Below are 57,671 nucleotides of genomic sequence, written 5' to 3'. Positions count from 1 at the left end.
TGGTGGCTGGGGTGTGTGCGACGGTGGGGGCGAAGGTGTATGTGGGTGGGCAGCCGTTGCTGCAGCCGAAGTCGGAGACGGTGATTGGGCTGGGGGTGGCTTCGCTGGTGGCGTTGTGTGTGGCGTTTCCTTTGTTCCGGGTGCGGTCGGTGATGGCGCCGTTCCGTGAGGCGGATCGGTTGTTGGGTCATATTGGGTGGTCGGTGATTTTGCCGCAGTTTTTGGCGACGTTGGGGATGTTGTTTGCTGCTGCTGGGGTAGGGGAAGCTGTTGGGGCGCTGACAGATAGTGTGTTGCCGCGGGGCATGTTGTTGCCTGCGTTGGTGGTGTATTGCCTGGGTATGGCGGTTTTCACGATGATTATGGGGAATGCTTTTGCGGCTTTTCCAGTGATGACTGCTGCGGTGGGGTGGCCGTTGTTGGTGGAGCAGATGGGGGGCGATCCGGCGCCGATTTTTGCGATGGGCATGTTGGCTGGTTTTTGTGGAACGTTGGTGACGCCGATGGCTGCGAATTTCAATCTGGTTCCAGCGGCTTTGCTGGAGTTGCGGGATAAGTACGGTCCGATTAAGGCGCAGGCTCCGACTGCGGTGTTGGTATGAGTGTGCAACGTGGTGATTATGTACGTCGTTTGTTTTTGATGGTGTAGCTAGTTGGGTGTTTTCGTTGGATTGGCAGGTGTGTTGTGACTTCTGATTGGCGTTCGTTGTATGCGGTGCAGTGGGCACGGACTGTGCCTGACGTGGTGGGTACAGAGTTTCCCTATGCGTCGTCGCATATGTCTGCGGGACGGGGTGATTGTGATGTGACTCCGCATGTGTTGCATCCAGCTTTTTATGGGGCTTTGGATTGGCATTCGTCGTGTCATATGCAGTGGTCTGCGTTGCGGTTGTTGACGTTGGTGGATTTGCCGCAGGCTGAGCGGGCGGGGTTGGTGAGGCTGTTGGATGAGCGGTTGACCCCGGAGAACATCGCAGTTGAGGTCGCGTATTTGCGGGAGCATCCGTGGTTTGAGCGGCCGTATGGGTGGGGTTGGGCGGCGATGTTGGTGGCTGCTGCATTTGAGGCGCAGAGCGCGGGGGTCCCTGGGGCAAGGGAGTGGGCTAGGGCGAGTAGGCCGTTGTTGGATGTTGTGTTTGAGCTGGTGAGGCAGTGGTTGCCGCGGTTGGTGTATCCGGTGCGTTCGGGTGAGCACGCGAATGTGGCTTTTGGGATGGGGTTAGTGCTGGATGCGTTGGATGTGATGTCGGCGTGCGGGGTGGTTCGCAGCGATCGGGGGTTGCGGTCGTTGGTGGTGGAGCGTGGGCGTGCCTGGTTTGGGAAGGATTGGGATTATCCGGTGGCGTGGGAGCCTGGCGGTTCTGATTTTTTGTCCCCTGCGTTGACGGAGGCGGATTTGATGCGCCGGATTCTTCCGGAGGATGAGTTTGTTGGGTGGTTGGCTGATTTTCTTCCGGGGCTGGGGCAGGAGGGGTGTTCGTTATTGGAGGTGCCGCAGGTGTCCGATCCTGCTGATGGCAAGGGTGCTCATTTGTATGGGTTGGCGTTGTCTCGGGCGGCAGTGTTGCGGCGGTTGGGGCCGTATGTGGGGGGTGAGATTGAGCGGCGTATTCGTGTGGCGACCGCTGAGCAGGTTGCTTCGGCGCAGGAGGCGACTGTTGCTGGCGATTTCATGGCAACTCACTGGTTGGTTTCGTTTGCGCTGTTGGCTGTGACTGCGTGAGCGCCGTGTTCTCTGCTGATGGTGATGCTGTAAGGGCATGAAAAAGCCCGAGATCATGGAATGTGATCTCGGGCTTGTTTGTGGCCAGGGGCGGGGTCGAACCGCCGACCTTCCGATTTTCAGTCGGACGCTCGTACCAACTGAGCTACCTGGCCGCAGGAATATTTTCCTGTCAGTTCTTGCCATACAGAGTGGCTGGTACAGAATCGCTCTCTTGATTCAAGAGATCAAGAGAGCGATTGCCAAAAGAACTGGCGACCCCGACCGGGCTCGAACCGGCGACCTCCGCCGTGACAGGGCGGCGCGCTAACCAACTGCGCTACGGGGCCTAGACTGCATTGAACTTTCTTCCGAGAATCTCTTCTCATCAGCAAGTTCTTTGCTGTGTTGCTCTGAGCGACTAGTTTATCTAAGCACATCGTGTGTGCTTCGTGCCAATCAGCTCTTCTGCGCATCCCCAACGGGATTTGAACCCGTGTTGCCGCCGTGAAAGGGCGGAGTCCTAGGCCGCTAGACGATGGGGACCCTTTCCTTACGGTTTCTACCAGGTCTTTTATCTCTGATGCAGTGAACTGCACCGGATTAAGTTCCGGTTGGCCCCGCGAGGACATGAAGAAGCATATGTGACAAACAGGCCAAGCAGCAAAACGGCGGCATCTGTGCCGGTCAACCCCCTAAAAGCCGCCCCTATCTAACGACCCTGCGCACTCTTGGCTCCACAAACCACCCTGAGCAATGCCAAGCCAACTCCGCTGCTGCAACCCAGGGTGAAGAGCCCCACTATCTGCTGGCACAATCGAAAAGACCCGCGCACGCGGGAACCTCGACAGGGCGAAAAGGTGGTGACGGGATGCGCGGGCACCCCCGCAAGCGGCACACGCCGTGCACCCCCAGGAGGACATGTGGTTAGCCTCTGGCGTCGACAAGGACGATGGCTCGCCTCCCCAGTCCGCCTCGTCCCCGTGGCATTCATCCTCTTCATGGCCCTCGGGACAGCACTACTGGCTCTACCGATCTCTCACCCAGGCGAAGTCGACTACCTCGCCTCGGCCTTCACGGCCGTTTCTGCCACCTGTATCACCGGCCTGACCGTCGTCGACACCGCGACCTATTGGACCCCCTTCGGTAAAGCCGTCATCATCGTCCTTACCCAACTCGGCGGGTTCGGCATCATGTCTGCGGCCACACTGTTCGCCCTAGCCATCAACGGCCGCCTGGACCTAACCGGAACTCTCGTCGCTCAAACAGAAAAACAAACCCGCACCCTCGGTGAAGTGCGCCGCGTTATCACCCGCATCGCCGCTGTCATGCTCACCCTCGAAATCCTCGCCGGCATCATCCTTACCATCCGGCTGCTCATTCGCGGGGAACCCTTCAGCGGTGCTGTACTCCACGGCTTTTTCTACTCCGCCATGGGGTTCACTAACGCAGGGTTCACCCCCGACGCCGGGTTGGTTAAGTATGTCGGTGACCCCTGGATTATGTGGCCGCTGTTCCTGCTCATCATCCTCGGCAGCCTTGGCTACCCCGTCCTATTCGAGCTGCAAAACAAATGGCGACGTCCCCACCACTGGAGCGTCCATATGCGGCTGACCTTCTGGGGGTTCCTTTTCCTCATGGTTGTTGGCGTGAGCTATTTCGCGCTTTTCGAATGGAACAACCCCGGCACACTGGGCCCACTTAATGTGATGGGAAAGATCAATGGTGCCCTCGCCGGAGGAATCATGCCCCGCTCTGCAGGATTCAGCGCTGTTGACTACGCCCAAATCACTGACGAGTCCACCGTTGCAACCATCGTCCTGATGTTTATCGGTGGAGGATCTGCAGGAACTTCCGGAGGCCTGAAAGTATCCACCTTCTTCCTCCTGGCCTTTGTGATCCTCGCCGAAATTCGCGGCGAACACGATGTCACCGTCGGGCACCGCAGCGTCTCCAATGCCACCATCCGACAAGCCCTCGCGATCGCGCTCCTATCAGTCGGCGTCGTTACTGCAAGCGCCGTCATCCTCGTTTCACTCACTGAACTTCCACTCATCGCCGTACTCTTCGACGTGGTATCAGCATTCGCCACCTGTGGACTATCCCTGGGCATCACCCCTGACCTGCCCCCAGGGGGGCAGGTACTCCTGATGGTGCTGATGTTCATCGGACGTGTCGGCACCGTCACTGTTGCCTCCGCTTTGGCGCTGCGCACCAGACAACGCCACTACCACCTACCCAACGAAGCGCCCATCGTCGGCTGACGCACACGGCATAACACCAACCCAAGGAGAACCATATGTGGCCTCGCCGAATGGCACGCGAACCTGAATCCATCCTCGTCGTCGGCCTGGGGCGCTTCGGCTCTTCAGTAGCCCAAAGCCTGGTCAAAATGGAAAAAGAAGTCATGGCCATTGACTCTGATGCTGACCTAGTCCAGCGATTCGCTGGTGAATTCACCCACGTAGTCCAAGCCGACGCCACCGACAGTGAAGCCCTCAATCAACTCGGCGTCAGCAGTTTTGACCGAGCCGTTGTCGCCATCGGAACCGACATCGAAGCCAGCGTCCTAACCGTCCTGTCTCTATCTGAGATTGGCGTAGAAGAGATCTGGGCAAAAGCAGTCACCGACAAACACGGCAGCATCCTCGAACGCGTCGGGGCCCACCACGTCGTCTACCCCGAACGTGACATGGGCAAACGCGTTGCCCATCAAATCGTCGGATCGCTCTCGGACTACCTCGAATTCGAGGGGTACGCCCTCGCCCGCACCACCGCGCCTGCGATTTTGTGGGGAGTGCCCTTCTCGCGCTCAGATATCCGTTCGCGCTACCGCATCACCATCGTTGGTATCAAACGCGAAGGAGAATCCTTCACCTACGCCGAGTCCGAAACGATCGCCCACCGCGGCGATGAACTCATCATTTCCGGCAGCGTCAAAGCAGTAGAGAAATTCTCCGCCCTGCCGCACGATGATCCTGAAGACTCACGAAGCTGAAACCGCAACAGCGCCTAGCTCATCCTCAGGCCTACAGGAGAGAATGAGCGCATGCGCCTCATCCTCATCCGCCACGGACAGACCAGTTCCAACATCGACATGCTGCTGGATACCGCAGAGCCCGGAGCAGATCTGACCGACTTGGGGATAGAGCAAGCCAATGCCATCCCCGCAGCCCTTGCTGATGTCGACATCGACCTCATCGTTACCTCCACCCTCGTGCGCACTCAGCAAACAGCGGCACCACTAGCCGCCCAGCGCAACCTCACGCCATGGATCCGCCAGGGAGTGCGCGAAATCTCTGCTGGAGATCTCGAAATGCGAGGCGACTTGGAGGCACTGGAGAGCTATCACGGGATGCTTATTAGCTGGAAAGACGACTTCACAACCAGCAAAGTCAATGGTGAAACCGGACAAAACGTGGCAGATCGTTACAACCAGGTTCTAGAGGAGATTTATCAGCACGTGGGTGAAGATGGAACGGCTGTTGTCTTCTCCCATGGCGCGGTGATACGTGGCTGGACCGCCATGTTCGTCCGGGGAGTCGAATTCGACTACGTCGTAAAAAACTCACTTGCCAACACAGCGGCGGTCGACATTGTCGGCAAACCAGGGCAATGGAGCCTCGCGCACTGGGGAGACCGCCCTCTAGGCGTCAGTGAGCCGCTCCCCGCCACGCCGATCTACGAAAATGAGTAGAAGTAAAGAAAGAGCAATCGAGGCCAGGTAGTCCTGCCAACACGTACCCACCACGCGAGTTCACGTACAGCGAAAAATGCTGTGGGGCATAGATGTACGTCATCGATGGGGTGTTTTTTGGTCTGCATCTTTCGATGCGAAGTCACTGAAACGGGTGCTGATGACGCCACGTAATGCAAGACAAACAGGCTCCAGGCGCAGCTAGCTGCGCCTCAAAAGCGCAGCTTTAGCCTCGGCAGAGACGGGACACTTCCGGTTAAAAATGCGCCATACGCTGACGAAAGACTCCGAGCATATTTTTTCTTTGCCCTGTCATCTCAAGCACTGCTTAGCCTCTAGCGCACTACAGAGAGAGGTAAATTCCACAAAAACTGCGCGTCTAATACACGACATAGGGGGGCTGCGTCCACCCCATTCTCGGAAGACGTTCAGCGGGACTTTCGGATACATACGGTCTTTGTGCGGATACTAGTTTCATTATGACCAGTGACCCCAAGCGCACATCCGAGGAACAGTCCCTAGTGGGCCGCGGCGGAACCGAGGCGTTGTCGTCGCCGGACACGGCAACGGCAGCCGTGCGCCGTCGCCGTGCCTACACGCTCATCTGGTTAACCCAGTTCGCGCCGGGAAGCGCCCAGCTTGTAGGCGGCAACAAACGACTGGGGCGGTTCGTCATACGCCTACTCATCCTGTTCGTGCTCGCCGCCGCAGTCATTATCGGTCTGTTTTTCTACAACCGAGCCTTCGTTATCAACACCTTCGCGAGGCCACCCGTGCTGTGGGGACTCGCAGCGGTCGTATTAGCCTGCGCCATCGGCTGGGCATGGCTGTTCATCGATGCCGTCCGCCTCAGCCGTCCAGGCACCCTCCCCAAACGAACTCGCCTCGGGGTCTCACTTTTGGCCGCGATGCTTATGGTCATCTCCTGCGGCACACTCACCTGGAGCGCCAACGTCATCCGCGTCGGCGCCTCTGCTGTTTCTGGAATGTTTGGCACAGGAATGGCCGCTAAACCAGTACAAGGCCGTTACAACATTCTCCTGCTCGGCGGCGACTCAGGCGCAAGCCGTGAAGGCCTACGCCCAGACACCATCATGCTCGCCAGCATCGACGCAGACAGCGGCCGCACCGCCATGTTCGGCTTCGCCCGCGACACCGAAAACATCAACTTCCGCCCCGGAACCACTATGAGCAGGCTCATGCCCCAAGGGTGGAACTGCGGCGACAAATGCCTCCTCAACGGCCTCTACACCTGGGCCCACCAAAACGCCTCCAAATTCCCCGCAAACTCCGGAGACGTCGGCGTCCTAGCCACCAAAGAAGCCATCGAATCCCTCTCCGGTATCGACATTCAGTACTACGCACTCGTCGACCTCAAAGGATTCCAACGATTCATCGACGCCGTCGGCGGCATCGATGTTGACGTCCGTAAAGCAACCCCCATCGGCGGCGGAACCTCCCGCATCAAGGGGTACATCCAGCCCGGTCACCAGCACCTCGACGGATATCACGCCCTCTGGTACGCCCGCTCCCGCGAGGGCTCCAGCAACTACGAGCGCATGCAACGCCAACAATGCGTCATGACCTCAATGCTCCACCAGCTCGACCCAGCAACAGTCATCACCAAATACCAAGAACTTGCTGGCGCTGCCGGAAGCACCCTCGGCACCGACATTCCTGCCTCCCAACTAGGCACCATGAGCGACCTGGCAATCAAAGCCCGCGACCAGAAAATGACCAGCGTCAACTTCACCCCGCCGATCATTAACCCCTGGAAATACGATCCCCAGGTGATCCGCAACAAAGTCGCTGAAGCTATCGCCAAGACCGAACGCGCTGGACAATCCGCAAGCTCCTCCTCCCGAGCTAGCTCGACCCCCCGCGCATCAGCAAGCCACAGCCCTCACTCCACCAACGGCCTCAAGAACGACAACGTCATCTCCCCCCGCGGAGAAAACATCCCCGGTGCTCCCGGACAACAGCGCGCCACCGGCAGCAGCACGAGCAGTGCACACCCCACCCGCGGTTCTCGCTCCACCACAACCGCATCACCCCGCCCTAGTGGCTCCAGCAGCGCCTCGACCGGCATGACCGAGGATCTCGCAGCTGTGTGTTCGGCAGGATGAGTTCGATGAGCAACCAAAACCCAACGCACTCAACGCCACCGGCCGATGCTCTAGGGCAATTCACCCCTGAAGAAAGCTGGCCACCAGTCACTGTCATGATCCCGGTTCTCAACGAAGAGAACCACCTGGAGGCTGCCGTACAACAAGTGCTCGCTCAGGAATACCCAGGCGAAGTGGAAGTTATCCTGGCAGTCGGACCCAGCAAAGACCGTACCGCTGAGGTCGCTGCCGCGCTCGCTGCTGCCGATGAACGCGTCACCGTCGTCGACAACCCCTCAGGGCGTACCCCCGATGCACTCAATGCGGCCATCGCCGCTAGCCACCACCCCATCATCGTGCGCGTAGATGGACACGCTGAACTCTCCGAGGGCTACATCCGCTTAGCTGTTGCCGAACTGCTACGCGTCGGCGCCGACAATGTTGGCGGCATCATGAACGCCCAAGGGCGAACCACTTTCGAGAAAGCTGTCGCATGCGCCATGCGCAGCAAAATCGGTGTTGGCAACGCCCGTTTCCATGTCGGGGGAGAAGCCGGCCCTGCCGACACTGTCTACCTCGGTGTTTTCCGTCGCCGAGCCCTTGAGAAAGCAGGCGGATACGATCCCCACTTCACCCGCGCTCAAGACTGGGAACTCAACCACCGCATCCGCCAAGCAGGCGGAACAGTGTGGTTCACCCCCGCCTTGTCCGTTACCTACCGCCCCAGGGGATCTTTCTCTGCCCTGGCTACCCAGTACCGCAACTATGGACGGTGGCGCAGAGTCGTGGCAGCCACCCATGAAGGCACGATCAACCTGCGCTACCTGGCGCCCCCTGCCATGGTCCTAGGCACCGTCGCAGCCACTGTTTTGGGAACGGTATGGCATCCAGCCTGGATCGTTCCCGCTGGTTACCTCGCTGGAATCACGGCTGGATCCCTCTCAACCAGCCGCGGTGAACCTCTAAAAGTGCGCGCCACCCTTCCTGCGGTTCTCGCCACCATGCACTGGTCCTGGGGCATCGGATTTATTACCAGCCCAAAGGAACTACGCGAAGTCTCTCCCACGCACAACGAAGAAGGCGCCACGGCGACTACGCTTGATCAACGGTGAAAAGTCTCATGATCGTGGCCACTGCGGTGGCCACTGACGCTCGCGTCCTCAAAGAAGCAGCAACCCTCGTCGCAGCCGGCCACACCGTTCACATCATTGGGAAAAATGTGCCCGGCGACTTCGTGCCGCCTCCTGGCGTCACCATCTCCTCTGTCGGAGCCTCCTCCGTGCTCCGCAAACAAGGAGCCCAATCCCTCTCCGGCCGTAAACTCTCACCCCCCATGGCCTTCGCTCGATGGGTCATGCTCCCCACTCACCGCAACTCCACCTTCGCCAGATTTGGTGAAGCCGCTGAACATATCGCGCACGAGCTGGCCACCAACGGTGATGGATTCGACGTAGTCCATGCCCACGACTTCACCTCACTGGAAGCGGGGGTCAGGATTGCTGCACACGCCGCCGTGCCGCTGATCTACGACACCCACGAGTTCTGGTCAGGACGCTCCCGCGAATACCGCCCCACACCACTGCAAGACGCACACGAGCGACGCCTCGAAGGTGAACTCGCAGCTATGGCGGCAGCCGTAATCACCGTCGGAGATGGCGTCGCTGAGGCCCTGCGGCAGCAATACAAAGAAAACAACTGGCCACACATCACCACGGTCCGTAACTCTTTCCCCTCCCTGCCCGAAGACATCACCGCCGCCCTGCCCGATCTACCCGAAAAACCTCACGGCATCATCTACGCAGGACGTATCGGAGCCCACCGCGAACTCGAAACTGCCGCAGCAGCCGCAACAACGCTGACTAATGAAGGAATAGAGGTTCGCCTCATGGGGCCAGTGGACAACACCTGGCTCAACAGCCACGACACCGGAGCAGCCACCATCGTTGCTCCCACCAGCCCCGACGAAGTCGACGCGCACCTGCGAAAATGTGGCCTGGTCCTGGTAGCCCTTGCCCCCGGCTGGAAAAACCACGAGCTTGCCCTGCCCAACAAACTTTTCCACGCCGTCCGCGCTGGAGTGCCTATGGTTGCCTCCGACATCGGTGAGCTCGCCGCCGTCGTCCGCAAATACAACCTTGGTACCCTCTACACCCCCGGCAACTCAGACAGCCTTGTCCAGGCCACCCGAGAAGCCATCGCCAAATACTCCGACTTGTGCCAATCAGTGCAAGCCGCACAACACGAACTCAGCTGGGAAAGTGACGGCGCAGCCCTCCTATCGGTGTACGACTCTCTCTCAGGAGCCACACCACCCCACCTCCCCCCGACAACGAAAACGCAACACACCACCGCGCGCGTAGTTCGGGAACCAATGGCCAGAGCAGTAAGAACATTGCGTGCACACACACGAGCAAGCACGCGGAAAGGTGAGTAGCCGGTGAGTTCTGACTCGGTCGAACAAGAGGCGGGTCGCGCCGTCACCAGAGCTGTCGATGGATCCATCATCCGCGCCGACGCGGTCCCGTACCACAAATACGAGCCGCATCGTGCAGGACTTCCCAACCTCAAGGTTTACTTCAAAGACCTCTGGGAGAGAAAAGAGTTCGCCGTAGCGAACTCCCGAGCGGGGATGCGCGCAGCCAACACCATGACCTTCTTCGGACAGGCATGGCTCGTCATCAACCCCCTTCTGCTTGCCCTGGTCTACTTCATGCTGGTCACCGTGCTGCAACGCAAGGGATACCAACCCAGCCTTTTAGCCCACATCACCGGTGGCATCTTCGTCTTCTACTACTTCCAAGGCGCAGTACTGCAGGGAGCTTCCTCCGTCACCGGAGCAGGAAAAATGGTGGTAAACACCTCTTTCCCACGGCTTCTGCTGCCCATGACATCGGTGCGCACCGCCCTCTTCCGGTTCCTACCCACCATCCCCGTCTACTTCATCTTCCACATCACAGCCGGGAATCCCTTCACCTGGGCCACCTTCATCGTTGCCCCGATCTTCCTGGCCCTGCTCACCCTTTTCACTTTTGGGCTCGCAGCGCTTTTCTCCACCGCACAGGTGTACTTCCGTGACACCAGCAGCTTCCTGCCATACATCATGCGAATCTGGCTGTACGTATCTCCCGTGCTGTGGACGGTGGACCTCATTGACCGCTACCCGGTCATGAAAGCTCTCATCCCCTTCAACCCCTTGTACTCCCTCATTGGTGGGTACAACCAGGTACTTCAAGAAGGCGTCGTTCCTTCGCTCGACTTGTGGCTCATGGCCATCGGATGGAGCGTGGTATCTGTCGCCGCCGGTTCGTTCTTCTTCTTGTCGAGGGAGCGTGAGTTCGCTGTCCGTCTCTGATAACACCCCCGCAACACCGGGCCCTGGTACCGACGGAGGCGCCAAAATGACCGAGGAACAAAACAACCGCGAGGCACAAAAGCTCGCCGCACAGGAAAAAGCCCGCGCAGCATCTGCTGAGCGCGCAGCTTCCGAAGCTAAACCCGGCAGCAACAGCGAGGCACTTGTCGGTGGCGTTTTCTCTATGCGCTCGGGCAAAAGCGCCAAAACCGGTTCAATCCGCTACCGCGGTGAAAAAGAGCAGCTGCGCGACAACACCGGCCGCACCGACCTGGCAGTCTCAGTGCAGCACCTGCACATCACCTACCGCACCACCTTCGAGCGAGTGCCAACGTTCAAAAACGCCATCGTCCGTGCCGGACGAGGCGAACGCGCAGTCATCGAAGTCAACGCGATCAACGACATCAGCTTCGATGTTCCCAACGGCACTGCCATAGGCATCATCGGAGCCAACGGAGCAGGAAAATCTACCCTCCTACGCGCCATCGCCGGGATCCTCCCACCCAACCACGGGCAAATCGAGGTGTGGGGTAGAGCCAGCACTCTCTTGGCCCTCGGTGTCGGATTCAACGGCATGCTTTCCGGGCGCGAAAACATCATCCTCGGTGGGCTTGCCTCAGGCCTGTCACGCGCGGAAGTAGAAGAACGGGCCGAAGAAGTTGCCGAATGGGCCGAACTGGGTGCCTTCATTGATGCACCCATGCGCACGTACTCCTCTGGTATGTACTCCCGCCTAGCCTTCGCCGTGGCAGTGCACATGAAGCCCGACATCCTCATGATCGACGAGGCGCTATCTACCGGTGACGCCACCTTCCGCGCCAAAGCCAACGCGAAAATGGCCGAACTGCGTGCTTCCGCGCGAGCAATGTTCCTCGTCTCTCACGGTTTGTCCAGCATCAAAGAAATGTGCAATGACGCCATCTGGCTGCACAAGGGACGCATCATGATGCACGCCTCCCCGGAGGAATGCATCGACGCCTACACCGAATTCGTCAAGGTCGGAAAAACACCTGCAACCATGGACGAAATCTGACTTCATGACCATCGAGCAGGGGGGCGGATACTACCGACAGGTTCGCTCCGCCCCCGCTCACCTGGTAAACGTGGACCATGCGTTCTTCCTACGACGTGTCCTTCGTGACAAGCGGTCACGATGTCGCTGATGCCCGCCTGCATCGTGAAGTGCAGGCCCTGGTGGCCCGCGGCATGTCCGTGGAAGTTCTCGGACTCGGTGACCCCGCAGACGGCCCCACCTGTGCATCTGTGCGAACTTGGAAACGCCCGCACATCATCGCCCGAGCCCCACTGGCGGCCAGGATGGCCGCTTCGGCCGGTGGACGTGTCCTAGTCACCCTCGACCCTGACTCAGCAGTCGCTGCAGGAACCATCGTCATGTCTTCCGGGCGAGTTCTTGTCGTCGATATTCATGAAGACTACGCAGCCCTCCTGCGTGACCGGCCATGGGCAAGCAAAGCGGCAGGAATACCCGGCATCGTCGGAAACGGTGTCGTAGAAGCATTCACCACCATCGCCAAACGCGCCGCGCTGACCCTCGTCGCTGACGATCACGTACCCCCACTGGAGGCACGAAACCGACTTGTTCTGCGCAACGAACCCGTACCGGCTCTCCTGCCAGACCCCGCCGACCCCGACGCCAAACCCCGGGCCGTGTATATCGGTGATGTACGCAGCTCCCGAGGTTTATTCGCAATGATCGAAGCGCTACGTCTGGCTCCGGACTGGACTTTGGACATCGTTGGGCCAGTAGCGCCCGCCGACGCAGAAGAACTCACCGCCACTCTCGATAGCGACAGCCGCCTAGCTGAAAGAATCCGCCTACACGGACGCCGCCCGCCACACGCCGCATGGGAGATAGCGCGCGGAGCCTGGGCAGGGTTAGTACTTCTCGCTGACACCCCGGCCTTCCAGCAGGCGATGCCAAGTAAGCTCGGCGAATACCTTGCGTGCGGACTGCCAGTAATCAGCACCGATCTGCCGCGACAGCATGAAGTCCTGGCCGACACAGAGGCCGGAATTCTCGTGCCAGTAGGGGAAGATGCCGCTGTTGGTGCCGCAGTTGCTGCCCACATGCACAAATGGTCCGAACAGCCACAGACCCACGCCCGCGCCCGCACTGCTGCACTCACCGAAGCTACCCGCCTACGAGCGGCGCGCAGCGGCTACGACGACTTCGCCGACGCTATTAGTGAACTTCTTACAGTCCGCTGATAATTCATCTTCAAGCGGGAAGACGCGCGCGAATCACCCAGCCTGACGGCGGGCCACAGCGCCCAAAACACGGCAGAATGAACTCCGGACGCCTCACACGCGATTCCACCACCGCCGCAGGCCCAACTCCACAGCACACGACAAAGCGCCCAACGAGAGGGAGGCCACTTCCATGAGCGCGTCCACCCCGAATAACGCACGACGAGCCGCGAGCAAAGCGGCACGAAAGGCACTACGGCTCGCGCTTGGTCCGCAATCACCTCTCCGTAAAGCTTTGCCTGATCCGGTCAAAACACAGCTGCGTGTCGTACGACGTCACCTACCCGCCGCTGCCGTGCGCATTGTTGACTCCAGCACCGGCAAAACCCCAGCAGCGCCGATTGACCCAGCAGTCCTGGCCGCCGCCTCACGCCGACCATTCCTGCCCAACGAACCTGTTCGAGTATGGGTAGCCCCCGCGAACTTCGCAGGCCAAGGAAAAGCTTGGGCAGACGCGATGGAGACACACATCACCGGCGTTGGAGCCCGCTCCATGGCTGTCAAAGGAGCCATCCGTTTTCCCGTCGATCAAGAAGTAGCCCCTGAGGCCTACCGCGACATTGGCTGGCAAAAAGAGCAAGAAAAATACGTCTTCGCCCACTACACCCACGCCCTCATCGAAGCCGAACGTCCCCTATTCGGAACCCGATACGGCAACACCTGCGAGATTGAAATCAAACGACTCACCGAAGCAGGACTAGCCGTTGCGCTGATATCCCACGGATCTGACCTACGTGTCCCCTCCAAACACGCACAAATGTTCCCGCACAGCCCCTTCGATGACCCCGAAGACAGGACGTACCAAATCCTCGAAAAGCGAGCCCTCAACAACGCCCGCATCATCGAACAGTTCGACGGCCCCGTTTTCGTTTCCACCCCAGACCTCATCGACTATGCCCCGCGCGCCCACTGGTGCCCTACCGTCATCGACACCTACCACTGGGATTCCGACTGGCCCCTCCTGGCGCGCCCCATCCCACGCGTAGTGCACATTCCCAGCAACGGCAAACTCAAAGGAAGCGACTTCATCGACGAGATTTGCACCCAGCTCGCCGAAGAAGGACACATCGAATACCGCACCCCCCGAGGCGTATCTCACGCTGACATTCAACGCGAGTTCAGCGAAGCTGACATCGTTATCGACCAGCTCGTCATGGGGCTGTATGGAGTAACTGCAATTGAAGGACTCGCCGCTGGCCGCGTAGTTGTGGCATTCCTAGGTGACGTGGTGCGTCAGCGTGTCAAAGAAGTCTCCGGACTGGATATCCCTATCAAAGAAGCAACTGTCGAAACCCTGCGCGAAGTCCTCCTCGATATCATCACCAACCGCGATAGCGCCCGTGCCTTCGCCGCGAAAGGGCCGGACTACGTCGCCGAAATTCATGACGGGCGACTATCAGCGAAAGTGCTCTCCGAGCACTTCACCGGCGGGAAAATCGCTACCGCCACCGACGCACTCGCTGAACGTGAAGCCGAACCAGTAGCCCCTTTCAAACCTGTCCCCGACCTCACCGCTGCACGACGAGTGTTTATTGGGCCAGCTAACCTCGCCGGACAAGGAACAGCTTGGGCACGCGCCCTGCGCACGCATTTAGATGGCGTATCCGCTACCTCGATGGCAACCCGCGGCCATCTCCTGCGCTTTCCGAGCGACTACCAGATCGACCCAACATTCTTTTCTGACGAAAGCTGGAGCGAACGGCAAGAGCGCTATCTCAGCGAGTTCTACACGCACATTCTCATCGAAGCACTGCGTCCCGTAACCGGTTTCCGGCATGGAACCCGCGCCACCGGCGAGATACCAGTACTGCGCGAAGCAGGGCTGAACGTGGCGCTCATCGCCCACGGTGCAGACGTGCGCGTTCCCAGCCTTCACCGTAAAGAGCACGCCTGGTCTCCTTACGGTGAAATCTGGGACGGTGTGCCCTCGCTCGAAGTGCTGGAACAGCGCGCACAGCGCACCATCGAAGCGATGACCCAATTCTGCGGGCACACATTCGTTTCCACTCCCGACCTACTCGACTATGTGCCTCAGGCACGTTGGTGCCCAATCGTGGTCGATGTCGACTCTTGGCAAAGCGAAGAACAAAACCCCCACGAAGGGGTAATGCGCGTGATGCACGCCCCCAGCCATTCGCTGTTGCAAGGAACGATGCTTATTGAACCAGCAGTCACCGACCTAGCTCACGAAGGTGTCATCACATACTCCAACGTCGGTGGCACTGCGCCGAGCCGTATGCGGGCCCGATACGCAGCAGCCGACGTCGTTCTCGACCAATTCGCGCTTGGCACATACGGTGTTACTGCATGTGAAGCGATGGCGGCGGGGCGAGTTGTCGTGGGGCATGTGACCGAAAAAACCCGCGAACAGATCACCGCGGACACCGGTCTAGAGCTGCCTATCGTTGAGGCCGAGCCAGATCAAATCGAACAGGTGCTACGCAACCTGGCAGAAGATCCGCAGCGGCGAATAGCGCTCAGCCGAGCAGGGCAAGAGTTCGTTCGAGCAGTACACGACGGCACTAAATCAGCAAACGTCCTTGCCACCTGGATCGACTGACCGCGCAGCTTCCTGCCCCCGTAACGGCAAACGGTGCGTGTGCGTAGCAACCCGCCACGCACACGCACCAGCAGCCGCATGCATGACCCACCACGTCCCAACATGCAGAGCTGAACTGGCTGCAATACCCAAAGCAATAAGCGCAATGAGATAACCGACTGCCTCATACCGTGCGACACGGGTGTCAGGGACACGTACAGACCCCGCCAGCGTCACCAGTACCCCAATGACGAACACTCCGTAACAAACAGCAATAGGAACACCGTATTGAGTCAGTAGCTCCATAAAAGCGTTGTGAAGATTCGTCAGCTTCAAAGTTGCAGGAGCCGGATCATGCCACAACAAATATTCAAAAGACCCAGCCCCCGAACCAAGCCACCCCGAATCACGCAAATAACGCCACGCAGCCTTCAACAACTGCAACCGAAGAGTGTCCGAGCGCCGCGTTTCTGACCCACCCTGCGCCACCAGCATCTGCATAACAGGATTACGCGCCACTAACGCTGGCACGGTGAAAGCAGCAACAACCCCGCAGCAGATAACCCCACACACCACACCCACCAGCACACGAGCTCGTCCAGATACTCCAGCACACCGTTGCCGCCAAGCTAGCGAACGATCCCCACGACGAGTAAGCATCCGCCGCCGCACCTCCAACGCCAGCACAACAACCAGCGCCAACACCCCCGAACGGCTTTGAGTAACAACTACCGCCACACAACCAGCAGCAACCACACCCAGCACAACGACAGAAAACAAGCGCGAACGCGACTGCGCCGCCAACGCAATCGCCCCAACAATCATCGCCACCAAAGCAGTCGCGAAATTATTGGGATTGATATAAGTGCCCACCACGACAGGTTCAGGAAAAATAAACGGATTCCTCGCAGAGATCCACAAATGCTGCCGTGTAAAAATCTCCCACCCAGCCACACCAACCGACAAGACAAGTCCAAAAAACCACCCCAGCCGCATACCAGTCATCCCAACGCTAGTTGCTTGCGTGCACGCATAAACAGCTAAAGCCATGACAAAAGCCGTAAACAGCCGCGTCAACTCAAGCTCACCAGCACGTACGTCAGGAGTTCGAGCCAAAGCATACGGAGACCAGAAAACAAAAGCGGCAACAAAAAAAGGCAAAGCCCAAGCGATAGGGCGAAAAATATGCGGGCCGCTACTGATAAAAGCAACAAACGATACCGAAGCGACAACACACAAAAAAGTGTTCTCTAGCCCCATCTCGTGCAGGGGAAGAGATAGCAACCCGCCAGCCACCGTAAAAACAACGGCGCAAGCTCCTCCCGCAGCGACGAGATAGGAAAACCACGTCACCAATAGCGGACGAGAAGTGTTGAGTTCGCCACTGGCCAGTAAGCCTGACTCCTCAGCAATATCTTCGCCTCGCATAAGAATTGAGCGTATCGGCGTTACGGCGCATACAGGGGGTACGCCACCGTGAAAACAGTCAGGAACTACAGTGGTACAGGTGACTCCGCGACGCGTTCTCATGATGGTTGGCAATGACATTCGCCACGACACCCGTGTCCTCAAAACTGCGCTGGCGCTAGCTGACGGTGATATTGAGGTCACCATTTTGGGATACAGCTCCACAGGAGTGCGGGAACAGTCAACGCTAGGCCCAGTACGCATCGTGCGCGTACCGGTGGCATGGCGATTCCGTGACCGAGCCAACGCCGCCCGCAAAGCACGACGAGACAAACGCCTCATCGTGGTGAACGAGCCATCTCCGCGCGAAAAAAGACTGCGCGAACTCCAACTCAGCCTGCGCCAACGGGAAGCTGCCGAACAAAAAGGCGCTAACGGAGCAAACCGTGCCACCCGAGCAGCCCTATGGCGAGTAGCGCAAACAAAGCTTGAACAACAGGCCACACGTTTGAGCAAGTATGAAGATAACTGGCGCCACAAACTGTACGAATCAATCGACAACTCTGCCGCCCTCGTAGCCTGGCGTCGCGATATCCCTGAAATTGACGACTACGCGCTCGCATTTGACCCAGTAATTGATTCCCTGGAATGGGACATCATCCACGCCCACGACGTGCACATGGTTGGGGTCGCGGCGCGGGCGGTAGCACGTAGACGAGCCAACGGTAAGGAAGCGGCCTGGGTTTACGACGCTCACGAATACGTAGCTGGTCTTTCGATCTATCCAGGCAGGCCAGTGCGCAAGCGTGCTGCCTACCTTGATCTGCAGAACGAATACATCCGCGACGCCGACGCCGTGGTCACAGTGACACAACCCCTGGCTGAGCAGCTGCAGAAAGACTACGACCTAGCCAGACAACCAACAGTGGTGATGAATGCCCCAGTGCTTTCCGCAGCTGAACGCTCGGCAGAGGTCTCACTTCGTGAGGTATGCGGCGTTGATAAAAAAACACCACTACTGGTGTATTCGGGAGGAGTCACTGCCGCACGAGGAGTTGATACAGCCATACGCGCGTTAATTGCACTACCTGAGGTGCATGTGGCAGTGGTATGCGTGCCGCGAACCACCACAGCCCCAGTACGCGAACTCACCGAATTGGCGCGAACCTGTGGCGTCGAGGACCGAGTGCACTTCATCGATCCAGTGCGCCCAGATCACGTAAGCGGTTTTGTCGCCGAAGCAGACCTTGGACTCATTCCCATCCTGCACTTCGGCAGCCACGAGTTCGCGCTCGCGAACAAGTTGTTCGAGTACTTATTCGCCGGTCTACCAGTGGTTGTCAGCGATACGCGTGCACAGAAAGAATTCGTTGAGCGTGAGCAGGTGGGGCTAGTTCATGAGGCAGGAAACCCAGCCTCATTCGCGACAGCGGTCAAAGAAGCACTATCGCGTAAAGATGAATTTCAGAAACGTATCCGCCAAAACACCGACCTATTGACGCCATACGCCTGGGAATATCAGGAAAAAACACTACGCGAGCTATACCGCGACCTGTTCCGTCGAGGGCTTCCGGTAGGGAAGTCGTTGATGGTGCGGGCGAACAGTGTCGCCGTCGGGGATGCAGGAATAAGCGAGCCGCAATCTAGTTCAACTCTAGAAGAGATGGTAGAGCGGCCAATTAGTCACGATGACAGGGCAAGTTACGTCGGGTTTGGGCCAGCGAATATGGCTGGCCAGGCATGGCAGTGGGCTAAGGCACTTGAGCGAGCGATACCCGGGGTGAGCACGTCTGTGATGGAAGTGGACCGAGGACAGAAGTTCCGGTATCCGCATGACACCTGGGTCGAGACGACAACCTATCGGCGTGACGCCAAATGGGCGCAGGCACTGGAGAATCGTGCAGTGAAGGACTGGACGCATGCTCTGGTGGAGGCCGGGCGGCCTGTGTTCGGGCTGCGGCATGGGCATGACTTTGTTGGGGATGTGAAAGTGTTGCGCGCGGCAGGTGTACGGGTGGGACTGCTGCTGCACGGCAGCGAGATCCGTAACCCGTCGATCAATGCCCAGCAGACACCATGGTCGCCTTTCGTTGACCCGGCAGATGAGCAAACCGCTCGGTTGCAGCGGGTAGTGGATATCCTCGCGCCGAAAGTGCGAGCCTTCATGGCTGACGATGCCTTCGGCGGTCCTGTGTTTGTCTCAACACCAGATTTGTTGCGGCACATGCCAGGTGCGCATTGGCTTCCAGTGGTGGTTGACGTCCAGATGTGGAGCGCGGAGTCTGCTGTGCTGGACAAACCGGTACCGGTAGTGCTCCACACACCGAGCCGATCTTCGCTGAAAGGAAGCGCTCACGTCGAAGCTGCGGTGGGGCCGCTCGTCGAAGAAGGGCTCATCCGATATGAGCGGGTAGAAGGTGCCACACAGAAAGAAATGGTCGACCTGGTCAAGGGCGCTGACATTGTGCTCGACCAATTCGCTTTAGGCGGGTACGGGGTAGCCGCGTGTGAAGCGATGGCGGCAGGAAAACTCGTGCTTGGACATGTCATCGAAGAAGTTCGTGAGCATGTGAAGTCTCAGACGGGGCTGGAAGTGCCGGTGGTTGAGGCACCTGCAGACCGTTTAGAGGCAGTGCTGCGTGAAGTCCTCACTGATCGTGACGGATTCAGCGCAGTGGCTGCTTCTGGACCAGAGTTTGTCCGCCAAGTGCATGACGGCACCCGATCCGCGGCACTGCTGGCTGAGCAGCTGAATATCCACTCCTGAGAAAACGGCACCAGTTTCACTGCAACGACCAGGGGCTTTCTACCAGACACAAGCGATGGAAAGCCCCTGGCTGGCAAGGTAGATCAGCTCTTGCGGTAGAGCTTCTTCGTTGCGTAAGCGGGTTCGCAGGTCACCTGTACACCCAGGTTTCGGAAAATGCCCTCATCGACGCTGCCCAAGATCGTGGAGGAGTGCACATCGCAGCCATGTAGATTCTGCAGCTGCTCTAGAGCCCGGCGAGCGTTTTCATCGTGCTTGGCGCCCACAGCCAGGGCAATAAGCACCTCATCGGTGTGCAGGCGCGGGTTGTGACTACCCAAATGCTGTGTTTTGAGAGCTTGGATGGGTGCGACCGTCTCGGGGGAGAGCAGATGCACCTTGTCGTCGATGCCAGCCAATGCTTTGAGCGCGTCAAGCAGGATTGCAGAGCTCGGCCCTAGCAGTGAGCTGGTCTTGCCAGCGATGATGCGCCCATCAGGTAGTTCGATCGCAGCGGCGGGGCCCTTAGAACGCTTAGCGAGCTTGCGGGCAGGTTCGACGACAGGACGATCAGTGTCGACGACCCCGAGTTTGCTCATCGTTAGCGCGATACGTTCGCTCTCAACTGGTTCGATCTGCTCTTTGTGCTCGCGGGCCAAAGCCTTGAAGTAGCGGCGGATCACTTCCTGCTTGGAGGCATAGCGGACGACCTCGTCATCGCTGATGCAAAAGCCCACCATGTTGACCCCCATGTCGGTGGGGGAGGCGTAGGGAGAAGACCCCATAATCTGCTCGAACAGCAGATTCAAGACCGGGAAAACCTCGACGTCACGGTTGTAGTTCACTGTCTGCTCACCGTGCGCAGCCAGATGGAACGGGTCAATCATGTTGACGTCGTCGAGGTCGGCAGTAGCGGCCTCATAAGCCAGGTTCACGGGGTGATCCAGTGGCAGGTTCCAGATCGGGAATGTCTCAAACTTCGCGTAGCCAGACTCCACACCGCGCTGGTGGTCCTGGTACAGCTGCGAAAGACACGTGGCCATCTTTCCCGAACCTGGGCCAGGGGCAGTGACAACGACAAGGTTACGGGTGGTTTCGATGTAGTCGTTGCGTCCGTAGCCCTCTTCACTCACAACGAGCGCGACATCGTTGGGGTAGCCCTTGATGGGGTAGTGGCGGTAGACAGTCAGACCCAAACGTTCGAGTTTGCGTTTGAAAGCTTTCGCGGTGCGGTTGTCTTCGCTCCAGTGAGAAATCACCACGCTGCCGACGTACAAGCCATAGGTGCGGAACTCATCGACCAGGCGGAGCACATCTGCGTCGTAGCCGATACCCAAATCGCCACGGACCTTGTTAGAAGCAAGGTCTCGAGCATTAACAACAACGACCATCTCGACGTCGTCTTTCATCGACTCGAGCATGACCAGCTTGTTGTCCGGGGTGAAACCGGGCAGCACACGCGAGGCGTGATGGTCATCAAAAAGCTTTCCACCGAACTCCAGGTACAGCTTCCCGCCGAACTGTGCTCGACGTGCACTAATGTGCTCGGTCTGCATACGGATGTACTTGTCGCGGTCAAAGCCGATGGCGTGTGCGTTCACGTTTTTCCTCCCCAGGGTATGCCGCAGGGAGCTTATCGTTTTGGCCCGCCAGCACGTGCGATGTGACGCATCCCAACTGCCTCAGGCACTGCTAAATAACAGTTTTCGGGGCCTACGCGCCTGTGATCAGACCCGGTCAAGACATATGTGCTGTGTACGTGAAAGTCATGTGAGGTTCTTGTGAGGTTCGTGCTCCAGAGTTCTAGATGTCGGTAGGGAAACCCGGAAATCAGGGGCCGGGCGCCTCGCTCACGCGAGGCGTTCCCCACCGTCAAAGACACTGAATGCACCACCGACGGTGTCGATGGTCATGTGAAGGAGAAAGCAATGTCCGCTCGTTTTTCCGCAGGTAAAATCGCTTCTGCAGTCCTAGCGGTCTCCCTCATCGCAGGACCCTCGCTAGGCATCATCGCGCAGGACAGCACCGCCTCGGCAGCACCGACCGAAGCTCAAACAGTCGCAGCCGTGCGCAAGACCGCCGGGCCCAAAGCCCCCAGCGTCCGTCTGTGGACTGAATCCACCTTCAAACACGGACACGAACTAACCGTGTTCGCAGATGCAGGCAGCGACAAAACCGGCCGCAGCTTCACCCACGCCACCGTTGTTGGACCACACGGCATTAAAGGCACCCTCCACCCAGCTGCAGACGCAGGTGCCCTCAGCGCCGACATCATGATCCCTGCCGACCTCAAAGGCTCCTGGATCCGTCTGACACTCATCGCACCTGATGGCCGCACCGCCCACGCCATCGTTCACAGCAGCTGACCCTCCTCACTCGCCTGCCGGCCGGACACTCCCCAGAGAACGCAACCCCACCGGCCGGCAGGTACACCCTCACTGCACGAGCAGTCCCACGAGAGGACATAAGGCATGGCACAGCCCATGAGCAAACGCGCAAAAATGGCTGCAACCGCAGCGATGGCGCTCCTCATAGCCCTCACTGGCTGTTCTGTCCCAGATCAAGGAACCGTGACCGCAGCGCGCGGGTCGGCCCTACCGGCAGTGACACCCGCCAGCGCAGACGGCGGTACAGCCCTGAACAGTTCAGCGAAAAAAGGTCAGTTCTACCTCCAAGACTGTGATAAATCGCTTGTTCAACGCCCCTCTTCCTTCACCCTTGCCTGTGCCGACTCCAACTCGGCCCTTGACTCAGTGAAATGGGAAAGCTGGGGAGACACACAGGCCACAGCAAGCGCGGTCCTGCGCGAAAACAGCTGTGTCCCTAGCTGCGCTGAAGGAAAACCCGTCTCCTACCCAGTGCGGATCAAAGCCACCGGTGCACTGACCGCTAATGGTGCTGGCGCCTACACCAGCATCGAAATCACCTACACCGACAAAGTCCCCGAAGGACAAGAAAAAACCACGGTCTGGAACGCCCGCCGCTGATCCAGCTCACGCACGCGTAAACCTCACCTCGGTCCGCGCGCCAGAAAGCCCCGGATGCTCAGCATCAGGCTCAGAACGACCCAACGTCACCACCGCCCCCATCGTCTCAGCGTGCTTAAACGCAATCGTCAACCCCAGCCCCGAGCCCTTACTGCCAGTACCGGCATGAAACGGGCGAGGGCCATTCTCAATGACGTCTTGCGGATAACCAGGGCCAGCATCACGCACCGTCAACGTGTTGTCATCCACCTGAATCACCGCTTGACCACCACCATGGCGCACCACATTGGTCACCAAGTTGCTCATCACACGATCCAACCGTCGAGTATCGACCATCACCTCAGCCGTTGCGCCAACCACGAACTCCACCTCAGCGCCCACATCACCCAGACGCCGCAACGACTCCTGCACCGTCACCGCCAAATCCACCCGCTCCACAACAGCAGGCTCAGCAGCCCGATCCAGCCGCGACAACTCCAACAAGTCATCTACTAGACGACGCAGCCGAGTCACCTGCCGGCGCACAATCGAAGAAGACTCATCATCGGGCAACAATTCCGCAGCACTGACCAACGCCGTCAACGGCGTACGCAACTCATGCGCCACATCCGAGGTAAACGCACGCTCCAACTCCACCCGCCCACGCAGCGTAGCCGCCATGTCATCGATGGCCGCAGTCAACACAGCCACCTCATCATGACCCTTCTGGCTCACTGAAACATCCTCACCATCAGCGATCATCACCACCCCATCAGCTGCCCGGCGAAGCCGTGAAGAGATAGTGATACCCGCAATCCACCCCAACAAACCCGACAACACCAACGACGCCGCAGCTGCGATACCCAACGTCTGCAAACGATCATCGTTCTGCTTAGCCAACGTTGAAGCATCCAGCTGAACCACCAGCGCCACCTCTGGACCCAACCTGGTCGCAGCCCACATGTGCGCGCCGTCGTAATAGGTGGTCTTCTCCTTCGTATTCGGGTCAGCCAGCGCCGAACGCACCGCCTCCGGAGCAGAATCCGTATCCATCGAAGCACCCAAACGTAACCGGCCATCCAAGGCGTACCCCTCGCTGGCAGCGATCAACCGTGCCAACGCCTGCCCCCGCACCGCATCCGTCGCCGAATCCGCAGCCCGCACCGCCAGCACACCACTGACCACACACGAAACCAACAGCGATGTCACCGCCACCGCCACCGTGATGTACACCCGCACCGACCTCAACCGCCGTAATGCAGGCAACCCCTTCCTCGACCTACACGAAGACTCAGCGAAACTCACTCCACCACCAGCTTGTACCCCAGCCCCCGCACCGTATGGATAATCCCCGGACCAATCTTCGAACGCAATCGACCAATACTGACCTCAACCACGTGATCATCACCCCAATCACCGATATCCCACACCAAATCCAAAAGCTGAGACTTAGTCAGCACCCTGCCCGGACGATCCAAAAACGTCGCCAACAAACGAAACTCCGTGCCCGACAAAGTGATCTCAGCCCCATCGCTATGCCGAAACACCGTCATCCCATCCCGATCCACCCGCAAATCACCCACCGCCTGCACATTCGGCGCAGGCAACCTTGAACCAGCCCCCGCACCCGCCTGCGCACCAGCAGCCATAGAACGTCGTGACACAGCCACAATCCGTGCCGCCAAAATAGCCCCATCGAACGGCTTAATGACATAGTCATCCGCCCCTGCCTCAAACCCAGCCAACTGGTCATACGGCAACTCCCGCGCCGTCAACATAATCACCCCCAACGGAGCAGCACGCTCACGCAACCGCCGCGTCAACGTGATCCCATCCATCCGAGGCATCGCAATATCCACCACCGCTACCTGCGGTGAAAGCCCCTCACGATCTAAACGCGCCAATAACTCCAACGCATCCACACCATCAGCAGCCGCCTCCACCACAAAACCCTGCTTACGCAACACCAACGACGTCGTCATCCGAAGGTCGTCGTCATCCTCCACCACGAGCACCCGCAGCCCACCCTCGTCGCCGCTTTTCACCTCAGCATCCATACACACAAGGGTAGAGACCCAAGCACCCCATCTCACGGACCCTCACCAGCACCATCAACCACCCACAACACACACAAGCAGGGGCGAAGCCACACAGCCTCGCCCCTGCTTAAACACACATCACCGTGCGCGACGTGCCCGCAACGCCCGCTTCGCCGCCGGATACCCCACCACCACATCCGGCCCAGGATGTCGACGAGCTAACAACCACGCACCCCGCTGCGACCGCGCATCCACAGGGAACACCAAATCCGCTCCCGCAAACACCTCCGAAGCCGTCCGAGACCGAGACAACGCCACCGCAAACCGCGTCGAAATACTGCCGTGCCGCACCGCAATCGCCTGCTGTGCCACCTTCGCCAACGGCCTATCACTAGCCTTAATATTTGCTTTCGCCGCCCGCTTTACCTGAACAGCCTTGGCCTTAACCCTACGGCTACGCCACTTCACCCCCTGCCGCACCCGCTCCGGGTGATACTTCGGCAAAGACACCGAAGCACGCGCCTCCGCACCCGTGCGATACACCTCACCATTCGGGTCAGCGATACGCCCGGGAGTCACATGGTCCTGCACCACCTCACCCATCTGACCAGCAAGATCAGACACGCTCACCGGAGACTCCTCACCTCCAGCACCAGCAACCCCACCACGCTCACTCGCCGCCGGCTCGGCAACCAAATCAGCCACATCCACATCCGCACCATCAGAGCCATTCAGCGTCTGCACGCTCAACGGCTCGGGCCGACGCACATCCAGCCGCGGACCAAACACAAAATGCCGAGCCACCGGCAACGGCTCAACCGGCGGTTGCCACGCCATCAGCTCCACCTCATCGGTGTCCAACAGCTCCAAATTCTCCCGCCACATCCGGATCGTCTCAGCAGAAACACCCCGACCCGTATCAAGCAAAACAATCTTCACGCCTGTTCCTCCACATCACCCGCAGGACCATCCAGCACAACCCCACCAAGCGGCACAGGGACAGCCTCCTTCAACGCCGACACACGCGGCTCCAACTGGATATCCCGCGCATACCTGCGCGCAAACTGCGCACACGCCGCCCGCGTCTCCTCCGAAGCCGACCGCGCCGCACGCCCAGCCTCCACCAACGCCTCCGCAATCGACTCCGGAGACAAATCCTTCACCGGGAACCACAACGGATACTCACGCAACACATCCGTCGCCGCGTTCCCCGGATCATGCACAGCAACAATCGGCAAAGCGCTCGCCGCGTACTCGAACACCTTCCCGCTCGTCACGTAAATGCCCTTGCCAAGAATCAACAACAACGCATCAAACGTGTCATAAATCTCCCGCACCTTCGCCTTCGGTACAGGGCCTTGATACGACAACTCGTCTTTAGCGTGCTCCTCCACCAAATTCAGCAACGCTGGCGAGGGAGCCGAATAAAAGCCCAAATACCCCCACAACTGCGCCTGTGCATTCGACAACTCAGCACTACGGCCCCGCGCAATCTCCCACCCCTTAGCAAACTCCGCGATCGGCACCCGCGCACTCGCCGTCCCGATATACCCAAACACCAACGGCTTATCGGCCGCCGGACCCTTAGCCGTCGGCGCTGGCGCAAACTCAGGGTCATACCCATTAGCCACCACGTGCATCCGCTCAGCCACCTCTGGATGACGCTCGGCATGCCAAGCACGAATCGGCTCATTAACGAACCACACCTCATGCGCATCCGCCAACAAACGCCGCTCCAACTTATCGACGCGACCACCCTCAGGATGCAAGAACGTTCCATCAAAAACATCCAGCATCCACGCATCCCGATAATCCATCACATACGGAACCCGGAAACGCCGATACAACGCATCCGCAGCCATGAAATCCACATTCGGGTTCGCCGTCGCCACCGTCATATGCACGCGCTTACGTTGATGGATATCAATCGCGGCCTGTTCCAAATCACGCCGCCACGGCCCATAGTTCGACTCCGGAAAATCACGCATATCCCGGTACTTACGGCTGCGCCGCCACACCTTCGGAGCCAAAGCACGCAAAGGCGACCAATTCCGCACATTCATATCCATGCTTGGCCACGGAAACGGAATCCGAACTATCTCAACAGCAGGATCCACCTGCTCTTCTAGCGAAAAATCCGCACCCGTGTAGTCGATGAACGTTTCACGCGTAGCAGTAAGAACAGTGACATCCCACCCCTGACGCACGGAACCATTCACAGTGGCCAACGCCCGATACACACCACCGCCACGTGAAGGCGGAAAACCCCACGCGACATACAACATGTGCGGACGGAAAGGATCAGCATCCGGCGGCGGGGTAGGGGTGGTCATAGGTACGACATCTCCTCGAACGGATGCGACTGCAAAGGAAACCCACCGAACACGAAACCCCACAACACGTAGAAACGGTCACGAGAAACGGTGGAACAAAAAGCTCTCCGCAACATTAACGCCTCAAACAACCTCGGCGCGCACCGCACGACACGGCCACACAACCCACCTTGTGTGGGCCGCCCACAGCAAACAGCCAGGGCAGCCCCCACAATCACAGGCGAGCCAACGCACAACGCGCTGAATCCACCGCCACCACCAAAGAGGCACCCAGCATGATCGAATCCTTGATCACCAGCCGCCCCACTCCCGAAAGATACGGAAAACCGTGCTCCGCAGAACCCAAAGCAGGAACCCACGCCTCAGGAGTAGTCACAAGAAAACTCAAAGTGACAAAGCTCATCCCCGTCAAAGCCACACCACCGATCACCCCAAGAACAGGGTGAACCCAATGGCCCAAAATCAATAAACCCATCGCCACAATGGCGGCACCAATAAGAAGAGCAGCGACATAAGAGCCATTCATGGCATGCCAGTCCTTATTAGCAGCAACCAGAGCGCCCTCCGGATTCCGGTGACTCTTATAACCAGCCGGATCGTTGTAAAGCCAACTCATAACAGGACTGTTCGCGACAAAAGGTGCGATCCCCTCAGCCTCATACGGCACAACCTTGAGGCCACCAATCCACAAAGTAACGACAGCCAAACCAATACGAGTGAGAGTCAAACTCACCCGATCCAGCTTCACGACCGCTTCCAAAACGTTACGCATGATTCCTTCCCCAAACTCTTTAATCTCCGAGGGAAGAACTTTCAGCCGCCAACCTGCGCTCCTCACGCCGCCGCAGATGCTCACCCAACGTGGCATGACGACGAGTCAGCTCACCCATCACCCGCTCAATCTCCACCATCGTCTCCTCATAAAGACGAGCAGCCTCAGGACAATCATCCGAATACTCATTCCCAGAATCGAGACACTCAATAAACGGACGAACCCGACTTGGCGGAATGCCACACGACGCCAAATGCCTAATCTCACAGGTCACGAGAAAATCTCTCTCGCTATAAACGCGGTAACCATTTTCGCTGCGCCCCGGCGACAACAAACCCAACGACTCGTAGTACCGGAGAGCTTTCACAGTCACACCCGCCCTCAGCGCGAGATCACCGATCTTCATTTCTTCCCTCTCCATGACCGGATCAGGCTAAAACCCTGCCCCCAAGGTCAAGGCAACCCGACCACACCGACATCAACACCAACTCAACGCACAAACCGCCATCTGCAATCACCGCCATCGCCACAGTCGCAGCACGCCAAGCCACCCCCAACACAATTAGGCTTCCCCCAACACGCCAATCGTGATCGGCAGGCCCGCAAACCCCAACACCGGCACTGCACACATCACCCAAACAGCAGGAGAACCATGACCGAGGCATCCGTCCGCATTCAAGCAAGCGCCGACGTCGCCGACAACGCCACCTTCGGTGAAGGCAGCGCAGTCTGGCACCTAGCCCAAGTCCGCGAAGACGCAGTACTAGGGAAAAACTGCATCATCGGACGCGGCGCCTACGTCGGCAGCGGCGTAAAAATGGGAGACAACTGCAAACTCCAGAACTACGCCCTCGTCTACGAACCCGCTGAACTCGAAGAAGGCGTCTTCGTTGGCCCCGCAGTCGTCTTCACCAACGACCACTTCCCCCGCTCTATCAGCCCCGACGGCACCCTCAAACGCGGAGACGACTGGGAACACGTCGGTGTCACCTGCCGCCAAGGAGCATCCATCGGCGCCCGATCCGTATGCGTTGCCCCAGTCGAAATCGGAGCATGGGCCCTAGTTGCAGCTGGCTCCGTCGTCACCAAAAACGTCCCCGCACACGCACTCGTAGCCGGAGTCCCCGCCAAACGCATCGGCTGGGTCGGCCGTGCAGGTGAACCCCTCACCCCCGGCGAAGACGGACTGTTCACCTGTCCCAGCACAGGAGAGAAATACCGCCAAAACGGCGAAACCCTCGAACTACTCGAAAACTGAAAACCCCGCGCAAGCACATGTGCCGGTGGCCCAAGACACTCCCTCAAGCCACCGGCACAATCACAAACCCACAGGGCTACTCAGCATCGGAATTATCACGGCCACTAGTACGACGCGGCTGCTTACCCAACACATACCCCTCCAAGAACCCAATACCCCACCCGTAGTGAATTCCCGCAAACGCCAACGGCAACGATTTCACGTCCACCGGCGCTGAATCCTCACGACTCTTCAACGCCTTCGTGCTCGCAACAGCAAGACCCCCCAAATACGGGGCATAACCAGCCAGCGCCAACCGTGGGTGACGCGAAGCCAGCGCAGCCAACGCCACCGTGCCCATCACCGCCACCGGAGCCGCCAAGTGACGCGGCCGCAATGCCTCCCGGCCATTTTTACGAACCATCAACGCTTTACCCCGCCCATAGCGTCGATATTGACGGAACAAATCCGGCACGTTGTCACGCACATGCCACAAGATCCCCATCTGAGGATCAAAACCGATCTCATACCCAGCCAACGCAATCCGGTGATCGAAATCCACGTCCTCATTGACCATGAGGTTCTCATCCCAGCCGCCGACCTGACGAGCAACATCGGCGCGATACACTCCAAACGACGCATGATCAGTCAACTGATACTCAGTGCCGAAATGATTAATCGAATCACCAATCGCAAACGGGCTCGACTGCACCAACCCAATTGCCCGCCCCGTCGGAGTGGAAGAAACCCCGGTACGCAAACCACCCACCGCAGCCAACTTCGGATTCTCCGCAAAACGCTTCAACGCCTGCGCAAAATACCCCGGCGTGATCGTCGCGTGCCCATCAACCCGCGCCACAAACGACCCACGCGCAGCAGCCAACCCGACATTCAACCCCGAGGGGATCACAACCTTCGGGTTATCCAACAGGCGCACCCGCTCATCCTGCGACGCTAACCGACGCACTATCTGCGCAGTGTCATCCGAAGAACGGCCATCAACAACAAGCACCTCAACATCCACGCCCTCCTGGGACAGGATCGACTTCACCGCCCCCTCAACCGAAGCCGACTCGTTGAGAACAGGCATGATCACGCTGACCAACTCAGACATGAAGCGATCACTCTCTTTCAGAGGAAGAAGAACCAGCCGAAACCGCCGCAGAAGCAGAACCAGCAACGCCAGAGACACCAGCGGCAGATAATGCCACCCCACGAGGAGCATAAAGACGCTCAGTGCCCGCCAAAATGTTGTCTCGCAATGCCGGGGCCCATAGCGTGCTCAACAAAAATGCCGGAACCATCAACGGCTGCGCCGGCGGCTGCAACACCAACATCGACACCAACACCGACATCCCAATAGCAGGCTCAGTAGCCTTCACATACGAAACCACGATGATCACAGCCAGCAATGCCCCTGCGATAAGTCCGTAATCGAAGAACACCTTGCCCACCGTCGGCACCAGCAGACCATTCACACCTGAGGCATCCACCACATACCGGGACGACCCCGGGCCGCCCCCAAACAACACGATGCCCCAATCAGACACCCACTTGGGAAACAAATACAGGTACGGCTCAAACGTGCGCAGAGCAGTCGAAGAATTCTCACTCGACCCCTCACTCAACCGATCCAAAATGGTTTTACCAATAGTCGTTGGAGCAGCCACCGCAGCCAATACCAAACCCGGTATCAAGTAACGACGCAGCAACGGCCACTGCCGCTGCCACAGCATCACAACCACACCAATCAAAGCCACAAACATGCCCGAACCAGCAGCCGTCACCAGCATGCCAACCGACAAAACCATGACCTCCCAGATCCGCGCACGAATCAGCAACGCCGCCAAAATGCACAAACCCAGAATGAAAGACATGAACGACGGCTCCAACGCGAACCAGCCATTCGACTTATAGATATTCGCCTCATAAAAAAGCGGATACGACGTGTTAAAGCCGCTCACCACAAGATTGGACGGCAAAGACTCGCCAATAAAATCGCGATACCCAATCGGAGTTGCCTGCACCACCATGAACAACACCGAGATGCTCGCCAAACCCAAACCGATGTTCTTCACTGCCCGCAGTGCACGCTCAAACGTCCCACGACTGCGATCAGCCATCATGAACGCTGCAGGAAGCCAGGTCACCATCCACAACAACCAACTGTTCACGCTCACATACGGAGCAGGAACAAACAGAATCTGCGGAAAAGTGACTAAAGCAGCAACGCCACCAGCAGCAACCCACAACAAAAATCGCCGCGGCTCAACCACAATCACGTGACAACGCCACGCCAACCCCAACCACACGATCGTCAGCGGCACCGACAGCGAAATATCAATCCCCGGAACCGACAAACGCATGAGGAAGAAGTTCGCGACAAACAACACGCCGATCCACCACACCGGATCAAGCAACCGCGACGGATAACGTGACTTCGACTCACGCTCAACAGCCAGATGCGACTCACGCAACACAAACCGCTGATGCGCGCGCTGCTGGTGCTGAGACAAAGGAGCGGAGACAAAGCCCCGCTCCCCATCAGCCCTCGACAACAATGTACGTACGCTCACCGAATTGCCCCGCGTACTCATCAAGCCACTCAAAACGCGTCTTGCCCGAACGCACCAAGACCAACAACACAGCCTCAGGATCGCGAGCAACACGCTTCACAATGGCAGTGGACAAGCCCGTCTCCAACACCGTGACAGGGCCCTTCGGATCCGACGGCGTCTGCTGCGAAGCCCCATACGCCGCCATATTCTTCGTCACTGACACCTCACGACCAAGAGCCTCAAAACCCTCAGCCACCGGACCCACCAACTCCTGCACATCCGCAGCCGGCAAACGCACACCAGTGACCACCACACGCTGCGGCGAAGGAGTCTCCATGCTCAACACCGCAGCAACATCACGCGTGGGCAAAAACTCCACATTCGGGTACAAACGACGCATCTCCGCCAACTTGCCCATCCGGCCACGGCGACCACCCACGAGCAACGCAATACCCGCACCAACCAAGCCGCCACCGACAGCACCCAAAACAACCAACACCGCAGCCGATGTCTGCTTCACACCCGCAGCCGTCGCCGGCTGAACCACAGTCAACTGACGCGACTGCGCCAACGTATTGGCCTGACTACTCGCCAACGCCTGACCCAACGCCGCAACCCGAGCCTGCTCCGCCTGCGGATTATTCAAATGCGAACCACGAATAATCTGACTCGTCTGCTCACTCAACGAATTCAAATCCGCAGCCACACGAGCATTACTCGCAGCCACCGCCGCCTGAGCAAACACGTTCGTCGCATTCGCCGCAGCCTCAGGACTATCACCAGTAACACTCGCCGAAATCATCAACGACTGCGGAACCGCAGCCAACTCAGTACGCGCCCGAAGATCACCCTCCGAGGAACGCAACTGCTTCGCAGCCGCCTGAAAAACCTCCGAAGTACCCGTCTCCGTCAACGCGCTCTGCTGCGCCTGCGTCAGCCCATCACCATTGTTCGCAGTCGACTGCACCCGCAACAACGCCGTCGCCGTCGCCGGAGAACTCCCACCAATCACACCCCCCACCACAGCACCCACAAACGCCAACGCGGCAGGGATCCACCACCAACGACGCAACGTCTCGATCAGCGAACGACCCCACGGGTCGATATTTGCAAGGCCCGGACTGGCCACGTAAATCCCCCTAATACGACAGCTATTCACGCCCACGACACCACACGCCAATCCCCCGGCGCGGCGTTGCAACAACGCCACCTGACCCCACGGGGCTATTCGCAAGTGCAGCCAGAGGCGACGAACAAGCGATGTTCGGGAAGTGGACTCAACCACGATACCCGTCTAGAACAACCGTCCGGCTTCCCCCAGCTCCAGCATGTGTACCAACAGCCCAACAACAAACAACACCAACAAAACCCATAAACACACCAGCCAGCCACAACCACCACCAACCACACCACGCAACACCCCCCAACATTCCCCAACGACAACCCCCAGCAATGCCACACTGACCCAGTGCGGATCCTTCTGCTCGCCAACTCCTACCCCACCCGAGCAACACCAAGCGGCGCCCCCTACATGACCCACCGCGTCACCGCCATCAACAACCTCAACCACCCCAACCTCCACCTCCAACCCATCGCACTAACCCCCACCTACACACCCCCAGTCCGCCTCCTACGCGCGGCCATGCACGCACCCACACACACCGACCAACAACTCGCACCCCACGCCCAAAACACCGGATGGCTCTCCACCCCAGCCCACTGGAACCTCATTGACACCATCGCCAGCCGCACAGCACACACCCCCACCCACGCAATCCACACCGCCACCACCGCACTCATCCACCACTGCCACCAAGAACCCCAGCCCTACGACATCATCCACGCACACGGCATGTACAGCCTCGCCGCCGGCCACATCGCCGCCGCCCTAGCCCACCACCTACACATCCCCTACGTCGTCACCATGCACGGCAGCGACGTGACCCACACCATCACTCACAACCCCCGCACCGCCGTCAACACCCTCAACCACGCCGCCGCCACCATCTACGTTTCCAACGCCCTACGCACCCACGCCACCGACCTCGGCATGCCCCGCACCAACAGCCACGTCATCCCCAATGGCGTAGACCTCAACCTCTTCACCAACCCCAACACCCCCACACCCACCCCCGACCCATGGCAACACACCACCGGACCCCGACTCCTCTACGTAGGAAACCTCCTACCCATCAAAGGCGCCGACCGCCTCCCCGCCATCCTCAACACCATCACCCACACCCACCCCCACGCCCACCTAGTCATTGCCGGCGATGGCCCCCTACACAACCAGCTCACCAACCACCCCAACATCACCCTCCTAGGCCGACAACCCCACCACCACATACCTGCCCTCATGCACGCCGCCGACCTCCTCCTAGTCCCCAGCCGAGCAGAAGGCTGGGGATGCGTCGTCACCGAAAGCTACGCAGCCTGCACCCCCGTCGTCGCCACCGACACCGGCGGCCTACGCGAATCAGCCCTCGACGCCACCGCCCTCGTCACACCCCCAAACAACACCACCACCGAAAACGACTTCATCCACCACTTCGCCACCCGCGCCCTAACCATCCTCGCCAACCCACCCAGCCCCCAACACATGACCCAACACACCCAAAACCACTCCTGGCACAACACCGTTACCGCCGAAATCGACATACTCCGCAGCGCACTCACCTCATGAACCCCCACCCCCTCCGCAGCCCCATCAACCTGCACCAACCCACCGACCACCACCTCACCCGCCGAGGCATCACCAGCTTCATCGGACTAGCCAGCCAAGGCGCCATCCGCCTAGCCATCACCATCATCATCGGCCGCTACGCCGGAGCCACCGCACTAGGCCTCGTAGCCACCGGCCAAGCAACCGCCCAACTTCTCATCCTCCTGTGGCCCACCACCGCCGGCCAAGCAGCCTCACGCTTCCTCGCCCAAGCCCGCGGACGAAAAAACCACAACGAAATCGACACCATCGCCACCCACCTCAACCACCGCGTCATCACCACCGCCCTCCTTCTCGCCCTCATCTCCATCCCCATCACCCTCACCCGCGCAAACGACCCCCTCAGCGCCACCTGCGTCGCTCTCTTCCTCCTCGGTATCGCCGGACAGCAATACACCCGTGGCATCCACTACGGAGTCGGCGCCGTCACCCGCGTCGTCACCCTCGACTGCGCTCTATCCCTCACCGGACTACTCGGCGTCGTCGTCGCCATCTCCCTGGGCATCACCGACCTACGACTGCTTATCCCACCAGCCTTAGGCTTCCTGCTCCTGACCGCGGCGTGCTGGCCATGGCACACCCCCCATCCACCCCTGCCTACACCCCAAACCCATGCACTCACCAGAGAAATCGACCGCTTCGTCACCCTAGGCGCACTCGGCTCACTCGCCTCGGCCGGGCTTGTGCAACTATCCATACTCATCGCATCCACACACGGACACGCCGCAGCCGGGGCCTACTCCGCAGCCTGGAACCTCGCCATGCCCCTAACCCTCCTATCCGGAGCGCTATCCCTTGTGCTCTACCCCAACATGGCCGAAGCCTTCGGCCGCAAAGACAACACAGCAGTCACAACACAACTCGACCGTGGAGTACGCGGCCTGACCTTCCTTGTGCTCCCACTAGTCGTCGTGGCATCCCTACTAGCCCCCGAAATCATCCAAACTTTTTACGGCACTGCCTTCACCCGATCCGCCCCACTCATGGCGATCCTGCTTCTGGCTGTCCTCATCACAATGATTGCTGTTCCCTGCGTCAACGCCATCACCGCTGGCTCACGCAACGGCATTCTCTACACGACCATCGCCAGCCTTGCCGGACTAGCAACAGCAGTCACGGTATGGACACTCTCGCCACGTTCGTGGGGAATCGAGGCAGTCGCCATCGGATATTTAGTAGGTGTGTCGACTACCTCTTCAGCCACCATCGCCCGAGCCTGGAAAAAATATGAGATGCGATGGACAGCTGAAGCAGCCCTGATTATATCAGCAGTCATAATCACATTCCTGGCCGCGACCCTGACGAACCTTGGGTCTCTTGCCCGCATCGGTATCGCTGCACTCATCGTGTTGGTGTGGTGCATCACCCACCCAGACCAGACCCGAACTTGGATGAAGAGGCTGCAGCGACATCACCGCTGACTACGCAGTCTTACTGCTCGAGCAGCATGTCGAATACTGACTGTGTCGGCGTACATGCACGCCACGCGTCGTAGGCATCTGCAGCTGCTTGCCGATCCGACAAACGCTGCTCAGGAGAACGAGCCGCGACAGCATCAATATGTTCAGCCCAGTCACGCGGATCAAACGTGTCAAGCAGCTCCAGCGCTCCGGCCGGTACATGCGGAAGCAGCACAGGCCACGGGGTAGAACCGCGATGCAACATCACAGGTACCGCCGCGGAAAGTGATTCAGCCACTGTGTGGCCGAAGTTTTCGTTGGTAGTGGGAAAAACAAACAGATCATGTTCACAAAAAGTTTCCTGCACACGATTACGTTCGATCCCACCAACGAAAGACACTGGATGCTTGCTCTTATTGGCAAGAGCGCGCAGCATGGAGGCATATTCATCGCTGTCAGCAGTTCCAGCGATAGTGACCTGAACTGGAGAATTCACGTACCGCAGAGCAGCCAGGAATGTCTCGATACCTTTTTTCGGTGATAGCCGCCCTAGATAAAGCAGCCGCAGCGCAGACGTCGTCAAAGTGCGCGGTCGAGTAGCGCAGGTAGGTAGGTCAGTCTCGTTCTGCCGGATGAGAATCCTAGCTTCAGGGAAAACGCTACGAATGTCGACGGCTTCAGCAGAAGAAGAGGCATGCCATGTGACGTCTCGATAAAGACCAGCGAACCGTGCTGCGGCAAGAAAGCAGCGTTTTTTCTTAGCCTTCAGCGCTAGAGCACCAGTCCCAAACTCTCCTCGAGGTGCGATAAGCACACGCCCCAACGACAAGATTTTGGTGCGCGCAAGCAGCAAAGGAAGCAATGTCCATAGCGGAGGGAAGGCTCCGGTGAGGTAAGTGATGTCTGGTGGTCCAGAGGGGCTACTGGTGGCTTGGCGCCAGGCTCGAACGTAGGCAGGAATAGTGTTCAGGGAGCCAAAAGTAGTGGGTAAGTAGCGCACAAGTGCAGAGCCGGTGCGGACCCAATCGGTGGTATCGACATCTAAAGGCACACCGCCCCAGTCGTATGCACTGGTGATCACGAGGAAATGGTGGCGGTCGCCGTGCTGGTTAGTGATGGCAGCAAGGCTGCGGATGGGGCCGCCGCCACGCCAAGCAGGGGTGTAGTAGGGCGCGGCGATCAGGATGCGGGGGCCGGTTGATGAGGTCATGGTGTTCAGCTGCGCAGGCCGGTCCAGGTCTCGTGGCGGCGGTGGGTGGACAGGATGAATCGGACGGTTCGTTGTGAGCAGTTGTCGATGCGGTAGTCGGTGGGAGTTGGTGGTGGGGTAGTGCCGGTGGTGATGGCATCACGGATGGCCTCGATGAGGTTGTCGGGGTCCAAGCCAGTCATGATGATGGATCCGGTGTCGAGGGCTTCAGGACGTTCAATGGAGTCACGGAGGGTGACTGCCGGGAAGCCCAGGAGTGAGGATTCTTCGCTGATGGTGCCGGAGTCAGATAGGACGCAGGCGGCGTCCATTTGGAGGCGGTTGTAGTCCAGGAACCCCATGGGTGGGTGGAAGATGATGCCTTCGAGGTTGTGGTGAGGGGTGTCGGGGTGGTGCAGGAGTGCGTCGAGTCGCTTGCGGGTGCGGGGATGGGTAGAGACAAGGACGGGCATGTCGAAGGTGTCGCGTGCGGTGATGAGGCAGTTCAGCAGGTTGGTCAGCCGTTGAGGGGCATCGACATTTTCTTCGCGGTGGGCGCTGACGAGGAGGAATTTGCCGGGGGTGAGGCCGAGGTCGCTGGTGGCTGTGCTGGTGTCGAAGGCGGCGCGGTGGTGATCGAGGACTTCCTTCATAGGGGAGCCGGTAAGGGCGATGTGGCGGGGGTGGATGCCTTCGGCGAGGAGGTTGCGGCGTGCGTGTTCGGTGTAGACGAGGTTGTAGTCGGCGATGTGGTCGACCATGCGTCTGTTGGTTTCTTCGGGGACGTTTTGGTCGAAGCAGCGGTTGCCGGCTTCCATGTGGTAAACGGGGATGCGCATGCGTTTGGCGATGAGGGCGGCGATGGCGGAGTTGGTGTCGCCGAGGATGAGCACTGCGTCGGGGCGATGGGTGGTGAGGATGTCTTCGACTTTGATGAGGGTTTCGCCCAGGGTGGTTCCTAGGGTGGTGGTGTTGACGGCGAGGAAGTGGTCGGGGCGGCGTAGACCGAGTTCTTCGAAGAAGATTTCGTTGAGTTCGTAGTCGTAGTTTTGGCCGGTGTGGACGAGGGTGTGGGTGACGGTGTTGTCCAGGCGGGTAATGACGCGGGAGAGGCGGATGATTTCGGGGCGGGTGCCGACGATGGTCATGACGTGGGTCATGGGAGCTCCTTGACGTATCGGTGCATGCGCCGTCCGGCGGGGGTGGTGTAGGTGGATTCGATGGTCCAGCCTTGGCGGCTGTAGTGGCGGTTGACGGCGTCGTTGTTGTCGGCGTCGGTGGTTAGGTAGGCGCTGGTGGCGCCGTGGCGGTGGGCGCAGGTGGTCCAGGTGTGGGTGAGTTTGGCGCCGGTGCCGGTTTTTTTGAGGGTGGGGCTGATGCAGATGGAGGCGAGGAGGGCGCCGTTGCTTCCTGGTGGTGTGTCTCCGCGGTAGTGCAGGGCGCTTAGGAGTCGGGGGATGACGGTGCGGGGGTGGGTGAGGGCGGCGCGGGGTGCTGCGAGGGCGAAGGGGATGGCGCGGCGGCGTAGGAGTCGGGCGTAGAAGGTGGTGGGGTCGGTGGTTCCGACGGCGATGCCAATGGGTTGGTTGTTGGACATGCGTGCGGTGATGGTGATGGCGGTGGGGTCGGTGGCGTATGCGCGGTAGAACTCGCGGAGGAAGGGTTGTCCGAGGCGGGTGAGGAAGAAGTTGGGGAAGGCGTCGCGGTGGAGGCGGGCCAGGGCGGGGATGTCGGTGGGGTCGATTCCTTCGGTGAAGTGGATGTGGGGGTTGGGTGGGGTGGGTAGGTGGGGGGTCATGGTTGGGGTGTGGTGTCGGGGTCGACGGGGTGTGGTGTGGTGTCGGGGTTTTTGGGGTCGTAGAGCTCGTTGGTCCAGAACATGGTGTGTAGGGGAGTGGTTCCGGTGTTGGTGATGTTGTGTGTCCACAGGGTGGGCATGTCGATGGTGACGGGGTTGTCGCCGGTGACATCGAAGTCGATGCGTTCGTTGGTCAGGACGCGTCGTAGGCAGATGCGGGCGGTGCCGTGCAGGACTTGGAAGCGTTCGATTTTGTTGAGGTGGAAGTGGTTGCCTCGGGTGTAGCCGGGGTTGGTGGTGGAGTGGAACACTTGGCCGCTGCTGCCGTGGACGCGGATGGTTTCGATGAGGGTGCCGCGTTCGTCGGTGTTGGGGTGGGTGGGGATGGGGTAGGCGTGGGGCCACATAGCGGCGCGCAGGGTGTTGAACAGGGGGATGCCTAGGGGGGAGTTGAGGTCGGGGATTTCACCGGTGGGGGCGTAGACGGAGTGGAATCGTTCGAGGGTGCGGGCGACTTCGGAGATGCGAATCATGGTGCCGGTTTGTTCGCGGATGCCGTTGGTGCGTTGGAGTGCGGCGGCGATCATGCGTTCGCAGGCTTCGCCGACGTGTAGGAGGGGGATTTCGCGGTCGTCGGTGATGCGGGGTGAGCCGTCGTGGGCGATGGTGTGGGCGAAGGTGGCGACGAAGCTGTTGTAGTCGGGGCGGCCGTGTTCGCCGAAGAGGCCGCAGAAACGTAGGTCGGTGGCGCTGGCTTCGCCGCCGGCGTGTTCGGCCCATTCGGTGATGATGTGGCCGGCTTGGCGTTTTCCGTGTCCGTAGGGGGTGGAGCTGTTGGGGTGTTCGGGGCAGGCGTGGTTGGAGCCTGCGTAGACGACGGCTGGTTCGCGTTTGCCTGCGGTGTAGCGGCCGGAGACGGTGCTTTCTAGTGCGGTGACGAGTCGGTTGGCTAGGGCGATGTTGCCGTTGTTGAGTTCGTGTTCGTTGCTGCGGTTGATGCCTGCGCAGTGGAAGACGAGGTCGGCGTCGGAGAGGGCTTCTTCGAGGGCGTGGGTGGCGAAGTCGGCGCGGTTGATGGGGTAGGTGTCGATGTTTGGCAGGGTGAGGAGGCGGGCGCGTAGGTGCCAGCCGAGGAATCCGTTGGCGCCGGTGACGACGGCTTTGAGGCGGCGTTGGGTGGGGGTGGTGTTCATGGTTGTGTCGTTTCGTGCTGGTGGAGTGTTCCGGCTTGGTAGGCGAGTTCGCGGATGTGGGGGAGGGTGAGCAGGAGGGTGATGGTTTCTTCGAGGTTGAGTCGTTGGGTGTTGGCGGAGGTGTAGTCCTCGAGGGGGGCGCGGTGTTGGTCGCCTTCGGTGAAGTAGAGCTCGTATTCCATGGAGCGGGCGTCCACGGGCACGCGGAAGTAGTTGCCTTGGTCGGTGGCGTGGGCCATTTCTTCGTGTGAGAGGAGGGTTTCGTGCATTTTTTCGCCGTGGCGCATGCCGATGATGTGGATGGGGTGGTCGGGGTGGCCTAGGAGGGTGGCGACGGCTTTGGCGAGGGTGTTGATGGTGGCGGCGGGGGCTTTGCGTACGTAGAGGTCGCCTGGGGTGCCGTTGGTGAAGGCGTGGGTGACGAGGTCGACGGATTCTTCGAGGGACATGAGGAAGCGGGTCATGTCGGGTTCGGTGATGGTGATGGGGCGGCCGGTGTGGATTTGGTTGATGAAGTGGGGGATGACTGAGCCGCGGGAGTACATGACGTTTCCGTAGCGGGTGATGGTGACGGTGGTGGGGCTGTCGGGGTATTGGCGGGTGAATGCTTGGGCGTGTTTTTCCATGAGGGCTTTGGACATGCCCATGGCGTTGACGGGGTAGACGGCTTTGTCGGTGGAGAGGCAGACCAGTGATCGGGCGCCGGCTTCGTGGGCGGCCATGATGACGTTGTTGGAGCCGAGTACGTTGGTGAGTACGGCTTGTTGGGGGAAGAATTCGCAGCTGGGGACTTGTTTGAGGGCGGCTGCGTGGAAGACGTGGTCGGCGCCGCGTAGGGCTGCGTCTACGGAGGTGCGGTCGCGGACGTCGCCGACGAAGTAGGTGATGCGTTCGTCGGCTAGGGCTACGCGCATGTCGTGTTGTTTGGCTTCGTCGCGGGAGAGGATGTGGATTTTTTGACGCCGTGTTTGAGGAGGCGGCGGGCCATGGTGGATCCGAATGATCCGGTGCCGCCGGTGATGGCGATGGTGGTGTCGCGTAGGGCATCGACCGGGTGGTGTTCTCCTCGCTCATCTCCTGGGGTGGTGGTGAGGTGATGGTCGGGGAGGGGGTGGTTCATGGTGTCCTTTCACCGCCTGCTGCGTAGGTGAGGGCTTGTTCAGCGCGGGTGACTGCGTGTTCTACGGCGTATTCGCTTCGGTAGTGGCGTAGTCCAGCGAGGCCAACACTTTCTAGTGATGCACGGCCACTTTCGCACAGGCGCAAGAGAATTCGCGTGAGGCCGGGCTGGTCGCCGGAGTTTGTGGCGTAACCGGCTCCGGCGCTGGTGACAACGTCTTTGACGTCACCGTCAGCGGCGGCGACGATGGCGCGGCCAGAGGCCATGATGGCTTGGGTTTTGCTTGGCATGGTGACCTTGGAAAGAGGGTCGCGGCAAAGACCGATATAGCAGGCGTCGGCGGCAGCCATGAGGGTAGGCATCAGCTCAGGTGCTACCCGGCCTATGAAAGTGATGGGTTGGTCATCGCCAGGGATGCGCAGATCGCGGGTAAGGCTGCGTAGTTCTTCTTCTGCGGTGCCAGAACCGGCGATGATGCAGCGCAGGCGTCGGCGTGCGCCGGTGTCGGCGAGTTCGGCATTAGCGGTGGCGACAGCGCGCAGAAGAGTTTCTAGACCTTGGGCGTGTCCGAGCGCACCGGCGTACAGGACCAGAATGTCTTGGTCTCCGACGCCGTTGCTGCGCCGCCATGCTTCGGCGGCGGTGCGGGTGGCCTGGCTTGCAGGGGCGAACAAGGTTTCGTCGGCCCACATTGGGGCGTAGCGAAGTTTGTGCTCGGGCACGCCTCGGTCGATGAGGATGTTTCGGACCCCGGGGGAGATGTAGGTGACAACAGCGGCGGAGCGGTACATGACGTCGGTCCATTCATGCAACACCTTCTCCAGTGCTGCTCCCGTGAAGCCGCTGGGGGTAAAGCCGGCGGCCGTCATCGTGTCGGGCCACAGGTCACCAACGTGAACAACTAACGGAACATGGTCACGTAACCGAGCCACCCACATGGGTAAAGCAACGGTGATGGGGGAGTAGTTAACCCACACCGCATCGGCGCCGCGAACGAATGCAGTACCAGAGATCGCCGCTGAGACCCCGAAACTGCCATAGTTCAGCACGCGCCGGAGCGCTGAAGAGTCATGACTGGGATACAGCGCCACTCGGCGAACCCCCACGTCATCAAGGATTTCATCACGGAAAAGGCATTGCTGATACCCCTGCGCGATCTGCCCACTGGGGTAGTTCGGGAACCCTGTGACCACATTGACTGCATGGCCGCGCCCGACTAGTCCTCGAGCTAAAACCCCAGGCAACGCTGCCGGGCCAGGTTCAGGGTCATACCACTGCGACAACATCCCGTACCGCATCGTTGACACCTCCTTCCGACTTTCGAATCCGACGTGCCCATCCCGCTGTCTGTGGCGAGAAACCCCTAGCCTAGAAATGTGAATACATCCTCGCCAGATAGTCGAAAACTATTGCCATTTATACCCTTTGGTCCACCGGATATCGGTGAGGAAGAAGTCCGCGCCGCCGCAGAAGCAATCCGCTCCGGGTGGCTCACCACCGGCCCAGCCGCCGCAGCATTCGAAACCGAATTCGCCGCCGCGCTTGCCGGAAACCTCACAACCACCACACCTGGCACCCCCGCACCCCCTACGGCCTCACCACCCCCAGACATCCACGCCGTCGCCGTCAACTCAGCCACGGCAGGACTACACCTAGCCCTCGTGGCCCTGGGTATCGGCCCAGGCGACGAAGTGATCGTTCCCACCTGGACCTTCACCTCAACAGCAGAAGTAGTCCGCTACGTAGGCGCAACCCCCGTACTCGTCGATGTCTTACCCACCACCTTGAACATCGACCTACACGCCGCAGCCGCAGCGATCACCCCCCACACCCGCGCAATCATGCCGGTCCACTTCGCCGGCCTACCCGTTGCCCGAACACACCTGGCCGAATTCGCCCGAGAACACAACCTCGCCGTCATCGAAGACGCCGCCCACGCATTCCCCGCCGTCAGCGAAAACATCAACGTGGGACTCGGAGCTTCCGAAGCAGTCGTATTCAGCTTCTACGCCACCAAAACCATGACCACCGGCGAAGGCGGCATGCTCCTGACCACTAACCCCGACCTAGCCAACCACGCTCGCATGATGCGCCTGCACGGCATCAGTCGTGACGCGTTCTCTCGCTACACCGAATCCGGCATGTCGGCAGGCCCGGCCTGGAAATACGAAGTCCTCGCCCCCGGATTCAAATACAACCTCACTGACCCCGCCGCAGCGATCGGACGCGTACAGCTCACCAAAGCCATACGTATGCGAACCCGCCGCGAAGAAATCGCTCACGCCTACGACGAAGCCTTCGCTGACCTGCCCTTACAGCTACCGCCACACGCACCTTCTGGCGATATCCACGCCCGCCACATCTACGCACCTCACCTGCTAGACACCGCACCAATCCAGCGCGACACCCTCATCGACAAGCTCACAAACCACTACCGCATCGGGGCCAGTGTTCACTTCATCCCACTGCACCGCCACCCCGTTTGGCGCGACACCATCGCCCCGGACCCCACGGCCTTTCCCGTCGCAGAGGATGCCTTCAGCCGCTGCTTCTCCCTGCCCATCTTCTCGGCTATGACCGACGAGCAAATCGACCGCGTCATCACAGCCGTACGCCAACTATGCGGAGCACACTCATGAAAAGGCGCCCACCCCATGCCGCCCCGCCCAGCCGCACCAATGCCTGGTACCCACCGGTTAAACGTGGCATCGATATCGCTCTCGCCGCTGTGGGGCTCGTGACCACAGCACCGCTGATGGCCGGCATCGCTATTGCAGTAACTCGCGATTCACCAGGACCAGTGCTCTTTCGGCAGCAACGCGTTGGCCGCAACGGCCACCCCTTCACCATCGTGAAATTCCGCACCATGACTGTCCCCGCCTCAGGAGAAACCCACCTTGCAGTCAGTGCCACCGGTGATACCCGCGTGACCCGCACCGGTGCGTGGCTACGCGCCACCAAACTTGATGAACTTCCTCAACTCCTCAACGTTTTGCGGGGAGAAATGTCCTTAGTCGGACCTCGACCCGAAGTACCTGAATGGGTTGAACACTGGCCGCCAGAGCGTGCCGCCGTGATCCTCAGTGTCCGGCCCGGCATCACCGACCCAGCCAGCATCGAATTCCGGAACGAGGGCGACCTGCTCGCTACCGTTGCTGACCCCGCCGACTACTACGTTCACACTCTGCTACCGCGTAAAACCGCCCGGTACGTCGACTATGTGCGCTCCGCCTCTCTCATGAGCGATCTTCGAATACTGCTCGCTACGGTCCGGGCTGTGCTGGGCCGCAACTGATTGTGCTGCGGCGGTCTGTGCCTGCACGGCCTGCACTGCCTTCTTCTCGGTCTTCAAAGTTGCTAACACTGAAGACATCCAGGCACGCAGCGAAGCATCGTCGGTGGCTGAGAGTGTTTCTAGTACGTGAGGATTCAACGGCGGTGCCTGAACGGCGTTGACGAGCTCATGTCCAGTGCGGTGTCGCACTTCTGAGGAGTCGAACAGCTCTTCAGAGAGCTTCTCACCAGGCCGTAGTCCCGTATAGGTGATGCTCACGTCGTGGCGTCCTGACAGCTCAATCAACGTCTCTGCCAAATCAGCGATTTTCACCGGAGCGCCCATCTCCAGCACCATCACTTCTCCCCCATGGCCGAGCACGCCAGCTTGCAGTACGAGCTGGCAGGCTTCCGGAATGAGCATGAAGTACCGCTCCACACGAGGATCAGTGATTGTTACTGGCCCTCCAGAAGCGATCTGTGAAGTAAACGCATGCACCACCGACCCACGCGAACCCAACACATTTCCGAAACGAACCGAGACGTACCGACGCCCGTGAGCTGCGGCGTACCAGGCAGTGAGTACTTCACCAAACCTCTTGGATAGTCCCAGCATGCTCGTGGGGGCAGCTGCTTTGTCGGTCGAAATATTGACGAATGAGGTCACTTCAGCCGCATCGGCTGCAGCCAGTACGTTGCGGGTGCCCATCACATTGGATTTCCACGCTTCGAACGGGTGTGCTTCCAGCAGCGGAAGGTGTTTTAAAGCTGCGGCGTGGTAGACGATGTCGGGTTTTTCTTGGGCCATAATCTCACGAATCCGTGCAGCGTCACGGATGTCTGCCAGGATGATGTTGCCGCCGCATAGCAGCCCATCTCCCCGGATTGACATATCTGTGGCGTGCATGCCGGATTCGTCATGGTCGAGCAGCAGGAGACGTGTGGGAGAAAAACGCGCGATCTGACGGCATAGCTCTGAGCCGATTGACCCACCGGCGCCGGTGACGAGCACGACTTTTCCGGTGATTTCGCTGCTGATCGATTCCCATTCCAGATGTACTGGTGGGCGGCCAAGAACATCGGCCAGATCAAGGTCGCGTAGATCGCGGGCGCCGGGGGAGTGGTCCACGATCTCGCTCATGCTGGGGGCAACAAGCACTTCGAGGCCAAGGTTTCTGGCCGAGGCCGATACTTCGCGGATGACCTCGGCTGGTGCGCTGGGCATAGCGAGGATCAGCGTTTGGGCTTCCCACTGGCGCGCCGAGTCGGCGAGGTCGCTGCGGTCTCCGACGACGCGGATGCCGTGGATGCGTAGCCGGGCTTTTGCTGGGTCGTCGTCGATGATTCCTACGGGGGTTAGAGGAGAGTCATCTTCGGTTAGGAGTGATCGGATGATGCGGTCTCCTGCGTCTCCAGCTCCGTACACAAGGGCTGGGCGTCCGCCGCGGTGGCGTGCTGCGCGCATGCGTCGTGCTCGGGAGATCAAGCGCGCAGCGAGCATGGTCAGCATGGCCAGGGCGCCTGCGCTGATTGCGGTGCTGCGCGGTACTGGGTGGGGGAAGGATAGCCACGGTGTGATGAACAACAGGGGCAGAGTGATGATGAAGGTGCGGGCGAGGTCGGTGATTTCTTCCATCGATCCGCGTCGGTGGCGCACACGGTAGGGGCCCACGAGGGTGCCAGCACATCCGTGGATTATTGCGGCAAGCAGCGCATAGCTGGCGACGCCGCCGGTGAAGACGAGGGCGGCGCGGAAGTCATATCGCATCCACACTGACGCATAGACGGCGAATATCCAGATGGCGGAGTCAACTGCTGGCCAGGTGATGGTCCGTTTTATGTGGTCACGGCGCAAAGTGCCGCTCGTGGGTGCTCCGTGCACGGTTGGCTCCTCGCGGCGTTTGTCGGTACTTCGACACATTACGACGCAAGAAGCGCTGTATTTGGCAATGAGAGAGTGAGTGTTGTGTACGAGTAGTTGCTGGAAGCCCTTATTGCTGTAAGGCTTTTCGCTCCGAATGTGTGTATATAGGTGGGCTGGTGTGTGTGGCCCACCTATTCACTCTTTGTGGTGTTGAGGGTTTTCTTCTAGCACTGCTTCGAGGCGGTCAGCTGTTTCGCGCAGGATGGTGATGATGGCGTTCACCTGCTCGCTCGAGATGTTGGCGGGCTTGGTATGGTGGTTGGTATCTGTTGTGGGGGGGTTGGGTTCTGGGGTGGTAGGTGGGGGCGGTGGAGGTGGGGTGGTGTGTTCGGTGAAGGCTGCACCTCGACGGAAGTCGCGAGCTAGTCGCTCAATTCCTTCTATGGTCATATCTGCCAGCGGGGATCGTGTTGAGCCTTGGGTGGTGGCTGATCGGGTTTGGTTTTCCCACGCGGCGGCTGCTGCTCCGAATAGTGATGTGAGGTGCGCTGCGCCTTCGCTCATGCGTCGGTGCAGTTCGTCGGTGAGTTGTTCTGAGGAGCTGGTGACATGTGCGCGCAGTCCTTCGAGCTCTTCGGATCGAGAGTCGAGTTCTTCACGTCCGGCACTGGTGAGGGTGTAGGTAGATTTGCGACCTTCGTCGCGACGGGTCAGGAGTCCTTCGTCTTCGAGTTTGGCTAGGCGGGGATAAATCGTTCCGGCGCTGGGGGAGTAGAGCCCGCGGAACCGCCGTTCCATGACTTGAATGATGTCGTAACCGGACATGGGGCCGCCCTCGTCGAGAATGGCCAGGAGGTAGAGGCGTAGTTGTCCGTGGCCGAATACTGGTGAGGCCATGTCAGTTGTTTTTCCGGTCGCCGGGGAGGGTGTCTTGGATGGGACCGCGGTGCTGTTGTCCTCCGGTGATGATCACCCCTGGTGTGGAGTGGTGTGGCGTTTCTCCGCGGGTGAGGACGATGTTCCCGGAGACGGTTTTGACCTTTGCAGCTAGGGATCGGTCTCCGTCGTAGCGGTGTCCGCCGCGTTTTTCGCTGAGTGGGTTGATCATGGTGGATCCGTCGGCCATGACGTGTCCGGTTTTGCTGTGGGCGGTGAGGTCGTAGCCCTGGTGTTGAGGTAGGCGCATGCGTACGTCGCCAGCGCCGGAGTTGATGGTGATGAGGGAGCGGCCGGTGAGGCATAGGTCGCTCAGGCCTGAGACAGTGTTGGCGCGCACCGATGCTGGGGCTGAGGAGTCCAGGGTGAGGTTGCCGGAGGCGGTTTTAGTTTTGATGTCTCCGGAGATGCGTTTTCCTTCGATGTCTGCGGTGGCGGTGATGATGTCGATGGTTCCGCTGAGGGAGTCGAGACGGACGCTTCCTGTGCCGCCGCGGACGCGTAGTCGTCCGGTGAGTCCGCTGATTTTGGTGTGGGCGCGTAGGGATCGCACGGATGTGTCGGTGCCTGGGGGGACGGTGATGTTCAGATCGACGCTGACATCGCCGCGTACGCCTACCCAGTCTTTGATCGTTTGTTTCCAGTCGGTGCCGTTGCGTAGGTGGCCGATGTTGACGGTGGTGGCGTCGTCGATGATGGTCAGTTCTGGTCCGCGGACGTTGGCGATTTCGATGAGGATGGCGGTGGAGCCGGGGGTGCCTCCGGTGATGGTGATGGAGCCGCCGCCGGTGTTGATGACGAGGTTTCGGCGGCGTCCGTCGTCGATGGTGCGGCTGGTGTTGGAGGTGATGTGCCAGGTGGTCATGGTGGCCTTTCGGTGGCGGGCGCTGGAACGCGATATGTCGTTTTTTCTTAAGAGTAAGTTGAGATATATCGCGTGTATAGGGGTGCGGGGTGGGGATATGACTGTGGCGGTGAACCCGGTTGGGTTCACCGCCACAGTTGTGAGGTGTGGTGTGGGTTATTCCTGGGGGATTTGGAGCCAGGTGGCCCAGTCTCCGTGAAGAACGAGCCAGGCCAGGAGCCCGTAGCCAGCTTGTCCGGGGTGGATCTGGTCTCGGGAACTGGCTAGTTCTGAGATCCATTGGTCGTGTTCTAGCAGCGGGTAGAAGCAGTCGACGAAGGGGATGGAGCGGCGCGAGCACACGTCGGATTGTGCTTCAACGATCACTTCGAGTTTGGCGTTGCGTTCTTCGTCCAAGGTGGGGGCTGGGCCGACCACGAAGGGGCTGATGCCTCGTGCTGTTGCGTCGTCGAGGACGTTGGCGAGGTTGAGGCGGGAGCGAGCTGTGGTGAGGCCTTGGTCGATGTCGTGGATGCCGACGCCGAGGACTAGGCGTCGTTCGCGGCGGTCTTTCCACCGGGGCATGCCTTCGGATCGCCACCTGTTGAGTACGTCTGCGGAGGAGTCGCCGCGGATGCCGAGGTTGTAGGTGGTGAGGTCGAGTTCGGGGTGTTGGGTTCGGCCTACCACACGCGAGACCCAGCCATGGCCTTTGGGGTCGCCGTATCCGGAGACGAAGGAGTCGCCGATAAAGACGATGCCGACGTCTCTGGGGCCGTCATGCGCGACGTAGTCGGCGCTAGGAGTGAACTGGGTGGGGATGTCCATGTCTGCCCCGTCGGTGTAGAGGCTGTCGTCGCCGTAGTCGTCGTTGCTCACGCGTTATCAATCCTCGTCGTCATCCACCCGGGCGAGCCAGGTTGCGAACCGGTCCAGTGCCGACTCGAATTCGGGGTTCAGGTCGGTGAAGGTCCGTAGCTGTTCGGCTACCCACTCCAGAGACACCATCTCATCGCCGCGCCGGGATTCCAGCTCTTCGATGCCACGATCTGTGAAGTACACGAGTTCTATTCTGCCCCAATGGAGTGAGTGTGCAGGTTCAGGACACCCTGAACATGGTGCAGGTCCCTGCGCCCGCAGGGTGTGGGGCGGGCGCAGGGTGGGGTGGTTAGCGTTCGAAGGCGAGGTGGATGAGTTTCTCCTGTTCGGCTGCGTGGATTTTGGCCGAGCCGGTGGAGGGCGCGGCTGAGGCGGGTCGGGTGACCCGTTTCCAGGTGCGGGTTTCGCCGTTATCTGCCAGCTCGGGGACGAGGTTGAGGGCTAGGAAGGACCAGGCGCCTTGGTTGAGTGGTTCGTCTTGGACCCACACGATTTCGGCGTTGGGGTATTTCGCTAGCTCGTTTTTCATCTCTTCGGTTGCCAGGGGGTAGAGGCGTTCGAGTCGGATGATTGCTGTGTTTGTGTCGTTGCGTTTTTCGCGTTCAGCGGCAAGGTCGTAGTAGACCCGGCCGGAGCAGACAATGACGCGGTCGACGTTGTTGCCGCTGATGCCGGTGCTGTCGGTCAGTACGGGTTGGAAGCTGCCGGTGGTGAATTCTTCGATGGAGCTGACGGCTTCTTTGCGGCGTAGTAGTTGTTTGGGGGTTGCCACGATGAGTGGTTTTCGGGGGCGGGTATATGCCTGTGCGCGCAGGAGGTGGAAGTAGGAGGCTGGGGTTGAGGGGTGCGCGACGGTCATGTTGTCTTGGGCGCAGAGTTGTAGGTAGCGCTCGATGCGGGCGGAGCTGTGGTCTGGGCCTTGTCCTTCGTATCCGTGGGGGAGGAGAAGAACAACAGAGCTGCGCTGGTTCCATTTCTGCTCGGAGGAGGAAATGAATTCATCGATGATGGTTTGGGCGCCGTTAGCGAAGTCGCCGAATTGTCCTTCCCAGCAAACCAGCGCGTCGGGACGTTCGACGGAGTATCCGTATTCGAATCCCATGCAGGCGAATTCGGAGAGCATCGAGTCGTAGGTCCATAGGCGGGCTTGGTTGCCGAGGTAGAGCAGTGGTGTCCATTCTTCGGCGGTGTTGCGGTCGATGAGGACGGCGTGGCGTTGGGTGAAGGTGCCGCGGCGGGTGTCTTGTCCGGTGACACGTACCGGGGTGCCTTCGGTCAGGAGTGATCCGAAGGCGAGTAGTTCGCCCATGGCCCAGTCGATGTTGCCCTCGCGGGTCATTTTTTGCCGGTTTTCGAGGACCTTCATCAGTTTTTTGTGGACGGTGAATCCGTCGGGGACGTTGACCCAGGCGTCACCGAGACGTTCGAGGAGGTCTTTGTCGATGGCTGTGCTGATGCGGCGTAGGGGGGCGCGTTCGTCTTCGACTTGCGCGGAGGGCATTTCGAGTGTGCCTTGTTGTTCGGGGTGTTTTGCTGCTTCCCGGGTTTCGAGGAAGACCTGCTCGAGGCGGGATTGGTAGTCCTTCAGGGCGGCGTCGGCGTCTTCTTCGGTGATGTCGCCGCGGCCGATGAGGGCTTCGGTGTAGAGCTTGCGGGAGGAGCGTTTGGCCTCGATGAGGTTGTACATGATGGGTTGGGTCATCGAGGGGTCGTCGCCTTCGTTGTGTCCGCGCCGGCGGTAGCAGACGAGGTCGATAACAACGTCGGTGGCGAATTTTTGTCTGAATTCGTAGGCGAGGGTGGCTACGCGCACGACTGCTTCGGGGTCGTCGCCGTTGACGTGGAAGATGGGGGCTTGGATGCAGCGTGCCAGGTCCGAGGAGTAGACGGAGCTGCGCGAGGAGCTGGGGGCGGTGGTGAATCCGACTTGGTTGTTGACGATGACGTGGATGGTGCCGCCGGTTCGGTATCCGCGTAGCTGGGATAGCTGCAGTGTTTCCATAACGACGCCTTGTCCTGCGAAGGCGGCGTCTCCGTGCATGAGGATGGGCAGGACGGTGAATGCTTCGCCGTGTTTGTCGAGCCGGTCTTGTTTGGCTCGCACGATTCCTTCAAGGACTGGGTTGACGGCTTCGAGGTGGGAGGGGTTGGCGGCGAGGTAGACCTTGGTTTGTTCGCCGGTTTCGGCGGTGAAGGTTCCTTCGGTGCCGAGGTGGTATTTCACGTCGCCGGAGCCTTGGGCGTTGCCGGGGGCGCGGGTGCCGTCGAATTCGGAGAAGATTTGTCCGTAGCTTTTGCCAGCGATGTTGGCTAGGACGTTGAGGCGTCCGCGGTGGGGCATGCCAATGCAGACTTCGTCCATGCCTTCGCGAGCGGACTCTAGGAGTATCTGGTCCAGGAGCACGATGGCTGATTCGGCGCCTTCGAGGCTGAAGCGTTTTTGGCCGACGTATTTGGTTTGGAGGAAGGTTTCGAATGCTTCTGCCGAGTTGAGGCGGCGCAGGATGCGCATTTGTTCTTCGCGCGGTGTTTTTTCGCGGGGGACTTCGATTTTGGTTTGCATCCAGGCGCGCTCTTCGGGGTCCTGGATGTGCATGTATTCGGCGCCGATGGTGCGGCAGTAGGAGTCTTGGCAGACGGCGAGGATTTCGCGCAGGGTCATGGCGGGTTTTCCGCCGAAGCCACCGGTGGCGAATTTGCGGTCGAGGTCCCAGATGGTGAGGTTGTGGTTGGCTAGTTGGAGGTCTGGGTGGATGCGTTGCCGGTATTCGAGTGGGTCGAGATCGGCTAGGAGGTGTCCGCGGACTCGGTAGGCGTGGATGAGTTGTTGGACGCGGACGGTTTTGGATAGGTCGTCTTCGTGTCCGGCGTAGTGGTCGATGCTCCAGCGGATGGGTTCGTAGGGGATCCGTAGGGATTCGAAGATGTCGTCGTAGAAGTTGTTGGCGCCGAGCAGGAGTTGGTGCACGGTGCGGAGGAATTCACCGGAGGCAGCGCCTTGGATGATGCGGTGGTCGTAGGTGCTGCTGATGGTCATGATTTTGCTGACGCCGTGGCGGGCCAGGGTTTCGGGGGAGGCTCCTTGCCATTCGGCGGGGTAGTCCATGGAGCCGACGCCGATGATGGTGCCTTGGCCGGGCATGAGGCGGGGGACTGATTGGAAGGTGCCGATGCCGCCGGGGTTGGTGAGGGAGACGGTGGTGCCGGCGAAGTCGTCGACGGTGAGTTTGTTGTTGCGTGCTTTGTCGACGAGGTCTTCGTAGGCGCGCCAGAAGCCGAAGAAGTCGAGTTGTTCGGCGGCTTTGATGTTGGGGACGACTAGGGAGCGGGTGCCGTCGGGTTTGGGTAGGTCGACGGCTAGGCCGAAGTTGACGTGTGCGGGATGTACGACGTGGGGTTTTCCGTCGATTTCGGTGAAGTTGTAGTTCATGTCGGGCATGGTTTGCAGTGCCCGGACGATGGCGTAGCCGATGATGTGGGTGAAGGAAACTTTGCCGCCGCGGTTGCGGGTGAGGTGGGCGTTGATTGCGGTGCGGTTTTCGATGAGTGCTTTGGCGGGCAGCTGCCGGAATGAGGTCGCGGTGGGGACATGGATGCTGGCGTCCATGTTTTTGACGATGCGGGCTGCTGGGCCTTTGAGGGCTTTGGTTGTGTCTTGTGCGTCGGAGTTGGTGGGGCGTACGGCGGGGGTGTCGCGGGGTGTGGGCATTTGGGCGGGCATGGGCTGGTGGCGGATGCCGCGGTCGGGTGCGGGTTCGGCCGAGCTCATGACGGTGGCGTTGGCTGCTGGTGAGTGGGTTGCTTCTCTGCGGCGGGAGACGTCGTAGTTGGTGCGTGTGCCCGAGAGGGGGGCGGAGCCTTTCCCGATGGCTTGGCGGGCGGGTGAGGCTGGTGTGGTGGTGGGGGTGGTGTCGGTGTGGCTGGCACGTGGGGGGTTGCTGGTGCCGATGTCGTGGGGTGTGGTTGGGGGTGTGGGGGTTGCTTGGGCGTCGCGTTCTTGGAAGAGGGGCCACCATGAGCTGTCGACTGAGTTTTTGTCGGCTTTGTATTGCTCGTACATTTCGTCCACAAGCCAGGAGTTGGCTCCGAACGAGGTCGACGGTGAGTCGTTGGGCGGCTGCTGGGACACGAGGAAACGCCTCTTTCGTTGTGGCGACTGCGTTGTCTACCGGACGGATGCCTCACGTCGTCGTTGGTGGGCCGGTCACGGTGTGATGAGTGCATTTTCCGTGATCGTTGGCGACGAGTGGAACGAGTCCGTCTCGGCAATCCTTTACGAACCACACTACATGTCGCATGTCACATCTCGGCGGTCTTTGCGGAAGCGGTTGGCGTATGTGTGTCTGGGGTTGGTGGGGTGGTGTTGATGCTGTTCGGGTGGGGTGGTTTTGGGGTGGTGTGGAAGGGGGTTGGGTTGGTCCGCTGGGGTTGGCATACTCGCGGGCATGACTGAGGTGTGTCGTGTGATGACGGTGTGTTGGGGCAACATTTGTCGTTCTCCGATGGCGGAGTTCATGGTGCGTGCCGCTGTGGACAGCCAGGGGTTGGGGGATGTGGTGGAGGTGTCTTCGTGTGGGGTTTCAGCTGAAGAGGTGGGCAATGGGATGGATCGGCGTGCGGTGGCGGCGTTACGGCGTCATGGGGTTGCGGATTCGGGTTTTGCTGGGCATCGGGCGAGGCAGTTTGAGGTGGGGTGGTTTGGTGAGGTGGATTTGCTGTTGCCTGCGGATTATCGGCACGAGCGTATGTTGCGTTCGTTGGCTGGTGGGGATGGTGATGCTGAGGGAAAGATCCGGATGATTCGCGAGTTTGATCCAGCTGCGGTGGCTTCGGGTGATGTTGGTATGGCTGACCCGTGGTACGGCGGTGATGAGGATTTTGATGTGACGTTCGCCCAGATTTCGGGGGCGTTGCCGGGGATTGTTGGGTTTGTGCGGGATTGGGTGGAGAGCAGGTAGGGGTGCGGTTGGGGTGGGGTGCAAAAACTTGGTTCGGTTTTTGTTTCTGGTTGGTTCAGAAATAACTAATGCGTTCGTGTTGAACGGGTGAACTTCGTCGTGGATGCGTCGATGGGAGAGGGCACAGTTAGTACTTCTTTGTCGTTGAAGGGGGCGGAGTGGATAGTGAAAGCCGGGTGTCGGAGCAGCGGAATCGTTTGGTAGTGGCGGCTTTGGTGGGGGCATGCGTGCTGACGGGCGTATATATGGTGACGGATGCTGCGGTGTCGGGTAGCCAACAGCCAGTGAGTGCGGTGCACGCATACGAGTCGCAGGCTCAGGTGCGTCAGCGGGTGGATGAGATTGTGCGGACGTTGCCGCGGGAAGCTCAAGCGGGGGTTGTGGCGGATGAGGAAACCGGCGGGTTGCGTGTTCAGGTGACTGCTGCGGGTGCGGTTCTGGCGCGGGAGCGTTTGGCTGATGTGGATGGGGTTGAGGTGGTGGTGGATCACTCGTTGACGGACTTGGAGACGGCGAAGGCTGCGGTGGAGTCGCAGGCAGATTCGTTGTTGTCTAAGGGGGTGCGGGTGGCTGCGGTGTGGAGTGATGTGAAGGGCAACAGCGTGGGGGTTCGGTTGTACGGCAAGGAGGTGGAGCAGGGGCGAGCGATGGTGCAGAAGATCGTTGGAGATGTGCCGGTGTTGTTGCAGACCTCGCAGGGGTGATGCGTGTGCTGGGTGGTTTATCCGATGATGGGGCGTTCTTCGGGTAGTTCATAGACGCGGCGGCGCTGTTGTAGCGCTAGGGCGGAGGCGAAGGTGGTGGGGCCAAGCCGTCCGATGAACATGAGTGCTACGAGGATGAGGCGTTCTGGCGTGGGCAGGGTGGGGGTGATACCGGTGGTCAGGCCGACGGTGGCGAATGCGGATATGACCTCGAAGAGTGAGCGGTCGAGGCTGTATTCGGTGCAGATGATGAAGACGGTGGTGGCGGTGATGACCAGGAGGGCTGATAGAAGGACCACGGTGATGGCGGCTCGTTGGATACCGTGTCCGAGGCGGCGGTTGTAGACGCGTACGGAAGGTTCGCCGCGGATTTCGGCGAGGATGACGAAGGCGAGGACGGAGAAGGTGGTGACTTTGATGCCGCCTGCGGTGCCCGCGCTGGAGCCACCGACGAACATGAGCATGTCGGTGACGAGCCATGTTTGGGGGTGCATGGTGCTGTAGTCGAGGCTGTTGAATCCGGCGGTTCGGGGCATGACGGATTGGAAGAATCCGCTGAGGAGTTTGCCTTTGGTGTCCAGGGGTCCCATGGTGTGGGGGTTGGTCCATTCGAGGGCACAGATGGCGATCCAGCCGATGATGAGGAACGCTGCGGTGGCGTATAGGGCGATGCGGGTGTGGACGGTCCACCGGTTGGGTTTGTTCCAGGTGTGGCGTAGTTCGAATAGCACGGGGAAGCCGATACCGCCGACGATGATGGCTGCGGCGATGGGTAGGCAGATCCATGGGTCGGTGACGAAGTGCATGAGGTTGTCGGTCCACAGCGCGAATCCGGCGTTGTTGAATGCGGAGATGGCGTGGAAGGTTCCGTGCCAGAGGGCCAGTCCGGGGGTTTGGTGGTAGTGGAGGATGAACCGTCCGGTGAGGGCTAGGGCGGTGATGGTTTCGATTGCTAGGGAGTAGAGGACGACGCGGCGGACCACTGCGAGGGCTTGGCCGGGGCCGAGTGCTTTGGTTTCTTCGGCGGCGTTGAGTGCGGTGGTCAGGGCGAAGCGGTGGGAGAGCAGCGCAACGAGTAGGGAAGCGACGGTCATGATGCCCAGGCCGCCTACTTGGATGAGCGCGATGATGATGACTTGGCCTAGGGGTGTCCAGTAGGTGGCGGTGTCTACGACGGTCAGGCCGGTGACGCACACGGCTGAGGTTGCGGTGAAGAGTGCTTCAACGAAGGTGGCGCCGCCGGGGCCTGTTTTGGCGATGGGCAGCATGAGTAGGGCGGTGCCGACGGCGATGGCTGCGGCGAATCCGGCGACGACAGCTTGTCCTGGCCGCAGCCGTAGCTTGCGCGCGGGGGCGGTGGTCGTCGGGGATTTGTGCGGGGGTGTGCGTGTTTGTGAGGGCACGCAGCGAGAGATTACTCGCTGGATGGCGGTCCACCCACTGTCGGGTGTGTCGTGGTTGAGGTGGGTTCAGGTGGTGGTGTTGGGCAAGGGGGTTATGTACGGGATGCGGCGGTGGTGGTGTGCTGGAGTTCTTGGCGGATGAGCTGGTAGGTCAAGGCGATGGCGATGACTGCCCCAGTGGGGCGGTGCAAGGGGGTTAGCAGGCAGAGGGCGGCTGCGGCGAACATGAGTGGGGCGCTTGCGCGGGGGGCGGGTCGTTTTCGGTGTGGGTGCAGGGCGCTGAGGGTCAGGTGGGCGATGACGAGGAGGAAGTTGGTGGCGAGCCAGAAGGGGTGGGCTGCGTGGATGGATGTCATGGCGCAGGAGGCGACGAGGAGCCAGGGCATGAGAGTGCATGAGGAGGTGTCGATGCTGGTGGGTGGTTTTTTCGTCATGTGTGGCTCCGTGTAGCTGGGGTTGGCCTGGTGTTTTGGCGCGGGGGCTATGGGAGCGACTGTAATGACTTCGAATGAATATTGTTACGCTCTAGGGATTTTCGCCACCTATGGGGGAGTGGTGCAGGGGGCGGGGTTGATCGCGGCTAGTGCCACCGCAGGCTGCACTAGCCGCGATCAACCCCTGACTGTCGGCACCCTGGCGCGCCGAGCTCAATTGTCAGAGCGATTAGCCCTCCCGGCGTCTTGTTGCCGAGACCGGGCAAAACCCCCTGCAATGGATCCTGCACCAGCGCGTCCTGGCTGCACGTCGACTCCTGGAGGCCAGCAGCATGCCGTTCGAAGTCGAACTCATTCTCAGAACAGGTATTAGCTGCGCCGACCCCCCCGTGAGGTGTCTGGTCTTGATTAAGGTGTGAAAACACGCAGCCTTAGTGTTGATTTCCTTGAAGGACTAGCGCTTATGGACTGCAAGTGACTAGCCCGTGCAGCCTCTCGGGAGGAACCTTGGAATACAGCTTTACCCCTCAGGTGGGTTGCGTCCCATGAAAGCCGTGACGCCTCATGCACATCCTGCCGTTGAAGCAGGCTGCTGGATTCTGTCGATTGTGACGTCGCTGATGGCCAGCCAAACCAGCGGCGAAATCACATGGCTGCTGCTTGGATTTGTAGCCCCGGGAGCTTACTGGTTAGCCGTGGCCCGCCCAATGAGGGATAAATCACCCGAATTGGAACTGCAGAACGCGGTGTATTTCAACAATGCTGCCCGCCTCACTCTAGTCAGTTTTTTATGTTGCTTTACTCCCTGGTTCCGGCCGGTCGGAGGCGTCTTGGCCTTCATGCTCGCGTTCTTCTTGTGGCAATGGCGCGCCGACTCCGCCATGGAATGCCAGAATCCCCTGAGGGAGCTCGCGTGTGGCGATGGAACCTCGCCTAACTGGGGGCTGTAATTGATCGTCCCTTGCCGCCTTTGCAGCGCAAACAATCTCTCAGTTCGGGCAGCATTTTGAACTGTTCGCCCTTCCGATTGTCGCGATCAACCTGTTCAGTACGAGCCCAGCACAAGTTGGGTATCTCACTGCCTCGCCGGCGCCTGGGGCGACCGCTGGAATAAGCGACGCACCGTGATCTTTCTGCATGGGTGCGCGCTGCCGTTTTGGCTTTAGTTCCGCTGCTGTGGATCGCAGGAGCGCTGAGCTGCGCTGGGTCTACCTCATCGGCATCGCCGTAGGG

49 protein-coding genes, 3 tRNA genes and 1 pseudogene (2 of these 53 only partly in view) are annotated in these 57,671 nt (G+C 59.8%); 24 read left to right on the top strand and 29 right to left on the bottom strand.

Features of this window, described 5'->3' with window-relative positions; translation table 11 throughout:
• On the top strand, positions 1–602 hold the 3' portion of the coding sequence (locus CKV89_RS11065) for a DUF979 domain-containing protein (RefSeq protein WP_084440941.1). 328 nt of this gene lie to the left of the window's left edge; 602 of the gene's 930 nt are visible here — the last part of the coding sequence; its start codon lies off the left edge, out of view; its stop codon occupies positions 600–602.
• 83 nt (positions 603–685) lie between these two features.
• On the top strand, positions 686–1,723 hold the full coding sequence (locus tag CKV89_RS11060) for a DUF2891 family protein (RefSeq protein ID WP_051277214.1): 1,038 nt from the start codon (positions 686–688) through the stop codon (positions 1,721–1,723).
• 81 nt (positions 1,724–1,804) lie between these two features.
• On the opposite strand, the gene CKV89_RS11055 is transcribed toward CKV89_RS11060, so the two are convergent.
• The 3 genes from CKV89_RS11055 to CKV89_RS11045 all read right to left on the bottom strand — a co-directional run bounded on the left by CKV89_RS11055 (position 1,805) and on the right by CKV89_RS11045 (position 2,248).
• Positions 1,805–1,878 (bottom strand) — tRNA-Phe (locus CKV89_RS11055).
• A 97-nt stretch (positions 1,879–1,975) separates the two neighbouring features.
• Positions 1,976–2,052, bottom strand: a tRNA-Asp gene (locus tag CKV89_RS11050).
• A gap of 123 nt (positions 2,053–2,175) precedes the next feature.
• Positions 2,176–2,248, bottom strand: a tRNA-Glu gene (locus CKV89_RS11045).
• 377 nt (positions 2,249–2,625) lie between these two features.
• Between CKV89_RS11045 and CKV89_RS11040 the strand changes: the two genes are divergently transcribed.
• From CKV89_RS11040 to CKV89_RS10995, 10 genes are all read left to right on the top strand, one after another.
• On the top strand, positions 2,626–3,966 hold the full coding sequence (locus CKV89_RS11040) for a TrkH family potassium uptake protein (RefSeq protein WP_028326715.1): 1,341 nt from the start codon (positions 2,626–2,628) through the stop codon (positions 3,964–3,966).
• Between the two features lie 50 nt (positions 3,967–4,016).
• A complete protein-coding gene (locus CKV89_RS11035) occupies positions 4,017–4,700 on the top strand; it encodes a potassium channel family protein (protein ID WP_028326714.1) in 684 nt (227 codons plus the stop codon).
• Between the two features lie 51 nt (positions 4,701–4,751).
• Entirely contained in the window at positions 4,752–5,399 is a 648-nt protein-coding gene (locus CKV89_RS11030; RefSeq protein ID WP_034400442.1) for a histidine phosphatase family protein, read from the top strand.
• A gap of 479 nt (positions 5,400–5,878) precedes the next feature.
• A complete protein-coding gene (locus CKV89_RS11025) occupies positions 5,879–7,525 on the top strand; it encodes an LCP family protein (protein ID WP_084440877.1) in 1,647 nt (548 codons plus the stop codon).
• 95 nt (positions 7,526–7,620) lie between these two features.
• Positions 7,621–8,616 (top strand): glycosyltransferase family 2 protein, encoded by a 996-nt coding sequence (locus CKV89_RS11020; RefSeq protein WP_051277391.1) that lies wholly within the window; start codon positions 7,621–7,623, stop codon positions 8,614–8,616.
• 8 nt (positions 8,617–8,624) lie between these two features.
• Positions 8,625–9,938, top strand: coding sequence for a glycosyltransferase (locus CKV89_RS11015; protein WP_231935395.1), 1,314 nt, complete (start codon positions 8,625–8,627; stop codon positions 9,936–9,938).
• A gap of 3 nt (positions 9,939–9,941) precedes the next feature.
• Positions 9,942–10,856: an ABC transporter permease gene (locus CKV89_RS11010; RefSeq protein ID WP_231935394.1), complete on the top strand. Its 915-nt coding sequence runs from the start codon at positions 9,942–9,944 to the stop codon at positions 10,854–10,856.
• Between the two features lie 46 nt (positions 10,857–10,902).
• Positions 10,903–11,889 carry an ABC transporter ATP-binding protein gene (locus CKV89_RS11005; protein ID WP_197697054.1) on the top strand — a complete coding sequence of 329 codons (987 nt, stop codon included), beginning with the start codon at positions 10,903–10,905 and terminating at the stop codon, positions 11,887–11,889.
• 77 nt (positions 11,890–11,966) lie between these two features.
• The gene (locus CKV89_RS11000) at positions 11,967–13,085 is read left to right on the top strand and encodes a glycosyltransferase (RefSeq protein WP_028326711.1); all 1,119 of its coding nucleotides are present in this window, start codon (positions 11,967–11,969) and stop codon (positions 13,083–13,085) included.
• 172 nt (positions 13,086–13,257) lie between these two features.
• Positions 13,258–15,684: a glycosyltransferase gene (locus CKV89_RS10995; RefSeq protein WP_154657588.1), complete on the top strand. Its 2,427-nt coding sequence runs from the start codon at positions 13,258–13,260 to the stop codon at positions 15,682–15,684.
• On the opposite strand, the gene CKV89_RS10990 is transcribed toward CKV89_RS10995, so the two are convergent.
• The gene (locus tag CKV89_RS10990; RefSeq protein WP_157728111.1) at positions 15,652–17,091 is read right to left on the bottom strand and encodes an O-antigen ligase family protein; all 1,440 of its coding nucleotides are present in this window, start codon (positions 17,089–17,091) and stop codon (positions 15,652–15,654) included. The genes CKV89_RS10995 and CKV89_RS10990 overlap by 33 nt on opposite strands.
• A 79-nt stretch (positions 17,092–17,170) precedes the next feature.
• On the opposite strand from CKV89_RS10990, the gene CKV89_RS10985 reads away from it, so the two are divergent.
• Complete coding sequence (locus CKV89_RS10985) at positions 17,171–19,837, top strand: glycosyltransferase family 4 protein (RefSeq protein ID WP_231935393.1); 2,667 nt, start codon at positions 17,171–17,173, stop codon at positions 19,835–19,837.
• 83 nt (positions 19,838–19,920) lie between these two features.
• Here CKV89_RS10985 and CKV89_RS10980 read toward each other — a convergent pair whose 3' ends face one another.
• On the bottom strand, positions 19,921–21,372 hold the full coding sequence (locus CKV89_RS10980) for a DUF1846 domain-containing protein (protein ID WP_051277387.1): 1,452 nt from the start codon (positions 21,370–21,372) through the stop codon (positions 19,921–19,923).
• A gap of 372 nt (positions 21,373–21,744) precedes the next feature.
• On the opposite strand from CKV89_RS10980, the gene CKV89_RS10975 reads away from it, so the two are divergent.
• Positions 21,745–22,182: a hypothetical protein gene (locus CKV89_RS10975; RefSeq protein ID WP_028326706.1), complete on the top strand. Its 438-nt coding sequence runs from the start codon at positions 21,745–21,747 to the stop codon at positions 22,180–22,182.
• Between the two features lie 105 nt (positions 22,183–22,287).
• Complete coding sequence (locus CKV89_RS10970) at positions 22,288–22,803, top strand: hypothetical protein (RefSeq protein ID WP_051277208.1); 516 nt, start codon at positions 22,288–22,290, stop codon at positions 22,801–22,803.
• Positions 22,804–22,809: 6 nt separating this feature from the next.
• Here CKV89_RS10970 and CKV89_RS10965 read toward each other — a convergent pair whose 3' ends face one another.
• From CKV89_RS10965 to CKV89_RS10940, 6 genes are all read right to left on the bottom strand, one after another.
• Positions 22,810–24,087: a sensor histidine kinase gene (locus CKV89_RS10965; protein ID WP_154657587.1), complete on the bottom strand. Its 1,278-nt coding sequence runs from the start codon at positions 24,085–24,087 to the stop codon at positions 22,810–22,812.
• The gene (locus CKV89_RS10960) at positions 24,084–24,839 is read right to left on the bottom strand and encodes a response regulator transcription factor (protein WP_084440873.1); all 756 of its coding nucleotides are present in this window, start codon (positions 24,837–24,839) and stop codon (positions 24,084–24,086) included. Before CKV89_RS10960 ends, CKV89_RS10965 begins: the two co-directional genes overlap by 4 nt.
• Before the next feature lie 120 nt (positions 24,840–24,959).
• A complete protein-coding gene (locus CKV89_RS10955; protein WP_084440872.1) occupies positions 24,960–25,760 on the bottom strand; it encodes a hypothetical protein in 801 nt (266 codons plus the stop codon).
• Positions 25,757–27,154, bottom strand: a complete 1,398-nt coding sequence (locus tag CKV89_RS10950) for a glycosyltransferase (protein ID WP_197697053.1) — start codon at positions 27,152–27,154, stop codon at positions 25,757–25,759. The genes CKV89_RS10955 and CKV89_RS10950 overlap by 4 nt, the downstream gene beginning before the upstream one ends.
• Before the next feature lie 214 nt (positions 27,155–27,368).
• The gene (locus tag CKV89_RS10945; RefSeq protein WP_028326700.1) at positions 27,369–27,926 is read right to left on the bottom strand and encodes a DUF417 family protein; all 558 of its coding nucleotides are present in this window, start codon (positions 27,924–27,926) and stop codon (positions 27,369–27,371) included.
• Positions 27,927–27,945: 19 nt separating this feature from the next.
• Entirely contained in the window at positions 27,946–28,293 is a 348-nt protein-coding gene (locus tag CKV89_RS10940) for a MerR family DNA-binding transcriptional regulator (RefSeq protein ID WP_231935392.1), read from the bottom strand.
• Between the two features lie 285 nt (positions 28,294–28,578).
• Here CKV89_RS10940 and CKV89_RS10935 point away from each other — a divergent pair, with 285 nt between their 5' ends.
• Positions 28,579–29,184, top strand: coding sequence for an acyltransferase (locus tag CKV89_RS10935; protein ID WP_028326699.1), 606 nt, complete (start codon positions 28,579–28,581; stop codon positions 29,182–29,184).
• A 76-nt stretch (positions 29,185–29,260) separates the two neighbouring features.
• Here CKV89_RS10935 and CKV89_RS10930 read toward each other — a convergent pair whose 3' ends face one another.
• From CKV89_RS10930 to CKV89_RS11990, 3 genes are read right to left on the bottom strand one after another with little or no spacing between them, the layout of a single operon-like run.
• A complete protein-coding gene (locus tag CKV89_RS10930; RefSeq protein ID WP_028326698.1) occupies positions 29,261–30,277 on the bottom strand; it encodes a glycosyltransferase family 2 protein in 1,017 nt (338 codons plus the stop codon).
• Positions 30,278–30,284: 7 nt separating this feature from the next.
• Complete coding sequence (locus tag CKV89_RS11995) at positions 30,285–31,739, bottom strand: hypothetical protein (RefSeq protein ID WP_154657586.1); 1,455 nt, start codon at positions 31,737–31,739, stop codon at positions 30,285–30,287.
• The gene (locus tag CKV89_RS11990; RefSeq protein WP_154657585.1) at positions 31,708–32,850 is read right to left on the bottom strand and encodes a YveK family protein; all 1,143 of its coding nucleotides are present in this window, start codon (positions 32,848–32,850) and stop codon (positions 31,708–31,710) included. Before CKV89_RS11990 ends, CKV89_RS11995 begins: the two co-directional genes overlap by 32 nt.
• Before the next feature lie 339 nt (positions 32,851–33,189).
• On the opposite strand from CKV89_RS11990, the gene CKV89_RS10900 reads away from it, so the two are divergent.
• A complete protein-coding gene (locus CKV89_RS10900) occupies positions 33,190–34,404 on the top strand; it encodes a glycosyltransferase (protein ID WP_051277204.1) in 1,215 nt (404 codons plus the stop codon).
• Entirely contained in the window at positions 34,401–35,864 is a 1,464-nt protein-coding gene (locus CKV89_RS10895) for a lipopolysaccharide biosynthesis protein (RefSeq protein WP_028326692.1), read from the top strand. The genes CKV89_RS10900 and CKV89_RS10895 overlap by 4 nt, the downstream gene beginning before the upstream one ends.
• 10 nt (positions 35,865–35,874) lie before the next feature.
• On the opposite strand, the gene CKV89_RS10890 is transcribed toward CKV89_RS10895, so the two are convergent.
• The 6 genes and pseudogenes from CKV89_RS10890 to CKV89_RS10865 form a co-directional block, all read right to left on the bottom strand.
• On the bottom strand, positions 35,875–37,053 hold the full coding sequence (locus tag CKV89_RS10890; protein ID WP_028326691.1) for a glycosyltransferase family 4 protein: 1,179 nt from the start codon (positions 37,051–37,053) through the stop codon (positions 35,875–35,877).
• A 5-nt stretch (positions 37,054–37,058) separates the two neighbouring features.
• Complete coding sequence (gene wecB, locus CKV89_RS10885; RefSeq protein WP_028326690.1) at positions 37,059–38,192, bottom strand: non-hydrolyzing UDP-N-acetylglucosamine 2-epimerase; 1,134 nt, start codon at positions 38,190–38,192, stop codon at positions 37,059–37,061.
• The gene (locus CKV89_RS10880) at positions 38,189–38,830 is read right to left on the bottom strand and encodes a hypothetical protein (protein WP_051277202.1); all 642 of its coding nucleotides are present in this window, start codon (positions 38,828–38,830) and stop codon (positions 38,189–38,191) included. Before CKV89_RS10880 ends, wecB begins: the two co-directional genes overlap by 4 nt.
• Entirely contained in the window at positions 38,827–40,023 is a 1,197-nt protein-coding gene (locus CKV89_RS12575; protein ID WP_028326688.1) for a polysaccharide biosynthesis C-terminal domain-containing protein, read from the bottom strand. The genes CKV89_RS10880 and CKV89_RS12575 overlap by 4 nt, the downstream gene beginning before the upstream one ends.
• A pseudogene (locus tag CKV89_RS10870) lies at positions 40,020–41,011 on the bottom strand (polysaccharide biosynthesis protein). The gene CKV89_RS12575 and the pseudogene CKV89_RS10870 overlap by 4 nt, the downstream one beginning before the upstream one ends.
• 128 nt (positions 41,012–41,139) lie before the next feature.
• The gene (locus tag CKV89_RS10865; RefSeq protein ID WP_028326687.1) at positions 41,140–42,441 is read right to left on the bottom strand and encodes a glycosyltransferase family 4 protein; all 1,302 of its coding nucleotides are present in this window, start codon (positions 42,439–42,441) and stop codon (positions 41,140–41,142) included.
• 78 nt (positions 42,442–42,519) lie between these two features.
• Between CKV89_RS10865 and CKV89_RS10860 the strand changes: the two genes are divergently transcribed.
• Entirely contained in the window at positions 42,520–43,782 is a 1,263-nt protein-coding gene (locus CKV89_RS10860; RefSeq protein ID WP_034400437.1) for a DegT/DnrJ/EryC1/StrS family aminotransferase, read from the top strand.
• Positions 43,779–44,438, top strand: coding sequence for a sugar transferase (locus tag CKV89_RS10855; protein ID WP_084440871.1), 660 nt, complete (start codon positions 43,779–43,781; stop codon positions 44,436–44,438). The genes CKV89_RS10860 and CKV89_RS10855 overlap by 4 nt, the downstream gene beginning before the upstream one ends.
• Here the strand turns inward: CKV89_RS10855 and CKV89_RS10850 are convergent.
• The 7 genes from CKV89_RS10850 to CKV89_RS11985 form a co-directional block, all read right to left on the bottom strand.
• Positions 44,331–46,298 carry a polysaccharide biosynthesis protein gene (locus CKV89_RS10850; RefSeq protein ID WP_231935391.1) on the bottom strand — a complete coding sequence of 656 codons (1,968 nt, stop codon included), beginning with the start codon at positions 46,296–46,298 and terminating at the stop codon, positions 44,331–44,333. The genes CKV89_RS10855 and CKV89_RS10850 overlap by 108 nt on opposite strands.
• Positions 46,299–46,475: 177 nt before the next feature.
• Positions 46,476–47,177 carry a PadR family transcriptional regulator gene (locus CKV89_RS10845; protein WP_051277200.1) on the bottom strand — a complete coding sequence of 234 codons (702 nt, stop codon included), beginning with the start codon at positions 47,175–47,177 and terminating at the stop codon, positions 46,476–46,478.
• 1 nt (position 47,178) lies between these two features.
• Positions 47,179–48,081, bottom strand: coding sequence for a DUF4097 family beta strand repeat-containing protein (locus CKV89_RS10840; protein WP_154657584.1), 903 nt, complete (start codon positions 48,079–48,081; stop codon positions 47,179–47,181).
• Between the two features lie 156 nt (positions 48,082–48,237).
• Entirely contained in the window at positions 48,238–48,939 is a 702-nt protein-coding gene (locus CKV89_RS10835) for a GDSL-type esterase/lipase family protein (RefSeq protein WP_028326683.1), read from the bottom strand.
• 6 nt (positions 48,940–48,945) lie between these two features.
• Positions 48,946–49,122, bottom strand: a complete 177-nt coding sequence (locus tag CKV89_RS12050) for a DUF6104 family protein (RefSeq protein WP_095068538.1) — start codon at positions 49,120–49,122, stop codon at positions 48,946–48,948.
• A gap of 106 nt (positions 49,123–49,228) precedes the next feature.
• A complete protein-coding gene (locus CKV89_RS10825; RefSeq protein ID WP_028326682.1) occupies positions 49,229–53,068 on the bottom strand; it encodes a multifunctional oxoglutarate decarboxylase/oxoglutarate dehydrogenase thiamine pyrophosphate-binding subunit/dihydrolipoyllysine-residue succinyltransferase subunit in 3,840 nt (1,279 codons plus the stop codon).
• 156 nt (positions 53,069–53,224) lie between these two features.
• Positions 53,225–53,386 carry a hypothetical protein gene (locus CKV89_RS11985; RefSeq protein ID WP_154657583.1) on the bottom strand — a complete coding sequence of 54 codons (162 nt, stop codon included), beginning with the start codon at positions 53,384–53,386 and terminating at the stop codon, positions 53,225–53,227.
• Here CKV89_RS11985 and CKV89_RS10820 point away from each other — a divergent pair.
• Positions 53,385–53,897, top strand: coding sequence for a low molecular weight protein-tyrosine-phosphatase (locus CKV89_RS10820; protein ID WP_231935390.1), 513 nt, complete (start codon positions 53,385–53,387; stop codon positions 53,895–53,897). The genes CKV89_RS11985 and CKV89_RS10820 overlap by 2 nt on opposite strands.
• A 158-nt stretch (positions 53,898–54,055) precedes the next feature.
• On the top strand, positions 54,056–54,601 hold the full coding sequence (locus CKV89_RS10815) for a hypothetical protein (protein ID WP_154657582.1): 546 nt from the start codon (positions 54,056–54,058) through the stop codon (positions 54,599–54,601).
• Between the two features lie 17 nt (positions 54,602–54,618).
• Here the strand turns inward: CKV89_RS10815 and CKV89_RS10810 are convergent, their stop codons facing one another.
• Entirely contained in the window at positions 54,619–56,004 is a 1,386-nt protein-coding gene (locus CKV89_RS10810; RefSeq protein ID WP_231935389.1) for a TrkH family potassium uptake protein, read from the bottom strand.
• A 92-nt stretch (positions 56,005–56,096) separates the two neighbouring features.
• Positions 56,097–56,438, bottom strand: coding sequence for a hypothetical protein (locus CKV89_RS10805; RefSeq protein ID WP_028326677.1), 342 nt, complete (start codon positions 56,436–56,438; stop codon positions 56,097–56,099).
• Between the two features lie 545 nt (positions 56,439–56,983).
• On the opposite strand from CKV89_RS10805, the gene CKV89_RS10795 reads away from it, so the two are divergent.
• Both CKV89_RS10795 and CKV89_RS10790 read left to right on the top strand, forming a co-directional pair.
• Positions 56,984–57,388 (top strand): hypothetical protein, encoded by a 405-nt coding sequence (locus CKV89_RS10795; RefSeq protein WP_028326675.1) that lies wholly within the window; start codon positions 56,984–56,986, stop codon positions 57,386–57,388.
• A 226-nt stretch (positions 57,389–57,614) separates the two neighbouring features.
• Positions 57,615–57,671: the start of a hypothetical protein gene (locus CKV89_RS10790; protein WP_028326674.1), read on the top strand. Its footprint extends 129 nt past the window's final position; only the first 57 of its 186 coding nucleotides appear in the window; it begins with the start codon at positions 57,615–57,617; the stop codon falls past the right edge of the window.

This window comes from Dermatophilus congolensis, from assembly GCF_900187045.1.
Lineage (GTDB): Bacteria > Actinomycetota > Actinomycetes > Actinomycetales > Dermatophilaceae > Dermatophilus > Dermatophilus congolensis.
The sequence above is the reverse complement of the archived record's forward strand: the minus strand, read 5'-3'. Positions and strand labels throughout refer to the sequence as shown.

Bases quoted from the DNA above. Each gene is read 5' to 3' on its own strand.
- CKV89_RS10970 (WP_051277208.1), top strand. From the start codon at position 22,288: ATGGCACAGCCCATGAGCAAACGCGCAAAAATGGCTGCAACCGCAGCG.
- CKV89_RS10855 (WP_084440871.1), top strand. From the start codon at position 43,779: ATGAAAAGGCGCCCACCCCATGCCGCCCCGCCCAGCCGCACCAATGCC.
- CKV89_RS11985 (WP_154657583.1), bottom strand. From the start codon at position 53,386: ATGCCCGCGAGTATGCCAACCCCAGCGGACCAACCCAACCCCCTTCCA.
- CKV89_RS10890 (WP_028326691.1), bottom strand. From the start codon at position 37,053: ATGACCTCATCAACCGGCCCCCGCATCCTGATCGCCGCGCCCTACTAC.
- CKV89_RS10840 (WP_154657584.1), bottom strand. From the start codon at position 48,081: ATGACCACCTGGCACATCACCTCCAACACCAGCCGCACCATCGACGAC.
- CKV89_RS10950 (WP_197697053.1), bottom strand. From the start codon at position 27,154: ATGACCACCCCTACCCCGCCGCCGGATGCTGATCCTTTCCGTCCGCAC.
- CKV89_RS11000 (WP_028326711.1), top strand. From the start codon at position 11,967: ATGCGTTCTTCCTACGACGTGTCCTTCGTGACAAGCGGTCACGATGTC.
- CKV89_RS12575 (WP_028326688.1), bottom strand. From the start codon at position 40,023: ATGAACACCACCCCCACCCAACGCCGCCTCAAAGCCGTCGTCACCGGC.
- CKV89_RS10845 (WP_051277200.1), bottom strand. From the start codon at position 47,177: ATGGCCTCACCAGTATTCGGCCACGGACAACTACGCCTCTACCTCCTG.
- CKV89_RS10975 (WP_028326706.1), top strand. From the start codon at position 21,745: ATGTCCGCTCGTTTTTCCGCAGGTAAAATCGCTTCTGCAGTCCTAGCG.
- CKV89_RS11025 (WP_084440877.1), top strand. From the start codon at position 5,879: ATGACCAGTGACCCCAAGCGCACATCCGAGGAACAGTCCCTAGTGGGC.
- CKV89_RS10820 (WP_231935390.1), top strand. From the start codon at position 53,385: ATGACTGAGGTGTGTCGTGTGATGACGGTGTGTTGGGGCAACATTTGT.
- CKV89_RS11020 (WP_051277391.1), top strand. From the start codon at position 7,621: ATGATCCCGGTTCTCAACGAAGAGAACCACCTGGAGGCTGCCGTACAA.
- CKV89_RS10980 (WP_051277387.1), bottom strand. From the start codon at position 21,372: ATGCAGACCGAGCACATTAGTGCACGTCGAGCACAGTTCGGCGGGAAG.
- CKV89_RS11005 (WP_197697054.1), top strand. From the start codon at position 10,903: ATGACCGAGGAACAAAACAACCGCGAGGCACAAAAGCTCGCCGCACAG.
- CKV89_RS11030 (WP_034400442.1), top strand. From the start codon at position 4,752: ATGCGCCTCATCCTCATCCGCCACGGACAGACCAGTTCCAACATCGAC.
- wecB (WP_028326690.1), bottom strand. From the start codon at position 38,192: ATGACCCACGTCATGACCATCGTCGGCACCCGCCCCGAAATCATCCGC.
- CKV89_RS10805 (WP_028326677.1), bottom strand. From the start codon at position 56,438: ATGACGAAAAAACCACCCACCAGCATCGACACCTCCTCATGCACTCTC.
- CKV89_RS10960 (WP_084440873.1), bottom strand. From the start codon at position 24,839: ATGGATGCTGAGGTGAAAAGCGGCGACGAGGGTGGGCTGCGGGTGCTC.
- CKV89_RS10865 (WP_028326687.1), bottom strand. From the start codon at position 42,441: ATGCGGTACGGGATGTTGTCGCAGTGGTATGACCCTGAACCTGGCCCG.
- CKV89_RS10990 (WP_157728111.1), bottom strand. From the start codon at position 17,091: ATGCGAGGCGAAGATATTGCTGAGGAGTCAGGCTTACTGGCCAGTGGC.
- CKV89_RS10945 (WP_028326700.1), bottom strand. From the start codon at position 27,926: ATGCGTAACGTTTTGGAAGCGGTCGTGAAGCTGGATCGGGTGAGTTTG.
- CKV89_RS10795 (WP_028326675.1), top strand. From the start codon at position 56,984: ATGAAAGCCGTGACGCCTCATGCACATCCTGCCGTTGAAGCAGGCTGC.
- CKV89_RS10930 (WP_028326698.1), bottom strand. From the start codon at position 30,277: ATGTCTGAGTTGGTCAGCGTGATCATGCCTGTTCTCAACGAGTCGGCT.
- CKV89_RS10995 (WP_154657588.1), top strand. From the start codon at position 13,258: ATGAGCGCGTCCACCCCGAATAACGCACGACGAGCCGCGAGCAAAGCG.
- CKV89_RS11035 (WP_028326714.1), top strand. From the start codon at position 4,017: ATGGCACGCGAACCTGAATCCATCCTCGTCGTCGGCCTGGGGCGCTTC.
- CKV89_RS10895 (WP_028326692.1), top strand. From the start codon at position 34,401: ATGAACCCCCACCCCCTCCGCAGCCCCATCAACCTGCACCAACCCACC.
- CKV89_RS10880 (WP_051277202.1), bottom strand. From the start codon at position 38,830: ATGACCCCCCACCTACCCACCCCACCCAACCCCCACATCCACTTCACC.
- CKV89_RS10935 (WP_028326699.1), top strand. From the start codon at position 28,579: ATGACCGAGGCATCCGTCCGCATTCAAGCAAGCGCCGACGTCGCCGAC.
- CKV89_RS11015 (WP_231935395.1), top strand. From the start codon at position 8,625: ATGATCGTGGCCACTGCGGTGGCCACTGACGCTCGCGTCCTCAAAGAA.